This is a genomic window from Rhizobium sp. P28RR-XV, assembly GCF_012641385.1.
GTDB lineage: Bacteria > Pseudomonadota > Alphaproteobacteria > Rhizobiales > Rhizobiaceae > Rhizobium.
Genome location: NZ_JABAIG010000010.1, coordinates 111,578 through 166,539 on the forward strand (window position 1 = coordinate 111,578; position 54,962 = coordinate 166,539).

Sequence of the window (54,962 nt, forward strand, 5' to 3'; positions counted from 1 at the left end):
CGCCTATCTCAACGGTCACAATCATGCCGGCAATTTCGGCGTGTCGGACGGAACCTATTTCGTCAACTTCAAGGGCATGGTGGATACCGAAGACACGAGTGCCTATGCGATCGTCTCGGTTCACGCGGATCGGTTGGAAATTGCAGGATTCGGACGCGAGGAAAGCAGGGTGCTGGCGTTTTAGGTGCTAAATGAGATCCCCGGCATCTTTTGATGCCTGCAGGGAACGATCCAGATCCCTGTAAGTTTAGGGAACGGAGGCTGCCTGTGAGGCGGAGCTATGTTTCCGATATTGCAAATCCTGACAATCTTAGTTGTGGCAGTCGCTATGGCGCTGGCATTGGCGCATTTGCTGGAGCTGCCCGGCAAAATGCGGCTGTCGAAAGAGGACTATCTGACAGTTCAGGGGATTTACTATCCCGGGTTTACGATCGGTGGTGTCAGTGAGCCGCTCGGCGCTCTGCTGCTTCTGCTACTCCTGTTCCTGACACCGGCCAATACGCTAGCATTCTGGTTGTCGGCCGCTGCCTTTGCTGCCATGGTCGCCATGCACGCCGTCTTTTGGCTGCTGGTACAACCGGTAAACAATTTTTGGCTGAAAGACGCGGAGCTGAAAGGGATGGGCGCAGGTTTCTTTTCTCACGATCCATTCGGTGGTCATCGGATCGAGGTTGCCGTCAAGCCGGACTGGACCATGCTGCGCGATCGGTGGGAATGGTCGCATGCCGTGCGCGCCGCCTTGGGATTGCTGGCTTTCATTCTGTTGGTGACTGCCGTCGCTTTATAGCGGCGCGCAAAACTGATCCTCGACGGCTGTAGCACCTCAGACGGCCGCGGCTGGGGTGTTTACCTGCCAGCCATTCACCCAGATCTGCCGCAGGCCGTCGCCTTCGCTTTTGAACCAGAGCCCGGTCGGCTGGCAATCCTCGATCCGGTCGCTGCGGAAATTGCGGATCGCCTGGCGCAGTTCGCACCAGGCGACGATATTGGCCGTCTCAGCGTAATAGATCAGCGCGATCGGCCGAATGATGCGCTCGGTGGCGCGGCCGAGTTCGTCGCGATAGGCAAGGTCGAGCTTTTCCTCGTCGCGAATGGCGCGGCGCACCAGCGAAAGATCGATCGCGGAAGCCGAAGGTGCGGCGAAGCCCCAGGCATGCAGTGCATTGGCATCGAGGGTCTGGCGCAGCGGCGGCGGCACGGCGCCGGCAATTTTGGCGCTCACGCGCTTGGCCGCCTGCTTCAGTTCGGCGTCGCCGGTGCGCTCCAACAGCGCCAGCGACAGCACGATCGCTTCCATTTCCTCGATCGAGAACATCAGCGGCGGCAGGTCGAAGCCGGGCCGCAAGATATAGCCGATACCGCGTTCGCCCTCGATCGGCACCCGCATTGCCTGAAGCGCTGCGATGTCGCGATAGACGGAGCGCACCGTTACCTCCAGCCGGCCGGCAATATCGGCCCCGGTCACCGGCCGCTTGGCCAGCCGCAGGATCTGGATGATCTCGAATAGGCGCGATGCCTTGCGCATTTCTTGCCCCGCAGATGAAGGCTACTGACACTACCCCGTCAGTTGGTTCGATTTATAAGACTGCCTATTCGCTTGAAAATCAACAATTTCCTCTTCTGCTCTCAGGGAGAGGACGATAGGCAACTGACATGGGTTATGCAGAAAATCTCTGGCTCTTCTTCATTCTTCTCTTGGGCATCATCATCGTGCCGGGCATGGACATGCTGTTCGTGCTCGCCAATTCCCTGACAGGCGGCAGCAATCGCGGCCTCGCCGCGACCGGCGGCATCATGCTGGGCGGCATGGTGCATTCGCTGAACGGTGCTATCGGCATCGGCCTGCTGATGCATTTCGTGCCTATTCTCTTCAATCCGCTGCTGATTGCCGGTGGCGCCTATATGGCCTTCATCGGTTACACGCTGATGCGCAGTTCCATCACCGTTGGGGGCGGGGGGCCGGCCGGCAGCCGCTCCGCGTGGAAAGCCTTTCGTCAGGGAGCGGTGACTTGCCTCATCAACCCGAAGGCCTATCTCTTCATCTTCGCCGTATATCCCCAGTTCCTGAAGCCGGATTACGGCCCGATGTGGATACAGGCCGTCATTATGGGAGCCATGACCATCGCAACGCAATTTGCCGTCTATGGTGGGCTTGCCATCACTGCCGGGCGCAGCCGCGATCTGCTGGTTGCCAGTCCGCGTGCGACCGCTTTTGCGGGCCGTGCCGCCGGGCTGCTGCTCGTAACGATTTCGGTGTTCACGGTCTGGGAGGGCCTGAAAATGGCGTGAGACCTACGACGGCGAACGAGTGTGTCGATGGCATGACACTGATTTCACTCGGTTCTCACCACTTTGTGACTTCATTGCCGGAGGGGAAAGCGGCAAACATGTCGCCGTAATCATGCGCCGGCCGTGCCTGCGGCTCGATCATTAGCAAGAGGTAGGAGAACGAAATGAAGTGGAAAGCGATTGTTGCGGCGACGGCTCTGGCCGGCATCGCATTGGGCTCGGTCGTTGCGGCCGACGGCACGCATGACTCGCGCATCGGGTTGATGAAAAAGGTCGGTGGCGCCGCCGGTGCTCTGGGCGCGATTGCCAAGGGCGACAAGCCCTATGATGCTGATATCGTCAAGGCGTCGCTGACGACGATCGCCGAAACGGCCAAGGCCTTCCCGGATCAGTTCAATCCGCAGAGCGACAAGAATGATGCCGAGGTCAATCCGAAGATTTGGGACAATCTCGATGACTTCAAGGCGAAGGCCGCCAAGCTTTCCACTGATGCTGAGACAGCGCTTGCCCAGCTCCCTGCCGACAAGGACGGCGTCGGCGCGACGCTGAAGACCCTTGGCGGCAGCTGTGGCGCCTGTCATCAGGCCTACCGCATCAAGAAGGACTAAGCGGTAGGTCGGCCCTGTCCAAAGCAATTCCAGGAAAAGTGCGGAGCGGTTTTCCGTCCGGAATTGCGCGAAAGTAAGAGCCTTTTCGCGATTCAAAGAAAAGCGGCAAGGCCCTGAAAATCGGTTCTGGCATCCGCACTGGTTTTGCCTCCAGTGCGAAGTTTTATAGCTTTGGAACCAAGGCTAGGGGATAGTTGTGATGGCGCGGTTTGTCCGTTGGTTGCTTTGCCTTTTCGGAGTGATCATTCTTGGCTCTGGCGCATTCTATATCGTCACCGCCCCATCGCCGTTACCCGCGAGCCATTGGGCCAATCTCGGCGATCCCGACGTCAAGAATGGCGAGATGGTGTTCTGGGCCGGCGGCTGTACGAGCTGTCACGCGGCTCCCGGGGCGCAAGGTGATGCCAAGCTGGTGCTTTCGGGCGGCTTGGCGCTGACGAGCCCCTTCGGCACCTTCCACGTGCCGAATATCTCGCCGGACGAGAAGGCGGGGCTCGGCAGCTGGACACTTGCCGATTTCGGCAATGCCATGAAGCGCGGCGTCGGCAAAAACGGCGAGCATCTCTATCCGTCCTTTCCTTACGGCTCCTATGCTCGCATGAGCGACAAGGACATCAACGATCTCTGGGGCTTCCTGAAGACACTGCCGAAGAGCAGCAATGTCGCGCCTCCGCACGAATTGCCTTTTCCCTTCAATATCCGGCTGGCGCTTGGCGGCTGGAAGTTCCTCTATCTCAACGATCAGCCGCGCGTCGTCCTTGCCAATGCCGACGAGAAGATCAAACGCGGGCAATATCTGGTGGAGGGGCCGGGACATTGCGGCGAATGCCATACACCGCGTGATAGCCTCGGCGGCTTCCTGAGCGGCCAGTGGCTGGCGGGTGCGCCCAATCCCGAAGGCAAGGGCCGTATCCCGGATATCAGGCCGGGGTCCAAGGCGATCGGCAGCTGGAGCGTCGGCGACATCGCCAATTATCTCGAAACCGGCTTCACGCCGAACTATGATTCCGCCGGCGGCTCGATGGCCGAGGTCCAGCAGAACATCGCCCACTTGCCGGCGACCGATCGCGAGGCGATCGCGGCTTATCTGAAGGCGCTGCCGGCGAAATAGGCCTAGGTTGTTCAGACCACAGCCGAACGCTTGGCAAGATAGAGATGCGTTTCGTAGTGCAGCTCGAATTCGCCGCCTTGGGTAGCGATTGTGTCCGCGAGTCCGGAAAGCAATGCTTCCCTCCGATCTTCAGACAGGAGCCTGTAGCTTGAGAGCGTGCGCAGCAGATCGGTATAGCTTTGCGCCCTGTGCAATCGGCTCCAGTGATAGCAATGCTGTGTCGGCGCTTCGAAATGGTCGGACTGCCGCAGCTGTTCGGCGAAGGGACCGTCGGGCAGATACCAGGCTTCCGCAGGCGGTCCGGCGAGCTGCGGCGCATGGCGGGAGTAAATCTCGGCGAATTTTGCGGCAAGCGGTGGCGCGAGCGGCATCGGCACATTGCCGAAGACGGCGAGGGTTCCTTCTGGCGCGAGGAGAGCGGCCGTCTTGGCGAAGCGCAATTCCGGCGAAACCCAATGGAAGGATTGCGCTGCCGCTATGAGCTTGAAGCTCTGTCGGTCGTTCGGCCATGCCTCGAAAGTGGTTTGATGGAATTGCACCTGCGGAAATCCCGCTAATCTTTCCCGCGCCAACTCAATCAGTTCCGCGCCGGGATCAAGTGCGAAAACGGAAAGTCCCTGGCGGGCGAAGTTCTCCGTCGCCTGTCCTGTGCCGCAGCCGATTTCGAGAACCTGATCCTTGGGCTCCAGCCCGGCGAAGGCGGTGACATCGGCAAAAAGCGCATGGGGATAGAGAGGGCGAGAGGTATTATAGAGGCTGGCGACGCCATCGAATGTGAACCGCTGTTCCAAGGCGCACCTCCCTCCAGTTGCAGATCGAAGCCGGCAGCCATTTTTCTAGCGCATTTCCAATCAAGCTTACAGCGGTAACGGCGCGGGATTCGGCAACGGGAGAGGATGGTCGTGGACGCAAGGGTGACGCAGAAGATTCCTTATTTCAGCCAGTGGGAAACGCCTGACATGACGCTGGCTGTCGTGGCCGAGGGCGCGCAGATTGCCTTGCTGAGGGATCCGCTCTGGGCGTCGTCCGGCGCGCGCAGCGTCGAGGACTATGCCCGCTGGGCCGGCAATCTCTGCGGCATGGCCTGCCTGAAGATGGTGCTCGCCGCCCGCACCGGCAAAATAATCCCGATCATGGATCTGGCCATGGGATGCAGGGAGTATGGCGGCTATGTCGAGGAGGCGGATGGCCGGATCAAAGGGCTGATCTATGCGCCGTTCGTTCCCTTCGTTAAGGCTCGCTTCGATCTGAATGCCCGGGTCGTCACCGGCATTTCTGTCGCCGGCGTCGCCGATATCCTCGCGCAGTCGGAGTTCTTCATCGCGTCGGTGCACCATTCCATCCGCTGGCCAGAGACCGAGCCGCCGGCCAAAGGCGGCCATCTCGTGCTGGTGACATCAATCGATGGAGACACGATCCGCTTCCACAATCCCTCCGGTCATATCGGTGCGACGCGCGAGAATGTGGAGATGTCGCTGGAGGTATTCGAGAGGTTCTTTGCAGGCCGCGGGATCGCCATCGATCACTGAAGCATTTCCAGGGAAAGTGCGCAGCGGTTTTCCGTCCGGAATGCGCAAAACCAGAAACGCTCTACAGATCAGTCTTCGATGGTGATCCTGTTAAAGGCCGGCATCAGGCCAGCGCCTGCAAATAGCGCATGCCGGTGATCGGACGCGGCTTGAAATCCATGTTTTCGTAAAAGCGATGGGCCTGGAAATTGCCCGTCGCCGCGCCGACCGAGAGGTAGCTGCAGCCGGCCTTGCGGGCGATATCGCGGGCGCGGTCGACGAGATGCTGTCCGACGCCGTGGCCGCGGTGGCCGTCACGCACGAAGAGGTGATGCAGATCCATACCGCGCTGCCCTTCCTGCGCCTTGTAGAGCGGTACGAGGATGGCGTAGCCGATCAGCCCTTGTTCTCCTTCGGCGACAAGCGCCGTGATCCAGGGTGCCGTGCCGAAGAGATCGCGCTCGAGCTGCTCGGGCGTCGTGCCGGACGGGTCGCCGTGATGGGCGGCGAGCAGCCGGATCATGTCGTTCAGCTCCGGCAGGTCGCGCGGCTGTGCACTGCGGATGGTGAGGACCGGGGGGCGGAGAAGTGAGATGTCGCTATCGTCTAGCATGGCATTTTGCGTCCTTGTTTTTCAATGAGCCGTCAGGACGCTGCCGATACAACAAAGCCGCCTGACGGCGGCTTGTTGACAATATGATCTGTCTTGGCCGCCTGTTACAGGTACAGCCAAAAATACGAGCAATTATGGAGCGCGTGCGTGATCATGGGCGCATCAATGATCCGGTTTCCCGCATTTGTCAATGGGGCGCCTCAATGCTCCCCTTCGCATAGTCCGTGGTCGGAAAGCGCGCGGATCACATAGCAATCTTCGATGCTGTGGCCGTCGCAGTGGGAAACGATGCGCTCCAGCTCATGCTCCAGCTTTCTCAGCCGGGCGATCTTGGTGCGCACGTCATCCAGATGCTCCTTGGCGATGCGGTCGGCGCCCACGCAAGGGCGGTCGGGGTGCTGGCTGAGCGAGATCAGCTCCTTGATGGCATCGATCGTCAGGCCGAGGTCGCGGCCATGGCGGATGAAGGCAAGACGCTCAAGATCGGTTTTGGAATAGCGCCGCTGGTTGCCTTCGCTGCGGTCGGGCTCTGAAATCAGCCCCATCTGCTCGTAATAACGGATCGTCGGCACTTTCACGCCGGTACGCTTGGACAGATCACCGATCGACAGCATTGCATATCCTCCAATACCTCTAGTCTCTATAGGGATAGATATGCGATTGGCGGTGGAATTTTCAAGGCCAGGTGGTGTCGAAGGCCAGCTCGGATGTATTTTCGCGGCTGCCTAATCCGGCCGTAGCCTCTTCAAGAGATGGCTTCCAATCGGCCGTTATAAATAGTATACCCCCCTATATTATAAATCGAGGCGGCAATGTCCCACACCATTCGTCAGCAAGCCAAGCTCCTGTCCCGTATCCGCCGTCTCAAAGGGCAGATGGAGGCGGTGGAGCGCGCGCTCGAGGCCGAACGGCCGTGCGGGGAGGTGCTGCAGCTTCTTGCCTCCATTCGCGGCGCCCTGATGGGCCTGACTGGAGAGGTCCTGGAAGATCATCTGCATGAACATGTGCTTCATGCCGAAACTGAAGAGGCCCGGCGTCAGGCGGTCGACGAGATAGCCGATGTGCTGAAGACCTATCTGCGGTGAGCAGGCCGTGCCGCGCAAATGCGTGCGGCGGTCTTGCGATACCGGCATTTGAAAAATCGAAGGCCTGAAACACAAGGGGCGCATCCAGAAGATCGCGACGCCTTTCAGCGCTTCAGACGTTCAACAGGAGACTGATGTTCATGAGTATTTCCTCCGATATGAGCCATAGCCACGTCTTTCTCGGCTCCGATCACCAGCGCAACGAACGCCGCATCTGGTTCGTCATCGCGCTGACCGCCGTGATGATGGTGATAGAGATCGCTGCCGGCACGGTCTATGGCTCGATGGCGCTGGTTGCCGATGGCTGGCACATGTCGACCCATGCCAGCGCCATGCTGATTTCGGCTCTCGCCTATCTCTATGCCCGCCGGCATGCGCACAATGCGCGCTTCACCTTCGGCACCGGCAAGCTTGGCGATCTCGCGGGCTTCGCCAGCGCCATTGTGCTGGCATTGATCGCGCTGATCATGGGCTGGGAGAGCATGCTGAGGCTTCTGGATCCGGTGGCGATCAATTTCCGCGAGGCCATCGCCATCGCGGTGGTCGGTCTTATCGTCAATCTCGCGAGCGCATGGCTCCTGCGCGACGATCACAGCCATCACCATCACGGCCACTCCGGCCATGGGCACAGCCACGGTCACGCACATGATCATGATCATCATCACGACCATGACGATCACCATCACGACCATGGCCATGGCGGCGGCAGGGACAACAATCTCCGTTCCGCCTATGTCCACGTCATCGCCGATGCGATGACCTCTGTTCTCGCCATCGTTGCCCTGCTGCTCGGCAGCCGTTTCGGCTGGACCTTCCTCGATCCTGTCATGGGCATCGTCGGTGGTCTGGTGATCCTGCAATGGGCATGGGGTCTGCTGCGCATTTCCGGCGCGGTTCTGCTCGACTTCATTCCGCCGGGTGAAGATCTGCCAGATGAGATCCGCGAGGCGATCGAGACGGACGAAGACCGCATTACCGACCTCCACGTCTGGCAGGTCGGTCCCGGGCATCATGCCGCGATCGTCGCGGTTGCGACGCCCGTCTCGCGCGACCCGTCTTTCTACAAAGCCCGACTTGTCGATATTCATCAATTGTCGCACGTCACCGTTGAAGTCACGGTCGACAAGGCGGCATAAAATCCGCTAGCAATCGGGGAGGTCAGAGGCTTGCCATATTCCTCGCATAGCCCAAATCTGCCCGATTCTGCTGGAGGCTTTTCGCATGCCCACATTGCTCACCCGACGCCGCCTGATGGCGGGCACGGCGCTGCTTCTTCCCGCCCTGACGCTCGGTCCCGATGCGCTCTTCGCCCAGGACAGCAGCGCAACACCATCAACGCCCGCTGCAACGGATAATTCGGCAACGCCCGACGCCAGCGGCCAGGGAATGCAGGGAACGGAAGGCGACGGCGGGTCGCAGGATAATTCGCAGCTGTCCGACGATGTCGACAAGCAGCTTGCCGATCTGGAAAAGAAGACCGGCGGCCGCCTCGGCGTTTCCGTGCTCGACACTGAAACCAACATTTCGCTAGGTCATCGCGAGGAGGAGCGGTTCCCCCTGTGCAGCACCTACAAGGCGCTCGCTGTCGGTTTCGTGCTGGCGCGCGTCGATCAGGGTACAGAAAAGCTCGACCGTCGCGTTGCCTATGGCAAGGATAAGGTGGTCACCTATTCGCCTGAGACGGAAAAGCATGCCGGCGCCGACGGCATGACCGTGGCCGAACTTTGCGGCGCGGCGATCACGCTGAGCGACAATACGGCCGGCAACCTGCTGCTTGAAAGCTTCGGCGGTCCTGCTGCCTTGACCTCCTGGCTGCGCACCACCGGCGACACCGAAACCCGCCTCGACCGCAACGAGCCCGATGTCAACCAGGCGGTCAAGGATGACCCGCGCGATACGACGACGCCGGATGCGATGCTTGACAGTATCGGCCTCCTGACGCTCGGCAACACGCTGTCGGAAACCTCCAGGGATCAGTTGGTCAACTGGCTGGTCGCCAACACCACGGGCAATAATCGTCTGCGCGCCGGCCTGCCGAAGGAGTGGAAGGTCGGCGACAAGACGGGCACCGGCAATAACGGCTCCTATGCCGATGTCGCCGTGATCTGGCCGCCGGAACGCGGGCCAATTCTGGTCACGACTTTCGTTGCGGAGGCGACCGCGCCGGCAAAAGACGTAGAGGCTGTCTTTGCCGAAGTTAGCAGGATCGTTACCGGAATGGTTGGGCAATAACGAAATAAAATACATGAAAACAAGATGATACGATCGTGAAGTGAATCAGGATCGTATCGTCTTCATGCAATCTGGTAATTTCTTCAGGCGATGGACAATGCCGAGGCGGCGCTGTCCGTTTCCTTGTCGTTATCGCCATTGCTGTCACCGTTGCCGGCGCCGAGCTTCTGCTTGATCTCGTTGGCGATCTGGTCGTTGATCGCCTTCTGCTCGTCGCCAGACAGGGCTTTGAAGGAATCTTCCGTCAGGCCGTGCGCTTCGAGATACTGTGCGCGGATCTTCTGTGCCGGCGTCATATTCGCCCATTTGGCAAATTCGTCCAGAATGTCCTGATCAGATTGCTTGCTCGACGAGGCCGAGCTGCTGGCGGAAGCGCTGGCACTCGGCTGGCCGTCGGTGGAGTCCGATGTGGAGGACGATCCCTGGCTGAGCTGGTTGATCCAGAAGCCGGAGGAAATGGAGGGGGGGACGCCGCTGGACGAGATAGAGGGTCGCTGCGAATCCCCCTGCTGACCGCCACCATCGCCTAGTAGCGAGAAGGTCGAGCTGTCGTCGCTGTCGCTGTTCTGCTGGCTGCGGATCGGCGTGCTGAAATAGTTCTGCGTGCTGTGATGCACTTTCATCGTCGTGTCTCTCCATGGGTTGAGGAGACGATGACTCTGCAAGCATGCCCGGGGCTTATGCCTTCGGCCTTCTCAAGTGCCGCAGAAGGTCTGCAGCACGCGCTCGCTCGGCAGCGGAGGTTCGGCATAGGGCGCGAAGGCAGGCTGGTCTTCATAGGGTGTCGCGAGCACCTTCAGCAATGCTTCGAACAAGGAAAAATCATCGTCTTCAATCGCGGCCTCGATCGCTTGCTCGATCCGGTGATTGCGGGGGATGAAGGCCGGATTGACCCTGCGCATCGCCGCAGCGCGCGCTGCCGGCGTCTGAGGATCGCGGCTGAGACGCTCGCGCCAGCGTTCAAGCCACAGCGTTGCGGATTGCGGGTCCTGAAAGGTGGCGCCAAAATCGCTGTCGTCCTTACCCGAGGCAATGGCGGCCAGCCGGCGGAAGGTGAGCGTAAAATCCGCACCCTGCTGCTGCATCGTTGCCAAGAGGGACTGGATCAGCTCCAGATCGCCGTCTTCCTCGCTCGCAAGCCCGATCTTGGCGCGCATGCCGGCAAGCCAATGAGCCTGGAAGCGCTCGCCATAGGCCTTGATGATGGTGTTCGCCAGCTCGATGGCGGTATCGACGGAGGGGTCGATCAGCGGGATGAGCGTCTCGCCGAGGCGCGCGAGGTTCCACTGGCCGATGGCCGGCTGGTTGGCATAGGCATAGCGGCCGTTGCGGTCGATGGATGAGAAGACGGTCGCCGGATCATAGGCATCCATGAAGGCGCAGGGACCGAAATCGATCGTCTCACCCGATATGGTCATATTGTCGGTGTTCATCACGCCGTGGATGAAGCCGACATGCAGCCACCGCGCGATCAGCGACGCTTGCCGTTCAGCAACGGCTTCCAGCAGCGCGAGATAGGGGTTGGCGCGGTCTCTGATCTCTGGATAGTGCCTGCTGATGACATGATCCGCCAGCGTCCTGACGCTCTCCGTATCGCCGCGCGCGGCAAAGAATTGGAACGTGCCGACGCGGATATGGCTCGCCGCCACGCGGGTAAAGACCGCGCCGGGCAGCACTTCCTCGCGATAGACAGGCTCACCTGTCGTCACCGCCGCCAGCGCTCGCGTCGTCGGGATGCCGAGAGCGTGCATGGCTTCGCTGACGATATATTCGCGCAGAACCGGGCCGAGTGCCGCGCGCCCATCGCCACGGCGGGAAAACGGCGTTGGTCCCGAACCCTTGAGCTGGATGTCGCGGCGCCTGCCGTTGCGGTCCTTGACCTCGCCGAGAAGGATCGCGCGGCCATCGCCGAGCTGCGGCACGAAATTGCCGAACTGATGCCCGGCATAGGCCATGGCGATCGGCTGCGATCCCGGCGGCGGCTCGTTGCCGGAAAAGATCGCCGCAGCACTCTCTCTCAAAGCATCCACGTCGAGCCCGAGTTCCTGCGCCAGCGCTTCGTTGAACTTGATCAGCCTCGGCGCGACGACAGGTGTCGGCGCTTGGTCCGCGAAAAACTGCGGAGGCAGGCGTGCATAGCTGTTGTCGAAAGCGACCGGCGGCGCCCGAAGCGCGGTGTCATCGTGAAGAGGTGAGCTCATGGCTTTAAGGTAGGGTTGCCAAGAGGGAGGCGCAAGACACATATCATAATCGGCTTTGCTGTCGCCGATCTCAATTTTCGCTCTCCTCCAGCTCGCGTGCCATCTCCGCAAGCTTGCGCACCGTATTGAGATTTCTCGCCGTTCCCGCCTTCAGCGCCGGCAGCTTCAGTTTCGAGCGTCCCGAGCCATCGGGATAGTGCACGTAGACTTCCCTGCCGGCGACATGCACCTCCTCGCCACCGGGTGCGACGAGCTTGGTGAGTGCATCCTCAGGTGCCGCATCCCGCAGGAAGTTCACCAGCAGGTAGTTCGGCTTGGCGTGCGGGAAGGGCGAGTTTTCCGCCACCCTTTCCAGAGCCTCGCGGCTGCGCAGGATGACGCCGGGCGACTTGCCCATCTTGTTTGCCAGCGCGCCTTCCAGAAGAGTCTGAGCCGTCGCCTCACCCTCTTCGGTGCGGAAGACCACATTGCCGCTCTGGATATAAGTCTTCACATCCTTGAAGCCGATCTCCTCGCAGAGCGCCTTGAGATCGGCCATGGAGAGCATGCCGGTGCCGCCGACATTGACGGCACGCAGCAGGGCGACGAAGACGGTCATGGCTTTCTCCTGCCGTTCTGCTTACATTTTCTCGGCGACCTTGACGGCGAAGGCATATTCGAACGCCACCTCCTCCAGACGCTGGAAGCGGCCGGAAGCGCCACCATGGCCGGCGTCCATGTTGGTCTTCAGGAGGATGGGCGCATTGCTCGTCGTCTTCTCGCGTAGCTTGGCAACCCACTTGGCCGGCTCCCAATAGGTGACACGCGGGTCGGTGAGCCCGCCGAGCGCAAGGATCGGCGGATAGGGCTTTTCGCCGACATTGTCATAGGGGCTGTAGGCGGCGATCTGCTCGTATTCTTGCTTGCTTTCGATCGGATTGCCCCATTCCGGCCATTCCGGCGGCGTCAGCGGCAGGGTGTCGTCCAGCATGGTGTTGAGCACGTCGACGAAGGGCACGGCGGCGATGATGCCGGCGAATTTCTCCGGCGCCATGTTGGCAACGGCGCCCATCAGCATGCCGCCGGCCGATCCGCCCTCGGCGATGATCTTCGCGTAAGAGGTGAACTTCTCCTGATTCAAATAGTCTGCTGCGGCGATGAAGTCCCTGAAGGTATTGGTCTTCTTCTCCATCTTGCCGTCTTCGTACCAGGCAAAGCCCTTGTCCTTGCCGCCGCGGATATGGGCGACGGCATAAACGAAGCCGCGATCGGCGAGTGACAGGCAATTGGTATTGAAGCCGGCCGGAATGGTGACGCCGTAGGCGCCGTAGCCATAGAGAAGGCAAGGCGCGGAGCCGTCGAGCGGCGTGTCCTTGCGATAGAGCAGCGTCACCGGCACCCGCTCGCCGTCCCAGGCCGGCGCGAAGACGCGGCGCGTCACGTAGTCATCGGGATTGTGACCGGAAGGCACTTCCTGAGTCTTCAAGAGGGTGCGCTCGCGCGTCACCATGTTGTAGTCGTAAAGTTGGCTCGGCGTCGTCATCGACGAATAAGAGAAGCGGATGACATCCGTGTCGTATTCGGCGGCACCCTGCAGGCCGAGCGCATAGGCCTCCTCTTCAAAGGCAATGGCATGTTCCTCGCCGCTGCGGCGATCACGGATGATGATGCGCGGCAGGCCGTCCTTGCGTTCCAGCCAGATGAGGTGGCGGGCATAGGCGAGATGGCTGAGGATCAGCGTACCCGGCTTGTGAGCAACGATCTCTCGCCAGTTTTCCTTGCCCGGCTTCTCCGCCGGCGTCTCCATGATCTTGAAATCCTTGGCGTCGCCGTCATTGGTGAGAATGTAGAAGACGTCGCCGCCCTCGGTGATCTCATATTCGATCTCGGTTTCGCGCTCGGCCACGATCTTGGGTTCGGCGGTCAGGTCGGAGGTCGGGATGATGCGGTATTCGCTGGTTTCGTGATCGTGGATATCGATGAAGATATAGTCGTCGAGCAGCGAGCCGCCGACGCCCATGAAGAAGCCCGGATCTTCCTCTTCATAGACGAGCCGGTCGTCTGCTTGCGGCGTGCCGATGATATGATGGAAGATCTTCGAAGGGCGATGGTTCTCGTCCTGCAGCGTGTAGAAGAAGCTCTTGCCGTCGGGCGCCCAGACGGCATCGCCGCCGGTATTTTCGATCACATCGGCCAGATCTTCGCCGGTCTCGAAATTGCGGATCTTCAGTGTGAAATATTCCGAGCCCTTGTCGTCATAGCCCCAGATGCCATGGCTGTGGTCGGAGGAATGGTCGAGGCCGGAAAGACGGAAATAGGATTTTCCTTCATTCTCCCTGTCGCCGTTCAACAGCAGCTTGCGCTCGCCGCCGTTGCGCGGCTCACGGAAAAAATGGGGCTGCTCGCCGCCGGTGACGAAGAGCGTGCCGTAGGCATAAGGGCCGTCCTTCATCGGGATCGAGCTGTCATCCTCCTTGATGCGTCCCTTCATCTCGCCGAAAAGAACCTTCTGCAGCTCCTTGGTGTCCGCCATCGCGGCATTCATGTAGGCGTTCTCAGCCTCCAGATGTGCCCGGATTTCCGGTGCCAGGATCGACGGATCCTTGAACATCGCCTGCCAGTTATCAGCGCGCAGCCAGGCATAATCGTCGGTGCGGGCAATGCCGTGACGCGTATCCGTGAGCGGCTTTTTCGGGGCGACGGGCGGGGTGGGAAGATTCTTGAAAACTGGCACGGGAGTACTTTCTCTGGTGTGAAAGTCGGATGTGAAGAGAAGAGAGAAATAGAGGGCGCCGACCTTAGGTTCAAGCGGCAAGTCCGCTGCTCAAGTTTCATGCAAGCCGTCAATATTAATCTCGATCGAACAGGCGGCTCCCGGGATGCGCGAATGCGCGCTGCCTTGATGAGACCACATTCTTTACCGAAGTCGGCATACAGTGCGTCGACATGAAGGCGGTCAAGGCCTTTCCTGATGGAACCGACGCACTCAAAATCCAAAACAATGCAAGGGACCGGTCTTCATGCTGAAACTCTTCGCCATCCTTATTCCATTGGTTTCCGTCGCTACCTCCGCCTTCGCCGTCGATCAGGGCATCAAGAAGCAATTGGAGAAACTCGATCCATCGGAGCGGATGGAGCAAGCATGCGATGCCGAAGCCATGAAGCGGATTGGTACGGACAAGACGGGTTTCAAGCCGGACAAGGTGATCGCATATACTTTCGGCGATCCCGATATGAAACCGGACGCCATGGATGCCCCCGGCGCGGTTTTCCGCAGCAAGGGTGACTGGTATCACCTCTCGTACACATGCGTGACCGGCCCGCAGCATATCAATGTTCGGGATCTGAGCTACCAGATCGGCGACAAGGTGCCGCGCGATGCCTGGCAGCAACATTATCTCTACGACTGAGCGCTTCCGACACCCTGCCGGCTGACGACCACAATCCGGCTTGATGTCGCCAAAGCCCGATGTGATCGAACCCTACCGCCGTCTCTGGGACTCTACGCGCGTTAGCTCTGTCAAGATATGCTCCTGCACATCGATCGGCTGACGGCAGACAGCGTCCGTCAGGTCACGCAGCGTCGCCCTCAGGCTATGAAGCTGATCCACCAGATCCATGACGACATCGACGCCGGGTTCGTTGAGGCCCATTGCTCTGTCGAGATCGAGGATCAGTTGGCCGCGCGCAATATCGGCTTCGCGAAAATTCCGGCCCTGATCCGTCTCTTCCGGCACCAGCCAGCCCTGTGAGATCCAGATTTCCAGCACCGTGGTCTCGATCTGGAGGTGCAGTCGAAACTCGCGCTCGTTCATCGCTTATCCTCCCATGGTCTTTCTGGGATCTTGCGTCTTGCCTGCCTCCCATTCGGAAACGAAGCGCGTCAGCTCGGGATCCGCCGTATCCGGCAGGACGATCTTCAGGGAGACATAGGCATCGCCGTTTTCCTTGCCGCGCACGGGCGCTCCCTTGCCCTTCAGGCGCAGCACCTTGCCCGTATTGGAGTTCGGCGCGAGGGTAACGGTCACCGCGCCGGAAGGCGTCGGAACCCGGATCTTGCCGCCGAGCACTGCTTCCGACAGCGAGATCGGCAGTTCCATCCGAATGTCGTCGCCATCGCGGGTATAGAAGCGATGCGGGCGGACGTGCACCGCAATCAGCGCATCGCCGGGCGCACCGCCGCCGAAGCCCGGATCTCCTTTGCCCTTCAGGCGGAGCGTCTGAGCGTCACGCGTGCCGGGCGGGATCTGGACGTCAAGCGCCGGTCCGTCGGGCAAGCTGATCTGCTTCTTCACGCCGTTGATGGCGTCAAGAAAGTCGACCTCCATCGTATAGTGACGGTCTTGACCCTGCATCTGGGATTGGCCTCGGCTGCGCCGTGAAAAGAAGCTGGAAAATACGTCGTCGGCATCGCCGAAATCGGCAAAGCCGCCGGCGTTCTGATAGCGACCGCGCTGGCCTTCATTCGCCGCATAGTCACGGTAATAGTTGCGCGGCGCCTGCTCGGCACCGCTGCTGTCGATCTCGCCGCGGTCGAACCGCGCGCGCTTGTCCTCATCGCCGAGAATGCCGTAAGCTGCCGAGGCTTCCTTGAACTTTTCCTCGGCCTGCTTGTCACCGGGGTTGAGATCCGGGTGCAGCTTCTTGGCAAGCTTGCGATAGGCGCTTTGAATATCCTTTTGCGGAGCGTCCCGCTTTACGCCCAGAACTTCATAGGGATCGCGACTCATGCATGTCTCTCTTTGGAGCACGGAAAAATACGCAGATAGTGCTACGGCAACCTCATATCAATCGTAGCATAGACGCCGCCTGGTTGAAGCCCGGACTTCGCGGCTTTGATATCCGGCGCACTTGTAATGTGAAATGAGCGTGAACCCTGCCGGTCTGCCATATTTCCGGCGTGTTGACGGATAATGGCGGGCACTGCGGCTGAAATGATCATCATTCGGCCGCCCGATTTCGTTTGCTTGATCAACCCGGTGGCCTCCTTGATGAAACGCCTGTTGCCGACATTAGTGGTTCTGCTTGCCGCGCAAGCTGTCCTTGCCGCGCAGCCGGAGCAGCCGCCCGCCGGTTGGCCGCAACTGCCGCCGAAGGCGCCGGCCTCGAACGTCAAACTTGTCGAGCCGCATCTGCACGTCAATCGGGCGGGCAAGGGCGCACCCCGTGTTGCGCTCACTTTCGATGCCTGCATGGGCAAGACCGATCCGCGCATTCTGAGCACGCTTGTCGATCAGCGCATCCCGGCGACGATCTTCGTCACCGCGCGCTGGCTGCGCACCAATCCCGATGCGCTCGCCATCTTCCTGGCCAATCCAGATCTCTTCGAACTGGAAAATCACGGGCAGAACCATATTCCGGCCGTCGACATTCCGACCAGGGTCTACGGCATCCCGGCCGCCGGCTCGCCGCAGGCTGTCGCGCAGGAAGTCAAGGGCGGTGCCGATGCTATGATCGCCGCCGGGATTCCACAGCCGCGCTGGTTTCGCGGCGCGACCGCGAAATACAGCCTTTCCGCCATCGCGCAGATCCGTGGCATGGGCTATCGGATTGCCGGCTATTCGGTGAATGGCGACAGCGGTTCGCTGCTGCCGGCCAAGATGGTGGAGAAGCAATATGCCTCCGCCAGGGACGGCGACGTCATCATCTCCCATATCAACCAGCCGACACATGCGGCGGGCGAGGGGGTTGCGGCCAGCATCCTCGCGCTGAAGGCGAAGGGCGTGGAGTTCGTTCGCCTGCAGGATATCCCCGAAAAGGGCGACGACGGCACGACGAATTGAGTGTTTAAGGGGTTAACCCGGCAATTGCGGCTGGGCCTTTTCCTCGATGAACAGCTCGTCGATCACGGTCATCATGATTAGCGACAGCGGCAGGGCCAGCATGGCGCCGACGGCACCCCACATCCATGTCCAGAAGAGAATGGCAAGAAAGACGACGAAGGGATTGATTTCCCATTGGCGGCCCATGATCGCGGGGAAGACGAGATTTTCAACAGCCAGATGCACGGCAAAAAACGCGACGGCGGGCGCGAGGCCGAAGATGATGTCGGAATGCGTGACGATACCGGCGATCGCCAGGGCAATCGTCATCGTCGTGATTCCAAGGAATGGAATGAAACTCGAAACGAAAGCGAAGACGCCCCATAATACCGGCACGCTCATCCCGCCAACATAGGCGATAACAGTCATCGCAACGCCAATTCCGGCATAGATCAGCGCGGCTGTTGCAAAATAGAAGCCGAGCACCTGTTCCACCGCATTGATGATCCGGATCGCGGTCAGCCGTGACGCGCGGGTGGAAAAGGCCATGATGATTGTCCTGCGCAGGCTCATCCTGCCGGCAAGAAACAGCAGCAATGCCGCGAAGAAAATCAGGATTTGCACGATGGCCGGCGTCAGGTTGGCGGACACGACATGCAGGACATTGCCGCTGTTTTCGAGCAGCGTGCTGATCGACATCGGGCCACCCTGCAAGCTTTCGGATGAAATATGCAGCCATTTGAACCGGTCGAGATAGGGCATCAGCCGGTCTGAGGTGCGCTGAAAGAAGTCCGGTGCTTCCTGGGCGAGCTTGGCAACCGGTCCGGCAAGCGCATTGATGACGAGGAAGATGACCAGCGCTACGGCCGAAGACAGGAGAATAGCGTTCAGGACGCGGGGCACGCCGAGTTTGCTGAGCTTCTCCGCCGCCAGCCCGAGGATCATGCCGACGACGACCGCGAGCGTCACTGGAATGAGAATCAGTGACATCATGTAGACACCGGCCAAGGCCAGGATGAGGAAGATGCCTATGGTTGCCCAGGATGCGGCGACATCGAGCCTGCCGCGCATCGATCCGTGGGATATATCGAAAATACTGTCTTCGTCGCGCTCATCTTGAGATGTGTTGCGTTCCGCGTCGGTCCTGCCTTCGCGTGTAACCGTTGTTTCCGACCGCGTGGTGACGATTTTGTCGACTTCCATGCCTTGCAGATTCCGGAAGGCACAAGCGCCTCTCTACTCAAACGCGAAAAGCCCGTTCCGGTTCCGCAACGGGCTTAGGGCGAGAGCGATTCAGGCGAATCAAGCGATCAGGTTCAGTCCGATACCCCAGGGGTCGCGTAGCGAAACGCCGCCGTCGCGTTTCTCGGTCTTGATCTCATGCTGCTCCAGGGCAGCGACGGCCGTGTCGAGCGCAGCCTTGTCGTTGAAGCGCAGCGTATAGTCGGAAAGGCCGGTCATATGTTCGGAGCGCATACCGGCGCCGCGGCTGTTCCAGGTATTGGCGCCGAGGTGATGGTGATAGCCGCCGGTCGCAAGGAAGGTTGCGCCGGGATAGCGCGCGGCCATGACCTTCATGCCGAGAACATCGCGATAGAAGGCATTGGCTTCGGCAACGTCGCCGACCTGCAGATGGATATGGCCGATCGCAGATCCCTCGGCCATACCTTCCCAGCGATCCTCGGAGGCGCTCTCATAAAGCTTCTGCAGATCGAGCCGGAGCGTGGCCATTTCGACCGTGCCGTCGTCGTGGAAAGTCCATTCCCCGTGCGGCCGATCGGCATAGATCTCGATGCCGTTGCCTTCCGGGTCGGAGAGATAGATGGCTTCGCTGACGATGTGGTCCGATGCGCCTTCCAGCACGACATTGTTTTGGGCAGCATGGCGAAGCCAGCGCGCCAGCTCGACGCGGCTCGGCATCAGGAAGGCGGTATGGAAGAGGCCCGCCGCCGTCTTTGGCGCACGCGTCGCAGCCCGATCCGTCGTCAGCGTCAGCAGGGGATGGCCGGCAACGCCCAGCACTTCGCCGCTCGCCGTTTTCTCGATCGCCTTCAGGCCGAGCATGTCCTGGTAGAAGCGCGACACCAGCGGCAGGTCGCTGACGACAAGGTGCGACTGACCGACATAGGCGGGACGGGTCAGCGCGTAGGAAGGGGCGGTTTCGGTCATGGGGTCAGTTCCAACCTCGATATTCCTAAAAAGCAACCGGCGTCGGCGGCAATGGACCGCCAGCGGCGGGCGGGAGGGTTTCGCCGGTTGATCCTCTGGCCCGCTGTACTTGCACTCTGATATGGCGAATTTTGATTGTTCACAGAAGACTATAAATTGCGGATTGAGCGTTCGCTTTTCATTGACGCATGGAGTGGATACGCATGTTTACGAAGATTGATCGATGCGCTCGTTTGGCGCAGTTGCGTCCTCATCGTCCCGGTGCAAAGATCGTTTTCGGACGGAAACGGAACCGAATGAAATGACCGAGTACAGAGGCATCCGTTGGGCCTATGATCGCTATGAGATTATCGCCGACAGCATCGTCAACGGTGTCGGCGTCGTCTTTGCATTGATCGGCGCGACCGTATTGATCTTCTATGCGACGGTCTGGAGCTCCCACGGAGGGATTGCGGCCGCCTGGATCTACGGTGTTGGTCTTGTGCTGACGCTCGGAATGTCCTTCACCTACAATCTCTGGCCGGTGTCCAAGACGAAATGGTTTCTCCGGCGTTTCGACCATTCTTTCATCTATGTCCTGATCGCCGCCACCTATACGCCCTTTCTCGAGCGCGGAGCCGAGGACCCGCTGCTGCTCGGCGTACTAGTCGCCGTCTGGATCTTTGCTGCCTTCGGCATCGTCCTGAAGTGTCTGTTTCCGGGGCGCTACGACCGATTGGCGATCCTGCTCTATCTGGCCATGGGGTGGAGCGGCATCCTTGTCGCCAAGCCGGTTTCCATGCATATCCCATTCGCTTCGATGCTGCTCATCGTCATCGGCGGCGTGATCTATTCGCTTGGCGTGATCTTTCACGTATGGGAAAAGCTGCGTTTCCAGAATGCCATCTGGCATGGCTTTGTCGTCGCCGCGGCCGCCGTGCATTATTCGGCGGTACTGACCTGCTTCAGCCTGTCGCCGGAAAGCTTTTGACGATCTCAGCCGTCGGCGTGCACTTCCTGGTCGAGCGCAGGCTGCGCACCAGGCGCATGACGATGGCGTCGTAGCGCTGCATATCCGTTTTTGAATAATCCATCTGGAAGAAGGCCGCCGCCCCGTTGCAGAGCGCGACGCCGCGCACATAGACGATGCGTCCCTGCTTGGTGCCCGAAAAGCTGATGCCGCGCGAGTTCGATTTGGAATAGGAAATCTTCCAGCCGTCATCCCTGGCGAGCGCCACGCGCCCGTTCGCTTCCGACGCAAAGTCGCCATGGGCGATCATCGTGCCGAAAACCTGCAGCGTCGCCGAGCGGTCGGCCGGCGACAGCGAGAGCCGATCGGTATCGCCGGAAGGAGCCGCAGGATGGAATTCCGGCGGCAACTCAATCGCATAGCCGAGACCTGCATCGTCATAGGATCGCCAATCCGCGGCAAAGGCCGAGACGGGAGAAAGAAGCAGGAGAGCGATCAGGCGGGCGAGCATTGCGGTTCCTGGGAGGCTGGATCTGCAAACCGAACAAGATTAGCGCATTTTTCGGCGAAAATTCCAGAGCGATTCAAGACGTGAGCGTAAATTAGCGCCAATTCGTTACAGCTTCATTGCGAGCTATGCGTAATTGGCGGTTTGTCCCGTTCATCTCAAGCAGTTCGCGAAGCTGCCGTGGCTTCAGAATTTGCAACTTCTAGAGGTTGCCGTTTTAAAACCGATTTCGGTGGTTTACGGCCGGTTTTCCTTTGCCAGGGCTTGAGGCAGTGTGCCCTTTCGCCTATCCCTTCAAGTCAGCGCCGGTATTGACGGATTCGATGATCATTCAGCAAAGGGGGGAACATGGCCGCCGCCACCGCGGGCCTGACATTCCTGGCACTGAGCCTGCCCTTTCTCGGTGCATTGATCGCGCCAATCGCTGTTCGGCGGCTGGGTCATAATGCGGCTTGGCCCTTGGCGTTGTTCCCAGCGCTCGCCTTCCTTCATTTTGTGGGTTTCCTTCCGGCCATCGCAGCCGGGCAGGTTGAATCGGGCGGCTTCGACTGGGTGCCAAGCCTCAATCTGCGGTTTTCCTGGCTGATCGACGGCCTGTCGCTGACTTTCGCCTTGCTCATCACCGGCATCGGCACGCTGATCGTCCTCTACACCGGCGGCTATCTGAAGGGGCATGCGGATCTCGGACGCTTCTTCTCCTTCATCTTCCTCTTCATGGGCTCGATGCTTGGCCTTGTCGTCTCGGATAGCTTCCTGACGCTGTTCGTCTTCTGGGAACTGACTTCGATCACGTCCTTCCTCCTGATCGGTTTTGACCATCAGCGCGAGGCATCGCGCCGGGCGGCGCTGCAGGCGCTTGTCGTGACCGGCGGCGGCGGTCTGCTGCTGCTGGCCGGCCTGCTATTGCTCTGGCAGATAACCGGCATCGCCGCGATGTCCGACCTCTTGAAGGCCGGGGATATCGTCCGTGCAAGCCCGCTCTATCTTGCGGCTCTGATCCTGGTGCTTGGCGGCGCCTTCACCAAATCGGCACAGTTTCCGTTTCATTTCTGGCTGCCGAATGCCATGGAGGCGCCGACCCCGGTGTCGGCCTATCTCCACTCAGCAACCATGGTGAAGGCGGGCGTCTATCTTGTGATGCGGCTCAATCCGGTCCTCGGCGGTACGCCGGCCTGGCAGATCATTCTTCCGCTTTTTGGTGCCGCCACGCTGCTCGTCGGAACCCTGCTTGCGATCCGCCAGACCGATCTGAAACTGAAGCTCGCCTATACGACGGTTTCCTCGCTCGGCCTGCTGGTGATGCTCACCGGCTTCGGCACGGATTATGCCGTCGAAGCCGCCATCCTCTATCTGGTGGCGCATTCGCTGTTCAAGGGTGCCCTGTTCATGATCGCCGGCATCGTCGACCATGAGACCGGAACGCGCGACATCACCCGGCTGGGGGGGCTGCGCTCGGCCATGCCGCTGACCTTTGCCGCCGCTTTGGTTGCGGCGGTATCGATGGGCGGTCTGCCGCCGGCTTTCGGCTTCCTCGCCAAGGAAGAGATCTATGCCGCGCTGGCCCAGACATCGCCGGCTGCGATCATCCTGACGGTCATCACTGTTGCCGGCAATGCGCTGATGTTCGCCATCGCCTTCGCCGTGGCGCTGAAGCCTTTCCTGGGGGCGCAGACGGAGACGCCGCGCCATCCGCATGAAGCGCCGCCATTGCTCTGGCTCGGGCCGGTGGTGCTTGCCTTGCTCGGCATCGCTTCGGCCTTGTTCGCAGCTCCCTGGCACGCCTATATCTCCTCACCGACGGCGAGCGCCGTCAGCGGCAAAGATGTGCAGATCGCGGTTTCGCTGGCCCCGCATATCGGCGTGCCTTTGGCGCTATCGGTCGCGACCGTGCTGATCGGCATCCTTGTCTATTGGCAGCTCGACAAGGCCCGTTTTCTCATGTCCGTTGTCCTGCGGATGCTCGGACCGGGACCGGACCGCGGTTTCGACGGCTTTATCTCCGGCCTGGTGCGGCTTTCGCACGGCGTCTCGCGTTTCCTGCAGCCCGGACGGCTGGAAACCTATGTCACCGTCACCTTCCTCTGCCTGGCGGCGATGCTGCTGATCCCTCTCGTGATCCATGGCGAATTGCCTACCATGCCCGCCTGGCCGAACCTGCAATGGCACGAGGCGACGATTTTCCTGATCGCCATCATCGGCGTTGCAGCGGTCGTGTTCGCGCGGGACCGGCTGACGGCCATCGTTTCTCTCGGTATTCAGGGTTTTGCCGTTGCCGTCATCTTCCTCTTGTTCGGGGCACCGGATCTGTCCTTCACGCAGTTCATGGTCGAGACCCTTTCGGTCGTGATCCTGGCCCTGGTGATGACGCGCCTGCGCCTCTCGCCTTCGGATCACCGGCCGCCGCTTGCCAGGATTGCTCATGCCGTGCTGGCGATTGCCTGCGGCATCGGCTTTGCTCTCTTGCTGCTGAAAGCAACCCAAGCACCGTTCGATCTGACGCTGACGGCCTTCTTCAATCAATATTCGAAGCTGATCGCGCATGGCGATAATGTGGTGAATGTCATCATCGTCGATTTCCGCGGCACGGACACGCTCGGCGAGATTGCCGTCGTCGCCATGACCGGCCTCGCGATCCTGGCGCTGATCCGCATCCGTGCCGGCGGCGAGCGCAAGCTTGCGGCCAACGATCCCGATCTTGAGGAGAAGGCCGGTCTCGGCGAAGGGATGGAGGCCGAGAGCTTATGAATACGCTGATCTTCCGCACCGCCGCGCCATTTCTGACGGCCTTGATGCTGCTCTTTTCCGTTTTCGTGCTGCTGCGTGGCCACAACGAACCCGGCGGGGGCTTTATCGGCGGCTTGATCGCGACCTCGGCGCTGGCGATCTATGGCATTGCCTGCGGCGTTACGGCGGTCCGGCGCGCGATCGTCTTCCATCCGCTGGCGATTGCCGGCTTCGGCTTGGCTGCGGCGACCGTTGCCGGCTTCCTGTCCGTCTTTTCCGGCGTGCCGTTCATGACCGGTCTTTGGATCTATCCGCATATCTTCGGCGTCGAGGTGCCGCTCTCCACCGTCATGCTCTTCGATATCGGTGTCTATCTCGTGGTCGTCGGCGCCATCACCTCGATCGCGCTTGCGCTCGAAGAGCGGGAGGTGGATTGATGGAGGCTGTCTTTGCCGTCGTCGTCGGCCTCTTCTTCGCCGCCGCGATCTATCTGATGCTGTCGAAGTTCTCGATCCGCATCATGCTCGGCATCGCCATCCTCGGCAATGCCGTCAATCTTCTGCTTTTTACCGCCGGCCGGGTTACTCCCGAAGTGCCTCCCATCATCCAGAAAGGGGCGAGCACGCTTGATAATGCAGCCGCCAATCCGCTGCCGCAGGCATTGATCCTGACAGCGATCGTCATCTCCTTTTCGTTCCTCGCCTTTCTGCTTGTCCTGACCTACCGCGCTTATCAGGACCTGAAGACCGACAACACCGGCGAAATGCTGGTGGCCGAGCCGGACGAGCGGCCGCTGCCGCCCTTGGGATACTGACGCGATGGCCGGACCGACGGATACTGCAGTCGACCTCTCCCGCGCGTTGGTTGCCGCGCCGATACCGGTGGGGCATTGGCTGGTCATCCTGCCGGTCGCCTTGTGCATCGGGCTCGGTGCTATTCTCCTGATGTTGCGCAACCGCGCCGAATGGCATGCCGCGATCGCTATTCCCGGCCTGGTATTGCTGGTGCTCATCGACGCCGCCTTGCTCTACAAGGTCGTCAGCCAGGGCGCCGTGACGATGGTCATGGGACGATGGCTGCCGCCTTTCGGCATCGCCTTCAGCGTCGATATTTTCGGCGCGCTCATGGCCCTGACGGCGGCGGTCGTTGCCCTGTTTGCGAGCGTCTACTCGCTCGGCGAAATTACCGCGAGCGGCCGGCGATACGGCTTCTTCCCTTTCCTGATGCTGTTGCTGGCCGGCGTCAGCGGCGCCTTCCTGACGGGCGACGTCTTCAATCTCTATGTCTGGTTCGAGGTGCTGCTGATCTCGTCCTTCGGTCTGCTGATCCTTGGCTCGGAGCCGGAGCAGATCGACGGCGCGCTGAAATATGCCGTCCTTAATCTCATCGCCACCACGCTGTTTCTCGTCTCGGTCGGCTATCTCTATGCCGTCTTCGGCACGCTCAACATGGCCGATATCGCCATGAAGGCGAGGGCCGGTGACGACAATGCGCCGCTAACGACATTGGCGGGCTTGTTCCTGTTGGCCTTCGGCATGAAGGCGGCGGCCTTCCCGGTCAATTTCTGGCTCCCGGCTTCCTATCACACGCCCCGCATCACCGTTTCGGCCCTATTCGCCGGCCTGCTGACCAAGGTCGGCATCTATGCGCTCATCCGGGTTTTGGTCATGTTGCTGCCCGTTGAGCGGGCAGGCCTAGGCCCGCTGGTCACGGTCATCGCCATCACGACCATGCTTGTCGGCGTCGTGGGTGCGCTCGGGGCAAACGATATCCGCCGCATGTTGGGCTATATCGTCATATCGGGCATCGGCACGATTCTGGCAGGCGTTGCCCTCGGCAATGCCGACGGCCTGAGCGGAGCGATCTTCTATGCGCTGCATTCGATGGTATTGATGACCGCGCTTTATCTGCTTGCGGGGCAGGCGGCACGGCTCGGCGGCAGCTTTTCACTTGCGGCTCTCGGCGGGCTCTATCGGCGGAGCGGCTGGTTTGCCGGCCTCTCGCTGGTGCTCTTCTTCGCCATCAGCGGCCTGCCGCCCTTTTCGGGCTTTTGGCCCAAGGTCGTGCTGGTGAAGGCGGCGCTTGCAGCGGGCGTCTGGTGGCTGGCTGCAACGATCCTGCTGGCCGGTTTCCTGACCACGATCGTTTTTGCGCGGGTGTTCCTGCTCGCCTATTGGCGTCCCGCGCCGGGCGGCGGCGTAGCGGCGGAGCCGATCAGGTGGCAGGCTGCTTTGCCGCTTCTTGCTCTTTCGCTGCTGGTTATCGGCTTCGGCCTGTTTCCGGAATGGCTCCTGCAGCTGACGCAGGCTGCCGCTGCCGGCCTCGAGCAGCCATCGGCCTACCTGCACTCCGTCTTCCCCACGGCAGGAGGCGCCCAATGATCCTCTTCATCTTCAATCTGCTGCTTGCCATCGTCTGGGTCGCCGTAACCGGCAGCACTTCCTTCATCAATCTGGTCTTCGGCTTCGTCCTTGCGGCGATTGCGCTCGCGATCGTTCGGTCGTCTTACGGAGGTGTGCTCTATCTCGGCCGTGCCCGGCGTATCCTTGCACTCCTGGTGCTGTTCGTATGCGAACTCGCCAAGTCGGTCTGGGCGGTCGCCGTGGCCGTCATGAGCCCCAGAATGGATGTGAAGCCCGGGATTTTCGCCTTTCCCCTGACGGTCGACCGCGATTTCGAAATCACGCTGCTTGCCAATCTCATCACGTTGACGCCAGGCACGCTCTCCGTCGACGTTTCCGATGACCGCAAGATACTCTATGTCCACGCGCTCGATTGCTCCGATCCGGAAACCATCAGGCGCGGCATTGCCGACGGCTTCGAGCGCCGCATCATGGAGGCTTTCCGATGATGGCCGCATCCGTCGTTTCGGCCGCAGCGATGGTGGCGCTCGGCATTTTGAGCGTCGCCTTCCTGTTGACCGTCTATCGCGTGGTTGCCGGCCCGACTTTGCCGGACCGGGTTCTGGCGCTCGATATGCTGGTGGCTATCGCCATCGGCTTCATTGCCGTCATCGCCATCAAGACCGGCTTCACGCTCTACATCGATATTGCCATTTCGCTGGGCCTCGTTGGTTTTCTTGCCACCGTCGCCTTCGCCCGGTTCATCCTGACGCAGGCGCAATCCGATATTTCGAAACCACGTGCCGCGCGCCCGGAAACTATTGGCGCTTCCGAAAGCAAGAAGATGCGCAAGCGGAACAAGCCGAAAAAAGGAGGGCGCTGATGGATTTGCTTTGGGCTGTCCTAGTCGCGGTGCTTCTATTGGTTGGCGCATTGTTCTCGCTCATTGCCGCCATCGGCATTGTTCGCCTTCCCGATCTCTACAGCCGCATGCATGCGGCATCGAAGGCAGGCACGGTGGGCTCCGGCCTATTGCTACTTGCGGTCGGTATTCATTCGCAGGACCTGTCGATATTGGCGCGGGCGCTGGCCGGATTTGTCTTTTTCGTATTGACCGCACCGATTTCGGCACATCTTCTTGCACGGGCAGCGCATAAGGCGGGTCATCGCTTAACCGCGCCTTCAGTGCGGGATGAATTGTTGCTGCACGGGCAGCTCGCGAAACGCGGGAATGAAAAAAAGGGCTAACAAACGCAAAAATTGTTAATGAAGGAATATCTGTTCGCGTTATTAGTTACCCAGTTTTTAGTAGATGAATTTTTTGCGAAGAAATGTTGGGATTAAAAACTGGACATTTGGGTAAAGAGTGCTAATTCAGATTCAAGTAGAGTTCTGATGTTAAGTTAGTCTCGACCGGGTTTAAGCTCTCAATGCTTTTATCTTTCTTTGATACAAAGCTGAGCAAAACTTTGTTCCGATAAGCGATTAGAGATCGCTGTCGTGGTCGCTAATTCTGATATCAGGCGGCAAGAGGCGGTTTTCCCTCGCGTGAAGTCTAGGGGTGGATTTCATGCGATAAGAAATGTGGCGTTATGCACCGTTTTCTTGCTGATGGCTGCTACGAATACGAGCAATACGTTTGCGCGAATTGCTCGGCGCTGGGAAACTTCGGAATCAGCAGATTTTCGAAGTCAGGCGCAGATTATACAGCAACGCTGTGTCCTGCGCTCTCTTTTTGGAGGCGCGGCGCGGCAAGCAAGCCGATGAACAGGAGAACACAATGACAGATGCGGCCCTTGGCAACGGGCAGGAGTTACTGGTTGAACTGACTGCCGACATCGTTGCGGCCTATGTCAGCAACCATGTCGTACCGGTCAGCGACCTTCCGAACTTGATTTCCGACGTACATTCCGCCTTGAGCAACACCTCGGCTCCGGCTCCTGCCGTAACCGTGGTCGAAAAGCAGAAGCCGGCCGTATCCGTTCGCAAATCCGTGCAGGATGATCAGATCACCTGCCTGGAATGTGGCGGCAGCTTCAAGTCGCTGAAGCGCCATCTTATGACCCATCATGGTCTTTCGCCGGAAGAATATCGCGAGAAGTGGGATCTGGCCGCCGACTACCCGATGGTAGCACCGGCCTATGCGGAAGCCCGTTCGCGCCTTGCAAAGGAAATGGGCCTCGGCCAGCGCCGCAAGCGCGGCAGCCGTTGAGAGCTTCATTGCTGAACCAAAGAAAAACCCGGCTTTCGAGCCGGGTTTTTGTCTAAGGATGCCGTAAATCCGAGCCTATGCCGCGGCTCTGACGCGGGCTTCCTCCCGAATACGCTTGATCATCGACCGCAGCCCATTGGCGCGCTGCGACGAAAGATGCTCGACAAGACCGATCTTGCCGAAGACATCGAGTGCATCGAGCGCAGCGATTTCAGAGGCGGGCTTGCCCGAATAGGTGGCCATCGCGATCGCCACCAGGCCGCGCACGATATGGGCGTCGGAATCGCCTTCAAACGTAAGGATTGGGTTCTCGGGATCGCCGGACGCGTGTGTCACGAGCCAGACCTGGCTGGCGCAGCCCTGCACTTTGTTTTTCAGCGTCCGCTTGTCCTCCGGCAGATCGGGCAGTGCCTTGCCGAGTTCGATCACGTAGCGATAGCGATCCTCCCAGTCGTCCAGGAAGGAAAAGTCGTCGATGATCTTTTCAAGCGATGCCATTGCAATGATCCAGATTGTCCATATGCCTTGGATATAGGCGAAGTGACAGGCGATTTGAACCCGTGACAAAAAAAGAACGCCGGGACATGGACTGGTCACGGCGTTCAGGCAGGGGCCATTGGAGGAAGCGTCAGATGCGTGGGCGAGGCGTCGGCAGCGGAACGGAGGATGGCAGCCGGACCGTGCCGGTAACGGCCACGTCGGCCGTTTCGGCGCCGGTCACGTGCCTGGCCGGCATCGGCTGAGCCATGGCGGCGACCTGATCGGCACTTGCCTGAGCCGATGCGGCATCAGCGGATGCATTTGCTTGCTGATCCTTGAAGTGGCGGCCGAGCATGTCATAGGCGACGCGGGCGCCGTCGCCAACCTGATATCCGAGGGCGGTCAGCGTTTCGCCGCCCTTTACGCAGACATCCGGCTTCTCGGTGCACATGGCGCCGACATATTGAACGACGCCCGAGGCAGCCGAAATTGCGTCGGAAACCTGCATCGTCGGTTCGCCTGCCGGCCGCGGATCGCCCTGGGGCTTTGCGAAGATCGGCAGGAACATCAGAACCAGCGAAAACCAGAACCCTGCTCTAATCAGAAACCACATTGCCCTGCCCATCCTCTCTTGCGTTCGGCCCGGTCGCCGATTCGGACTGACCCGCCCGATGTGACTTGAACCCTATCCGGCAGAGGACAACATCGCTTTTCAAAACTCGGCTGCATTTTCCGCTAATTTGATTCAAATTTTAGCTTTCCAAATTCGAGCCGGATTTAGATCAAATTGTAGCGTTTGCTGTTAAGCATGTCTCGCCTGATCCTGTTGATATGCAGGGCTTTGCGCGCTTCCGCCTTGTCACAAAAGTTAACGCGTGGCGGAAATATGAATAAAATCCGTTGCTTACCCGCTGTTAACCACAAAAAACAAAGGTCCCGCATTCTGCGCCAAAACGGGATTTTGGAGCCTTTTGGAGCATCCGGCGCGTTCCTCCTTTATTCTTTCTTTAAGCCCGCGAGGCCTATTGTGCAGTCCAATAAGTGACCGTTTTGACGGGTTGTAGTGTGCGCGTATTGAGTGACATGTTGAGTGACATGGCTGTCGGGGCTGGAGCCTTCGTAGACCGGGTGGGCAGAAGCTGGCTCTCCCGGACGAGCGGGAATGGCGAAGTCCGTGGACAGGAACAGGCGATCCTTCGCCGGCTTGCGCTCGTCTCCTCCGTCGCCCTCTTTGCTGTTCCCGCAGGGCTCTCCTTCGTTACCAGCCCGGCCGTGGCTTTGCCCGTGGGTGTCGCCACGGTCTGCGCCGCTTTCCTGTTTTCAGCCGTCGGCAGCATAGCGCTGTCGCGTCAGCGACCGTCATCCGTTCCCGCGGAGGCAGTCGTCGTCGAGCACCGCGACCTGATGCTGGAAGCCGCCTTCGGCCTGGTATTGCTGCTTGATCCGCAAGGAAACGTGACGACCATCGGCGGTCGTGACCGTGTCGAATTCCTGAGCTGGATGCGTGATCCGACGGGCCGTGGCTTCGTCGAGCAGATCCACGTCTCGGATCGCATTGTCTTCCTGCAGGCGATCGATGTGCTTCGTCAGGGGAGGGATTCTTACGGCGTCGGTCTGCGCCTTGAACGCTCCGCGATTGCCGGCAGCGACGCACAGTTCGTCCATGTCCGCATGGAGCTCACGGCTCGTCGCGACGGCGAGGGTCGCCTGACGGCGATCGTCAGCCAGCTGCGCGACATCTCTCAGGATCAGCAGCTTCGTGAAGACGCAGCCCGCAAGACTGCGGAGGCGGAATCGGCCAACGACGCGAAATCGCGTTTCCTTGCCGCTGTCAGCCATGAACTGCGCACGCCGCTCAATGCGATCCTGGGCTTCTCCGACATCCTCAGCGGAGAATATTTCGGCAAGCTCGAAAACAACCGCCAGCGCGAATATGTCGGCCTGATCCGCCAGTCGGGAGCGCATCTGTTGTCGGTGGTCAACACCATGCTCGACATGAGCAAGATCGAGGCGGGCCGCTACGAATTGCTGCTCGAATCCTTCTCGATCGAGGAATCCATCGCGACATGCGAAGCGATGCTGGGCCTGCAGGCGAAAGAGAAGGGGCTGACCTTGACGAGCCGCGTCCAGCGCGGCCTCGGCGATATCGTTGCCGATCAGCGTGCCATCCAGCAGATCCTCATCAACCTCGTCGGCAATGCCATCAAGTTCACCGATGCGGGCGGCGCGATTACCATCGATGCGGCATTGACCGATGGCATGCTGAAGCTGTCGATCGGCGACACCGGGATTGGCATCGCAAGCGAGCGGCTGGCCTCCCTTGGTCAGCCTTTTGTGCAGATCCAGAACGACTATACGCGCCGATATGCTGGCACCGGTCTCGGCCTTTCGCTGGTCAAGGGCCTCGTCGGCCTGCATGGCGGAAACTTTTCCATTGCCAGCGCGCCGGGCGAGGGCACGGTGATCACCATCCTGATCCCGTTCGACGGCTCGGGGGTCGGGGCGATGCAACAGTCTGTGGATGTCAATCGCCCCGTCGATTTTCCGCCACGCCTGAAACATACAACGGAGACGAACGAAGGGCGAAACAAGGAAGGGATGAATGGCCCCGCAAAAGCGAAAATCGCCTAAGGGAAGAGCAAAGGGCAGGCCCAAGCAGCCTGGTCTTGCTTCTCGTGGAGCGGTTGCCCTGGGCAGCCTGAGCCTGCGCGGCAGTACTGCGCTGGGTGGCCTCGGCCTTCGCGGTGTGGGCGCACTTGCCGGTCTGATCGGCGGTGCGGTCGGTCGTCATCCCGTCATTGCCGGCGGTGTGGCACTTTTCTTCGGTGTTTTCGGCTTCGTAACCGCGAACGCACTTTGGTACCAGACGGGCGCGCACCCATCGCCCATGCTGCGCACCCGTGATCCCGGCTCGCCCTATCAGATTCCCGGCCGCAGATCGTTCCTGCATGCACAGCAGGCCGATGCTGGCAACGTCACGACGTTCCGGATAGAGCGGCAGGGTTCGGCTTCCGATCCAGCCATACCCGCGTCAGGCGGTCAGGTAGCGAGCCTGCCCTCGGCACAGCCATCCGCTGCTCCATCGAAGCTGGTTGCCGATGTGCAGGCGGAACTGATCCGTCGCGGGCTTTATGACGGTGTTGCCGACGGAAAGCCTGGATCGCGCACGACATCAGCCATTCTCTTCTTCCAGGAAGCCTCGGGTCTGGCACAGACCGGCGTGCCGACGCCAGAGCTACTGGCAGCTCTGAAGGCCGGCAATGCCGCCGACACGACGCCGGCAGGCGGCAGGGCAGGTGCTGCCGCCGTGCCTGCCGAGCGTCCCGTCAATGTCTCCGCCCGCGCGGATGCCGTCGATCCGGTCGCCGCCGCCATTCTGAATGCGGAGAAGAATTTGAAGACCGGCGCCGTCGCGGCAAAGGCTGCCCCGAGCGATGCGGTCAACAAGGTCAATCTGGTCATGCAGATCCAGAAAGGCCTGAGCAACATTGCCTACAGCAATGTCAGCATCGACGGCGTTGCCGGCGAGCAAACGAAGGCAGCCATCCGCCGCTTCCAGAAGCACTATAGTCTGCCGGAGACCGGCGAGCCGAACGTGGCGGTGCTGAAAAAACTGCAGGACATCGGCGCGCTCTGAAGCCTGCCGGGAACATATCTGCAAACTCTGCACATCAATGCGCGCCGAGCCAGCATGAATTGCCTTGGCCGCCTCTCGTCGCTATAGCTCGCCTATGAGATTGCGTAGCGACATCTTTGTTTCCGCTCTTGTCCGTCGCCTGTTCGCCCGCGGCGATTTTGCCGCCGTCGAACGAAAGGGCGAAGAGCATGCGGGCGCGATCTTCATTCGGCAGCGTTTCCGCGATGGAACGGAAACCCTTTATGCGCCTGCTCCGCAGAGCCTGTTCGATGGGGAGGAGAGCGGAACGCGGCTCTTCGAAATCCGCACCGAGCGAAAGGAGCCGCAGGATATCCGCGAGACCCTCGATCGCGAGCTGAAGTTCGATCCGGATTTGTGGATCGTCGAGCTGGAGACGGATGATATCGCCGATATCGTCCCTATGGCCGGTTTGCGCGCCAATCCGCTCGATTGAGCCGTCTCTACCGCCGGTTTGCGACCCGCAATTCGCGGATGGAGCCTGATTTCGCGCCAAATAATGGCGCTGCAGGCCGTTGTGCCGGCTTTTCCTGCGGCAGATAGGTGTAGCTGTCGGCGCGGCGCCACGCCTCGACGCGGGCCTGGCTTTCTTCCGCATCCATGTCGTCGAGCACCAGCCATGCCCGGCTGACGCTTCCGTGTCGTTCCGCCAGATGCGGATAGAAGCGCTCGAGCGAATAAACGGCATCCGCAATGCCCATGCCGAGGCTGACGAGCGTGACGGCGAGCTGCTGGCCCGACGTGTCGAGCAGGATGCGCTCCGCGAGCCAGTGGCTGGAGGAGAGCGCGTCGGCAAGCGTTGTTGCAAATTGCCGCGCATCGCGTTCGCGAGCGAAACGTACGAGGAGGGCTTCCTGCATTTCGCTGAGGCTGCGCAGGCCGAGACGATCCTTGTCGTCGCGTCCCATATGGCGGGCAGCCTGCTTGATCTGCTGACGCAATACTTCTTCGCGCGACAGCCGTTCGGTTTCCGTTATCTCTGCCTGCGTCGAAACAGCGTCCGTTTGCTGCTCCGGCACTGTCATGCCGCGCTCGGGCTCGGCCTGGTGCAGGCCGACGAGAGCGTCGATGACCTTGGGGGAGAGAGACGACCGGCGGACGATGGCGCGCGCGTGGGCGGCGCCCTGCGTGCGGGCGATGGTGATCAGCGTATCGTCGTCGATCGCCTGCGAGCTCGTGAGGAACGGGGCGGCGATGGAGATCGGCTGACAGCCGATGAACAGCGCAACCGCCTGGGGCACTGTCTGGCATTGGGAGAGGGCGGCGACCGCCTGTCGCTTTGCTTCCTCTGACGACGCCTGGAAGACGGGCGTGAAAAGCTCGGCGAATTGGCGGAGTTCCGATTTGGATGGATGCCCCATGCCTTCGAAGCTGGTGATCGTCGCCATCAGAACCACGTCCTTCTTGCGGACTGTCGCAGGCTCTTCAAGGTCTCGAAACCGGTCACGCACGCCAACACCCATACTGATACTCGGAACAAAAAAGCAGGGAGCCGGACGGTCGACCATGGATACCGCGACGCTTCCTTCCGATCGTGCCGGACGGTCCTTTCGATGAAGAAGGCGTCTTCGGCGGCGATTGTCGAAACGGGTATGGACACGGTCGTCCTTATCTGGCTTTCGCGAAAGACTAAGGCCGCCAAGGTTAATGGTTCGTGAAAACTTTATTAAAATCCGAATAAAAATTACGCGTTAAGCTTGCGTGGGGGCGACTGCCCGACATCGGCCGCATCCGCGGCGGCTTAACGGAAGAGCCCCTGTGGATAAGCTTGCGCAGAACGCGCGCCAGTATGAGTGTTCAACCTATGAGGGTTTTGGTTGAAAAGGTCGCGGGAGGCATGCTTCCATGCCCGCAAAACGCAGTCTGAGCTTCGGCCGGTGCCGCGATAAGAGTGAGGATAGTTCAGATGCCTTTATGCTCGCGCATGGCGGCGAGCAACTTTTCCGAGGTGTTGTAGCCCGATTGAAAAAGGCCAATCGCGGCGGTGGCCGCGAACTCGGCTTCGGCACTTTTTATATCGACCCGCTTTTCCAGGCACCACTCGTCAAGCGCGCCGCGCAGAACGGTGACATCCTCTGGAGAAAAGACGGAACTGCCCGCCATATTCATTGATCGCCCTCGAATTTCCACATTACAATACGTTAATTTTTTGTGAGCGCAAATAATATTTGCGTGACGTTTTTCTGCAACGGATCGGCTGAATTTCCATTTGCCGGCAACGCCACTATTTAACCTAATAATATGATATCACTTGATTTTTTAGCGAAATCGGTTCTGGCGATTTTTCACTGATCGATGAAACCAAAGTCGTTGTCGCAGCGTTATTAGGGCATGGCGACTCGTGCCAAGGGTGACGAGCGACTGTGATTAGCATTCTGTTAACTGCGATATGTCTGAATTCCGGCTGAAAGCAGCGATTGGCAGAATATGATTGTGTGTAAGGGAGCATGGAGGCCGCAAACGGCAGGCCATGCCACGGTGTAAGGGAAATGCCGTGAGAAGACGCGAATGCCTCTATTGCAGCCCAGCGAACAAGGCTGGAATGGAGGGAAGCGTTAGCCCGCTTCAGCGGCGGGCAGGGTGAAATCAAGTCGCAAGTTCATCCGTCTCGAGACGTAAATGGAGACGAGAATGGCAAAGATCATATCTCTTTTGGATTGGCGATTGCGCATGACGCCGCGCGCCCAGAAGGAGCCGGTGGAAGCAAAGATCCTTTTGTTTACCGGCGTGCGCTACGAACATCTGGATACGCCCACCCATCGACCGGGAGCCGGGCCGAAGCGTGCAAAAGGAAAGTGATGCCCGGGTGGCGCGCGTCCATGCGCGCATCTCCCGGTTGCTAATATAGATCAGCCGTCTCCCATCGCGGCGAGACGACGCGTATCGTCACGCAAATCCCCTGCCGCCCGAAGCCTAGTTATCTCGGCCCCAGTCAATCTCAGCCATTGTCGAATTCGTCGCAACCCGCTTCCGACAGGAATTCTCGGGCGGCGTTATCAAAGCTGCCTTGCGGCGCCATCGTATGCAGCACCGCATAGCCTTGGGAGCGCGGCACTTCCACCAGGATCGATTGGGCGAGAGCTGGCGGCAATGCCTTGCGTATGCCCGTAAGCTGGACGGGAGATGCGAGCAGCAAATCGAGCGCACCGCCGACGGACGTGCGGTCGCTCATGCTGAACACTTCATTCGATGCGGCATCATAGACGGCGAGCGACCAGAACGGCACTTTGCCTTTCGCGGTGAGATGAACAGGGATGTCCTCGATATCGAATGCGCAGACGGCGGTACGGATAAAGGGATCGGTGTTGGAAAGCCCCGCCTCGTCATCCTTGTCGTCGAGCATGTAGAAATGGTTCTCGTCGCCCTCGTCCGATACGCGGGTATAGGCATCGCGGTCGGAGAAATGCGGCAAGGAGAGGATGATGACAATGTGCAGCAGCGCCGCGCCGAAGAGACCGGTCAGGATCGCGAAAACGAATCTAAACATTGCCGCACCCGATTTTTTCGAGTTTCGGCATACCGAGATCGATCAGACCGGAATTGCCGGCGGCCGGCGAATCCAGCAGCGTCCACACGAGGCGGAAATTGCCGGCAGGGGGCGGGGCAAGCCAGTTGCCCGCCTGCGCATTCGATGAAACCGTAATGCTGAAGCTTGAATCCGCATTGCGCAGGACGATCCAGGAATTGATGGTGGAAGGACGTCCGGTGGCGCCTTCGATCGGTCGGCCGTCATTGCCCGCGATAAACAGCGTCCAAAGCCTCGCCGGTGGTGTCTGGCCGCTGATGCGATAGCGACAAGATGCCGTCAGCCGCGCGCCGGCATCGTCATCGGAGGCGGTAAACACGAGCCCTTCCGCGGTCCCGTAGAGCAAGCGCCCGGCGCGAGCCCTGTGGGATTTCGCATAAGGGTCCGCATCGGCCGTCTGCATTTCCGGAAAGGCCTGCCAGGCACCGAGCTTGATCGCGCCGAAACCGGAGGTCGCATCCAGCGCCAGGAGCGTGAACACGATCCCGCCACCAAAGGCGATGACAAGCGAAAGCGCAACAAGAAGGGGAACTCGGAACACCCTAGGATCGTCCTCGTGACAAATCAGTATCGATTTATTCCTGATTCTGTCGGTAGGGGGAAGGGCGAGCCGCTTTCAGGCTGCAGTCATACAGGATGCTCTCGATGAGCTAACACGGCAGCTTGCGGCCGAAACACCAGCAGCTGTCGGGCCATTCGCCCGTCGGCCGGCCTTGTTGCGACCGCGGCATGCTCCTTCATATTTTCGTTGGAAAACCCGCCCGGGGTGCTGATGCGGCCTCCGTCTTCATCTCTGCTTGGATGATCTTTATTCCGACGTCGCCACCTTCTGCACGCCGAGCCGGCTCGCGGCCTTCAGCCTTTCGCCGATATTGCGCAGGATATTCGTGGAATCCACCGAAAGCGAGCGCGGCCGTATGAGGGGAGGCAGGCTGGGAGTGGAGGCATCGGCTGGCTTCTTGGCTGCGACGGTTTGCGGCTTCTGCGCCGGGAACGGGTTGCTGATGCCGGGTATGGGTTTCAGCACGATGCCCTGATGCGCATAATCCATGATCTTCTTGAAGGTCATGGCCGGCAGCGTGCCGCCCGTCATGTTGTTCGTGGAGGTATAGTCGTCGTTGCCGAACCAGACGGCGCAGGTGTAGTTGCCGGTAAAGCCGATGAACCAGGCATCGCGATAGGCCTGCGTGGTGCCGGTCTTGCCGCCGACCACGATGCCGTTGTCGAGTGCTGCCCTGCGGCCGGTGCCGATGACCGGAACCTGCGTCAGCATCTGGTTCATGTAGGACGTGGCCTTTTCGCTGAGGACGCGCTTGGCCGACTGCTCGTCGTGACTGAAGTCGTAGAGCACCTTGCCGTCATACCCGGTGATCTGGTCGATGCCATGGCGCCGCGACTGCATGCCGTTGGCCGGGAAGACGGCATAGGCCGTCGCCTGGTCGAGAACGGTCACCTCGGAGGTACCGATCGGAATGGTCTTGTCGTTGCGGATCGGCGTTTCCACGCCCATGGCCTTGGCCATGTTGCGAATGGGCTGGATGCCGAACTTCTCCTTCGCCAGCCGCACCGGAATGGTATTGATCGACTGGGTGATCGCCTGCGTCAGCGTCACCTTGCCTTCATAGCGGTTTTCGTAATTGTGCGGGCTCCAGTTACCCCAGCTGATGGGCGCGTCGACGATGGTGGATGTCGGCGTCATGCCGTTCTCCATCGCGACGGAGTAAGTATAGATCTTGAAGGAGGAACCCGGCTGGCGCAGCGCCTTGGTGGCGCGATTGAACTGGCTTTCGCCATAGTCGCTGCCGCCGACCATGGCGCGAACGGCGCCACCGTTTTCGATCATGACGCTGGCGCCCTGCTTGGCATGGTAACGTTCGCCGAACTCCATCAGGCTGGATTGGACGGAATCTTCCGCCGCCTTCTGCAGCCCCATGTCGATGGTGGTGCGAACGATCAGCGAGCGCTCGGGAAACCGTGTTGCGAGCCGCTGCACTTCGTCGAAGGCCCAGTCGAGGAAATAGTCCGGGGATTCGATCTGGGCGCGGTCGACGACGGAGGCCGGATTGCGGCGTGCGGCGATCACCTGCCCCTCGGTCATCAGCCCGCTCTGAACGAGGTTGGAAAGCACGTCGTTGGCGCGGGCGCGGGCGGCCGGCAGATTGACATGCGGCGCATATTTCGCCGGCGCCTTGAAAAGGCCCGCAAGCATTGCAGCCTCTGCCAGATTGACGTCGGTTATGCTCTTGCCAAAATAGAATTGCGCCGCCGCCGCCGCGCCGAAGGTGCCGCCGCCCATGTAGGTGCGATCGAGATAGAGGCTCAGAATCTCCTTCTTGGAGAGATTGGCCTCGAGCCAGATCGCCAGAAAGGCTTCCTTGATTTTGCGGTCGATGGAGCGCTCGTTGCTGAGAAAGATGTTCTTGGCAAGCTGCTGCGTCAGCGTCGAGCCGCCCTGGACGACGCCGCCGGCTTGCGCATTGACGGTCACCGCGCGGAACAGGCCGATCACGTCGATACCGAAATGGTCGAAGAAGCGCCGGTCCTCGGTTGCGAGTACCGCCTTGACGAAATAGTCCGGCAGCTGGTCGACCGGCACGGAATTCTCATGAATGATGCCGCGGTGGCCGATAACGTTGCCGTAACGGTCGAGGAAGGTGACGGCGAAATTGCCGCGGTTGCGCCAGTCGCCCTGCGTCGACTCGAAGGCGGGCATCGCGAGCATCAGCATCACTACCGAGCCGGCCGCGCCCAGCGTCAGACCTTCGCCGAGCAGCTCGAAAACGATGCGTTTCCAGCCGCGCACGCGGAAACGGCGGAAGAAGATCGTGATCTCCTCCCATGCCTCGGCGAGACCGAAGCCTGCGTTCCACAAAGTGGAGTCGATCCATGAATCAAGGCGCAGGAAGAAATAGCGCTTGCGACGCCGCGGCTTTTCGGCCCCGTTATCCTTTGGCGTCTCAGGCTCCGCCTTCGGCCGGTTTTCTGGATTGGATGGGTCTTCCACGCTCTACTTCCCGACCACAATATTGCTGCGTGCTTCTTGTGGCACACACAAAGCTCATTATCTCATAGAACGGCTATTTGAATAATTGGTTGATTTAGAGAAAAGAACAAGAGACATGCATGCCGCAGCCCGAATTCCCTTTGTCGGGTGGCGAGGACGACGATGATGACAGACGAGTTACCCTTCTGGAAAAGCAAGACCCTGGCGGAAATGAGCTCGCCGGAATGGGAAAGCCTGTGCGACGGCTGTGGCCTCTGTTGTCTCAACAAGCTGGAGGACTGGGATAGCGGCGATGTCTATTTCACCTCCGTCCGCTGCAAGCTCATGGATGGTGAGAGCTGTCGTTGCACGAGTTATCTGAACCGCTGGGATTTCGTGCCGGACTGCGTGCAGTTGACGCCGGAGAAGGTGCCGGATTTGGCATGGCTGCCGCCGACCTGCGCCTATCGTCTCGTCGAGGAAGGTCGTGATCTCTACTGGTGGCACCCGCTGATCTCGGGCGATCCGGAAACCGTGCACATCGCCGGCGTTTCCGCCCGAGGACGTACCATCAGCGAGAATGATGTCGAGCTCGACGATTTCGAGGATTATGTGGTCGATTGGCCGCTGACCGTCGAAGACGACATGGAGCCGAGCCCTCCGGCAAAGCCATAGATTTCGGTGCCACGTTTCGCCATGCGCGCTGCACCAGTGACCTGATCGTCTCATGATCGGCATCATGATGAAACAGCCGCGCAAAGCCCTTCAGGCCCCAGCCGCCAGGCACGGCCATGATGTCGCCCGGCATGGTTGCCAATGCCATTTGCTGCTGGTCGGGTGTCAGCTTGACGACGCAGAAGTCCGGGCCTGGAAGGGTCATGAAAATCTTGCCCCGAACACGAAAATCGCGCGTTCCGAAGTGTGAATTCTCCGCCGCTTCCGGCAGGCAGAGGGCAAGGGATATAAGATCTTCGTCGGTCATGGCCGTGATGGTAACACGTCCCACCGATATACGATAAATGGCCGCCTGCAACGCCCGCGACGAAACGGTCCCGGAAGCGAGGCGGCCAATTTATTGAATTGCGCCTATCCGCATGGTATCGCGCCATGCCCTCGCATATGGACAAGGAGCCGCCGCGTGATCCGTCATATCGTCTTCTTCACCGTTCCTGATCGCGCCAATCTCGAGGAGGTTCGCTCCGGCCTCTCGATCCTGACAGCCATTCCACATGCACGGCTCCTGGAAATCGGCACGAATATGAAGACCGACCAGCTCGGAACCGAAGTCGATCTCGTCGTCTACGGCGAATTCGATGACGAAGTGGCGCTTGCCGCCTACAAGGCGCATCCAAACTATCAGCGCTCCATCGAGCGTGTTCGTCCGCTGCGCGAGATGCGGATCGCCGCCGATTACGAGACCGCGACGGCCGCCCGCGAACCATTCTGAACGGGCGCGCCGGGCCGGTTCCTGCCAGCCATTTCAATGGATTGAGCATTCGAGCGGAATCGGATTGTCGGTAACCGGATTCTTTTCGCGAGGCTCTTGAATCAATCTTTGAAGTTGTGGACTCGATTTGTGAAGGAATCGTCTCAAGTGATTCAAAGGACTCAAGGAAATACCAACGCCTTACCTCGGTAGAGCGCTTGAGGGCCGGTTTGCATTGGCCCATTGCGGTGTGCCTGCCCATGTCGCACCCACGGGCAGATGATAAGCAAGAATGATTAAAAATGGCTGAGCCTGGAGCTCGAAGAAGGGCGCTTCGAAGCTAAATATGCGTCGTCGCGGACATATCGCCGATAGATTGTATCAATGCAGGGCGATAAAGCGCCGCTCGGTTGCCGTCGTGGCGAGCTTGCCACTTTGCATTCAATTATTTCAAATGGTTAAGACAGAGATTGCGTGCCTTGCTTGCCCGATGGGCTGAAAATTACAGCCCATTCATTTGCCATTCAGACGTGTTTGGGTAAATAATCACCAAGTTAATATCCCTGTGGGAAGTCCGAAGCATGGCCACATTTTCAAGCATAGCAGCGGCGGCCCTCGTCTTGGCCGGCTCGGCTGTTCTGCCAGCGCCGACGTCGACCCTGGTGGCTCGTGCCAACAGCGACTGCAGCGAGGCCGCGGCCGAGGTCGTAGAGAAGACCGGAGGACAGCTCCTATCCGCACAACCCTCCGGCGACAGCTGCATTGTCACTGTTCTCGTGCAGGGCAATGGGCAGCGCCCGCGCAAGGTGACGATGAAAGTGCCGATGTGAGGGTGGGCACGTGAAGCGCCGGCGTGCAATGGACATTCTAAGGCCTTGAATCCCACACAAAATCTTATTGTTTCCGTGATTCCACTGCAGCACGATTTACAGTACTGTTTCTCGAACCGGGGAAATTGGATCCAGACATGCGCATTCTCATAGTCGAAGACGATATCAACTTGAATCGACAGCTTGCCGAAGCCTTGAAGGAGGCGGGTTACGTCGTCGATACGGCCTTTGATGGTGAGGAAGGCCATTTCCTCGGCGATACCGAACCCTACGACGCGATCATTCTGGATATTGGCCTGCCTGAAATGGATGGCATCACCGTGCTGGAGAAATGGCGCGGCACCGGGCGCACGGTGCCGGTGCTGCTTCTGACCGCCCGCGACCGGTGGAGCGACAAGGTGGCGGGCATCGATGCCGGCGCGGACGACTATGTTGCCAAGCCCTTCCATGTCGAGGAAGTGCTGGCGCGCATCCGCGCGCTCATCCGCCGCGCGGCCGGCCATGCCTCCTCGGAAATCGTCTGCGGCCCGGTGCGGCTCGATACCAAGAGCTCGAAGGCGACCGTCGACGGCAAGCCGCTGAAGCTCACCTCCCATGAATATCGCCTGCTCGCCTATCTCATGCACCACAAGGGCGAGGTCGTCTCGCGCACCGAACTGGTCGAACATATGTACGACCAGGATTTCGACAGGGATTCCAATACGATCGAGGTTTTCGTCGGTCGCCTGCGCAAGAAGATGGGTGTCGATCTAATCGAAACGGTCCGCGGCCTTGGTTACCGAATCCAAGCTCCGACCAATGCGAATTAAGTCGCTCACCGCTCGCGTCCTGCTGTTGACCACATTGTGGTCGGCGGTGGCGCTGGTGGTGATCGGCCTCGTCATCTCGAATATCTATCGCAAGAGCGCCGAGCGCGGCTTTCAAGATTTGCTGCGCGCGCAGCTTTATAACGTCATCAACTCGGTAACGATCGGCGATCAGGGCGCTCTGTCGGGCAGCCCGCAGCTCGGCGACCTTCGTTTCGCACAGCCGAAGACCGGTTGGTACTGGATGGTTGAGCCGCTCGGCACCTATACCGCGACACCGCTGGTTTCGCCCTCGCTCGGCGCGTCGAGCCTGCCCGTTCTTTCCGTGCTGGAAGCGCCTTTCGACAAGAACTACGAGCGCTACTACATCGTTACCGACGCCTTTGGAAACCGCGTACAAGTGGCCGAAACTGAGGTTGTGCTCGACACGGACGGCCGCGCTGCGCGCTTCCGCGTCACCGGCAATATCGCCGTCGTCGAGGACGATGTCCGCAATTTTTCCCATAGCCTTTATTTCGCGCTGGTCGGCTTCGGTGTCGGCAGTCTCATTGTCAATGCGCTCGCCATTCTTTACGGCCTGAAACCGCTCGATAAGGCCCGCGCCGCATTGGAGCGTATCCGTGCCGGCGAAAGCGAGCGTCTGCAGGGCGATTTCCCGCGCGAAATCCTGCCGCTTGCCAACGAGGTCAATGCGCTGATCGAAAGCAACCGGCGCATCGTCGAGCGTGCTCGCATGCAGGTCGGCAATCTCGCGCACTCGCTGAAAACGCCGATCGCGGTGCTGCTCAACGAATCCCGCGTGCTCGAGCGCTCGCATGGCGATCTTGTGAAGAACCAGGCGGAAGCCATGCAGGGGCAGGTGCAATCCTATCTCAATCGCGCCCGCATCGCCGCGCAACGTGAATCCGTGCTGGCCCGCACCGAGGCGGAGCCGGCGCTGGAGCGGCTCGTCCGTGTCATGCGGCGGCTGAACGCCGACAAGGAATTCGAGCTCACCGTCTCGCCCAATCTGGCGCTCGCCATGGAGCAGCAGGATCTGGAGGAGACCGTCGGCAATCTCTTGGAAAATGCCGCCCGCTTCGCCGAACATAAGGTGCGCCTTTCGGCGAGCGAAGCGCCGCCGGAGATCAAGGGCATTGATCCCGTGCGCCGTCATTGGGTGGAACTGGTGGTTGAAGACGATGGGCCAGGGCTTGAGCCGGATCAGATTCGCGAGGCGATGAAACGCGGACGCAGGCTCGATGAAAGCAAGCCTGGCACCGGTCTTGGCCTGTCGATTGTCAGCGAGATTACCAACGAATATCAAGGCCGGCTCGAACTGTCCCGGGGCACCTGGGGCGGGCTTCGCGCCAGCCTAATTTTGCCGGGCCTGACGAAGGATGTTGCGTGAGGCACGGCATGATGCCAAAAGACGTTGTGGGTCATGACGATGCCGCAGCGCAGTACCTATGGTTTTGCTTTTTGATACTGGTTCGGTTGTATGAAGCTTCGTACCTTTTTTCTGGTCGCTCCCTCTCTTTTCGCCGCGATTGCGCTTTCCGGTTGCTCGACGACGAGCGGCTTAGGGAGCGGCAAGAGCCTATTTTCGTCTGCGAAGCCTCCAGCCTCCGCAACCTTCATCAATGCTCTTGATGGTGGCATCGTCGAGCGCACCGGCATCAAGCTCAGCGACAGCGATAAGCAGCGCGCGCTGGAGGCGGAATATCGGGCGCTTGAGACCTCGCCTCTCGGCCAGCCTGTGGCATGGAAGGGTAGGAATGCGAGCGGCGAGGTAGTCCCCGCCGCGCCTTATCAGGTCGGTTCGCAGAATTGCCGGCAATATACCCACACTGTCACCGTCGACGACAAACCGACGATGGCAAGGGGCGCGGCCTGCCGCAATGACGACGGCACCTGGACACCGCTCGAATAGGGTTTCACGCCGAAAAGCGCGGCCAAACGCCTCAAATCTTCGTCAGAAGGCCTTTCTCGGTTGGAATGGGCGCCCTGTTAAAGTATTGGGCGTGTATGCTGTTCTGGATTCTCGTGGCCGTTCTTACGGCGGTTGTCGGCGCTGTGCTGCTCTATCCCCTTCTGCGTGGTGCAAAGGAGGCGGATGACTGTCGTTCCGGAGAGGCCGAGGTCTATCGCGATCAGCTCCGCGAACTGGATCGGGACCTCGCTGGCGGCCTGATTTCCGCCGAGGAGGCCGGTTATGCCCGTGCCGAGGTCGGCCGGCGCCTCATCGCAATTGCCAAAGATGACAAGGCGGCAACGAAATTGCCCGCGCGCGGCAATTATCGCCTTGCCCAAGCCTTTATCATCGTCATTCTTCCGGCCGTCGGACTCTGTCTTTATCTTGCGAACGGCAAGCCGGGATTGCCGGCCCAGCCGCTGGAAGCACGTCTTGAGATGCCGGGAAACGATCTCGCCATCTCGATCGTCAAGATCGAGCAGCATCTGGCCAAGAACCCGGATGACGCAAAGGGCTGGGAAGTCCTGGCGCCGATCTATTTCAAAACCAACCGCATCGGCGATGCTGAGCTTGCCTATCGCAACCTCATTCGCCTGGAAGGGCCGAGTGCCGCTCACCTCGGCGATCTCGGCGAAGTTCTCGTGGTGAAGGCCAATGGCATCGTGACGGCGGAGGCGCGTGGCGTGCTGCAGCAATCGCAAGCGCTCGATGCCGCCAATCCGCGCACGCTTTTCTATCTGGCGCTGGCGCTGGAGCAGGAAGGCAAGGCAGCCGAAGCGAAGACCGCCTTTGAGGCCCTGGCGAAACAATCGCCGCCGGACGCGCCCTGGCTCGCGGCCGTCGGCGAGCACATCATCAAGAATGGCGGCCGACCTGAGATATCCGCCAACGGTAATGCACCCGGCAATCCGACCGCCGAGGACGTCGCTGCGGCGAACGCGCTCAGCAGCGGCGATCGCCAGCAGATGATCCGCGGCATGGTCGATAGTCTCGATACCAAGCTCAAAGAGGATCCGAAGAATTTCGAAGGCTGGATGCGGCTCATCCGCTCCTATGCCGTGTTGAACGACCGGGATCGTGCCGTCGATGCGCTGAAGCGCGGCCTCGCGGCGTTTCCGGCCGATGGAGGGCAGGGCCAGCAGCTTCTGGCGCTGGCGAAGGAATTGGGACTGCCGACGGAGGTGACGCAGCAATGACCCGCAAGCAGAAACGTCTGGCAGTCATCGCCGGCGGCATGGGTTTCATCGCCGTCGCCGTGCTGCTGGTCCTCTTCGCCTTCAGCCAGTCGGTCGCCTATTTCTACATGCCGGCGGACCTAGCGAAGACGCCGGTCAATGCCGGGACGCTGATCCGCCTTGGCGGCCTCGTCGGCGAAGGCTCGATCGTGCGCGGCCAGGGTACGCAGGTGCAGTTTTCCGTTACCGACGGCACCGATACGATCAAGGTCAAATATGATGGCATCCTGCCGGATCTCTTCCGCGAAGGGCAGGGTGTGGTGACCGAAGGCAAGTTCGAGCCGGGCAGCGACGTTTTCGTTGCTGACAGCGTGCTCGCCAAGCATGATGAGCGCTACATGCCGAAGCAGGTCGCCGACAAGCTGAAGGCCGACGGCGTCTGGAAGGGCGAGGAGGCGACGCAATGATCATCGAACTCGGACATTATGCCCTGGTGCTGGCGCTCGCCACCGCGCTGATCGTCTCAATTCTGCCTGTGGTCGGTGCCCGGCGCGGTGACGTGTCGATGATGGATATCGCACCGATCGGCTCGATCGTCGTGTTCTTGCTGGTCGCCTTCTCTTTCAGCGTGCTGACCTACGCCTATGTCGCCTCCGATTTCTCCGTCCTCAACGTCTGGGCCAATTCCCATTCGCTGATGCCGCTGATCTTCAAGATCTCCGGCGTCTGGGGCAATCACGAGGGATCGATGATGCTGTGGCTGCTGATCCTGGCGCTGTTCAGCGCGCTGGTTGCGCTGTTCGGGCGCAATCTGCCCGATGTGCTGCGCGCCAATGTGCTGGCCGTGCAATCGTGGATATCTTCGGCCTTTCTGGTCTTCATCCTGCTGACCTCCAATCCGTTCATCCGCCTCAATCCGGCGCCGGCGGAAGGCAAGGATCTCAATCCAGTGCTGCAGGATATCGGCCTCGCGATCCATCCGCCCTTGCTCTATCTCGGCTATGTCGGCTTCTCAGTCTGTTTTTCCTTTGCCGTCGCGGCGCTTCTGGAAGGCCGCATCGATGCCGCCTGGGCGCGCTGGGTCCGTCCGTGGACGCTGGCAGCCTGGAGCTTCCTGACGCTCGGCATCGCCATGGGCTCCTATTGGGCCTATTACGAGCTCGGCTGGGGCGGCTGGTGGTTCTGGGATCCGGTGGAAAATGCCTCCTTCATGCCCTGGCTTGCCGGCACGGCGCTGCTGCATTCGGCGCTGGTCATGGAAAAGCGCGACGCCTTGAAGATCTGGACCGTGCTGCTGGCGATCCTCACTTTTTCCCTGTCGCTCCTCGGCACCTTCCTCGTCCGCTCCGGTGTGCTGACCTCGGTCCATTCCTTCGCCAGCGATCCGACGCGCGGCATCTTCATTCTCTGCATTCTTCTGATCTTCATCGGCGGGGCGCTGTCGCTCTTCGCCTTCCGCGCGCCGAAGCTTGCCGCCGGCGGATTGTTCGCGCCGATCTCGCGCGAGGGAGCACTGGTGCTGAACAACCTGATCCTGACGGTTGCCTGCGGCACGGTGCTGACCGGCACGCTCTATCCACTGGCGCTCGAAACGCTGACGGGTGACAAGATTTCCGTCGGTCCGCCCTTCTTCAACATGACATTCGGATTGCTGATGGCGCCGATCCTCATTGCCGTGCCGTTCGGCCCGCTGCTCGCCTGGAAGCGCGGCGACCTGCTCGGCGCATTGCAGCGGCTCTATGTCGTCGCAGGCTTGGCCTTCATCGCTGGATTGGTTCTGTTTTACATCCGGTATGGCGGCCCGGTACTTGCCGTTCTCGGTCTTGCAGCCGGCTTCTTCCTGATCTTCGGCGCCTTGGCCGATCTCTGGTATCGCGCCGGTGTCGGCAAGGGGGCTGCGAATGTTGCCTGGCGGCGCCTCAGCGGGCTGCCGCGGTCCGCTTTCGGCACGGCGCTGGCGCATGCCGGCCTCGGCATTACTGTCCTTGGTATCATCGCGGTGACGACCTTCGAGGGCGAGAACATCACCAGTATGAAACCTGGCGAGACCGCTGAACTCGGCGGCTACAGCCTGCGCTTCGAGGGCATGCAGCCGGGCGTCGGTCCCAATTTTACCGAGGATCGTGCCCGCTTCACGGTCAGCCGCGGCGGGGTCGCCTTTGCGGAAATGTCCTCCGCCAAACGCGTCTTCACCGCGAGCCGTACGGCCACCACCGAATCCGGCATTCTCACGCTTGGACTTAGCCAGCTTTATGTGTCGGTCGGCGATGCCAGCAAGGATGGCGGCACGGTCGTGCGCATCTGGTGGAAACCCTTCATCCTCTGCATCTGGATGGGCGCGCTGGTCATGGCGATCGGCGGCTTCGTGTCGCTCAGCGATCGCCGCCTGCGCGTCGGCGCTCCCAGCCGCAAGGCGAAGCCGGCTCGCCCGGCGATGGAGCCGGCAGAATGAGCAGCTGTCGGCCGACAACCCGCTTTACCTGTATCTGCGGTCTCGGCGGCGTCATGCGACTGTTTCTTTGCCTTATCCCGCTACTGGCGCCGCTGCCCGCCTTTGCCGTCAATCCCGACGAGGTTCTGTCCGATCCGGCCCTGGAAGCGCGGGCGCGCACGATTTCGGCCGAACTGCGCTGCATGGTTTGCCAGAATCAATCCATCGATGATTCCAACGCGGATCTTGCCCGCGACCTGCGCCTGCTCGTGCGCAAGCGACTTGCCAACGGCGATACGGATCGGCAGGTGCTCGACTATATCGTTTCCCGCTATGGCGAGTTCGTGCTGCTCAAGCCGCGCTTGAGCGAAAAGACCTACATACTCTGGGGGGCGCCGATCGCGCTCTTCGTTGTGAGCGGATTGGCCTTGGTCGTCTACGCCCGCCGCCGCGCCGGCAAGCCCACCGGCAAGCCTCTGAGCGACGAGGAAGAGGCGCAATTGAACGAGATCCTGGGAAAGTGACGCTGCCGTCATTTCCTTCACCTCATTACCACCACTTCCTTACATTACGAATTTTTCATGGGGCGGACAGTTCGCTGTAAGGTGTCGCGCCCTATATATTTATCACCACGAACCAAAACCGGTTTGCCGGCGCAAATCCGGCAAGAAAAGAAAAGGTAACTTGCATATGTTCAGGAATATCAAGGACAGCCTGTCCCGCAGCACCGCTATGAAGGCCTCGGTCGTCGCCGGCCTCGCTGTCGCTGCTCTGGCCACGGGTGTTCCGGCCGAAGTCAGCCGTTCCTATGCCGATGCGGTCAATGTTCAGGCGCCGCAGGTTCCAAGCTTTGCCAACGTGGTCGATGCCGTGTCGCCGGCCGTCGTCTCGGTTCGCGTCGAATCCCGTGTCAATGCGGCTGCGGATGAAGACGACTCCTTTGGTCTCGGCCGTGGCTTCGATGATCTTCCGGATGACCACCCGCTGAAGAAGTTCTTCCGCCAGTTCCAGCAGCAGCAGGGCCGAGGCCAGCAGCATGGCCAGAACCAGCAGAAGAATCCCGACGACAAGGGCCATCTGCGCCCAGTCGCTCAAGGGTCGGGCTTCTTCGTTTCGGAAGATGGCTATATCGTCACCAACAACCACGTCGTTTCCGACGGCGCGGCCTTTGTCGTCGTTCTCAACGACGGTACCGAGCTTGACGCCAAGCTCGTCGGTAAGGATTCCCGCACCGATCTCGCGGTGCTGAAGGTCGATCCCAAGGGCAAGAAGTTCACCTATGTCGGCTGGGCCGATGACGCGAAGGTTCGCGTCGGCGATTGGGTCGTTGCCGTCGGCAATCCGTTCGGCCTCGGCGGCACCGTCACCGCGGGTATCGTATCGGCTCGCGGCCGCGACATTCATTCCGGTCCCTATGACGATTACATCCAGATCGACGCACCGGTGAACAAGGGCAACTCCGGCGGCCCGACCTTCAATCTCAACGGCCAGGTGGTCGGCATCAACACCGCGATCTTCTCGCAATCGGGCGGCAGCGTCGGCATCGCCTTTGCAATTCCGGCGACGACCGCCAAGGATGTCGTAGCCGACCTGATCAAGTCCGGCACCGTCTCGCGCGGCTGGCTCGGTGTGCAGATCCAGCCGGTCACCAAGGATATCGCCGAATCCCTCGGCCTTTCCGAGGCAAGCGGCGCACTCGTCGTTTCCCCGCAGGACGGCTCGCCCGGCCAGAAGGCCGGCATCAAGAACGGCGACGTCGTGACGGCGGTCAATGGCGACCCGGTCAAGGATCCGCGCGATCTCGCTCGCCGCATCGGCGCGATGCAGCCGGGCTCCAAGGTTGAGGTTTCGATCTGGCGCGCTGGCAAGTCGCAGTCTGTCACAGTCGAGCTCGGCACGCTTCCGGCCGATCAGAGCCAAGCCTCCAACGATGACACGCAGCCGAGCCAGCCGCAGCAGCCGTCCTCAGAAAAGGCGCTCGCGGACCTCGGCCTCACTGTCGGCCCGTCCGATGACGGCAAGGGTGTTGCGATCACTGGAGTCGATCCCGATTCCGATGCCGCCGATAAGGGCGTGAAGGAAGGCGAGAAGATCACCTCGGTCAATAACCAGCAGGTCTCCAGCGCCGGCGACATCGCCAAGGTCATCGAGCAGGCGAAAAAGGATGGCCGCACGCGTGCGCTGTTCCAGATCCAGTCGGGTGACGGCAGCCGCTTCGTTGCTCTGCCGATCAACGCCGGCTGATCGCTCCAGTGTGTGAAATGCATTCAAGAGGCCGCGCAGGCCACAGCTTGCGCGGCCTCTTTTTAGAGCAATCCCAGAAAAGTGCTGCGCGGTTTTGCGTCCGGAATTGCGAGACAACAAAGCGATAGAGCGGTTCGGAGACCCGTGAAAAACTGAACCGCTCTAAGACGTTCAATAAGGCTGGCTCCAAGGCAGGTGAAAGATGACAACCACTGGCCAACATGCCGTGAATTCTTCCGATTCCCGTTGTGCCGAGACACCCTCGGCGGGTAATGTCGCCCACATGAAGATTCTGATCATCGAAGACGATCTCGAGGCGGCAGCTTATCTCACCAAGGCGTTTCGCGAGGCCGGCATCGTTGCCGATCACGCCAGCGATGGTGAGAGCGGTCTCTTCATGGCCACCGAGAACACGTACGATGTCGCCATCATAGACCGCATGCTGCCACGCCGCGACGGATTGTCTGTTATCAGCGAGCTGCGCCGCAAGGGCGTGCATACGCCGGTTCTGATCCTTTCCGCGCTAGGCCAGGTGGACGATCGCGTTACGGGCCTGCGCGCCGGCGGTGACGACTACCTGCCGAAGCCCTATGCCTTCAGCGAACTTCTGGCGCGCGTCGAGGTGCTCGGCCGCCGCAAGGGCACGCCGGAGCAGGATGTCCTTTATCGCGTCGGCGATCTGGAGCTGGATCGGCTCTCGCATGAGGTGCGGCGCGGCGGCAAGGAAATCCCGCTGCAGCCGCGCGAATTCCGCCTGCTGGAATATCTGATGAAGAATGCCGGCCAGGTCGTGACCCGCACCATGCTGCTGGAGAATGTCTGGGACTATCATTTCGATCCGCAGACAAATGTCATCGACGTCCATGTTTCGCGCCTGCGCTCCAAGATCGAAAAGGATTTCAGCCAGCCGCTGCTGAAGACGATTCGCGGTGCCGGATACATGATCAAGGACGAGGGATGAGTCGCTTTCGCGTCCTCTTCAAGTCCACCGCCGTCCGCCTTTCCGCCCTTTACATTCTTCTCTTTGCGCTTTGCGCCGCGACGCTGGTCTTCTACGTCACGGCCATGTCCGAACGGTTGCTGACGGGGCAGATCCGCGACGCCGTCCAGCAGGAAGTCAATCAGGTCAAGCGCGCCTATGACATCGGCGGGCTGAACCTGCTTCTGCGCACGATGGAGCGCCGCGCCCGTCAGCCTGGCGCCAACCTCTATGTCATTGCCGGTCCTTCCGGCGATATTCTGGCCGGTAACGTCGCCTCCGTGCAGCCCGGCGTTCTCGGCCAGTCCGGCTGGACGGAGCTGCCCTTCGTCTACGAGCGCTACACGGACGCTTCCAACGATCCGGAACGGCGCCATCTGGCGATCGCCAATATCTTCATCCTCGACAACGGCCTGCGCATCCTGATCGGCCGCGATCTCGGCGAGCCGGAGCGCTTCCGCGTGCTGGTGCGCCAGGCGCTGATGCTGGCGCTGGCGATCATGGGCCTCGGCGCGCTGGTCATCTGGTTCGGTATCGGCCGCAACGCGCTGAAGCGCATCGACCGGATGACGGACGCCAGCCGCAAGATCATGGCCGGCGACCTTTCCCAGCGTCTGCCGGTCGGCGGCTCCGGCGACGAGTTCGACCGCATGTCCGCATCGCTGAATGCGATGCTCGAGCGCATCGAGAAACTGAACGAGGGCTTGCGGCAGGTCTCCGACAATATCGCGCATGACCTCAAGACACCGCTCACACGCCTGCGCAACAAAGCGGCCGATGCGCTCGACAATGCCGACAGCGAAGGGCGTCGCGTCGCCCTGGAGGGCATCATCGGCGAGTCCGATCAGCTGATCCGCACCTTCAACGCGCTCTTGATGATTTCCCGTGTCGAGGCCGGATCGGTGGCTGCCGAAATGACCGATGTCGATCTTTCCTCCATCGTCGCCGATACCGCCGAACTCTATGAGCCGGTTGCCGAAGAGGCAGGCCTGGCGCTGACGGCGGATATCGAGCCCGATGTCGAGGTGCAGGGCAATCGCGAACTGATCGGCCAGGCGCTTTTCAACCTCATCGACAATGCCCTCAAATATGCCTCGGGCTGCAACGGCAAGCAGGCGATAACCTTCAGGCTGGTGCGCACGCACGATGCGGTCACGCTCGCCGTTGCCGATCACGGACCAGGCATCCCCGCTCATCAGCGCGGCGATGTGGTCAAGCGCTTCTTCCGCCTGGACGAAAGCCGTTCCAAGCCTGGAACCGGCCTTGGCCTCGCTCTTGTCGAGGCGGTCATGGAGCTGCATGGCGGCCTGCTGGAGCTTTCCGATACTGATCCCGACAGTGCCGATGCCAAGGGATTAACGGTCACCATGATCTTCCCCATGCAGAAACAATAGGTTAATCCTGCAGTATCCGCTTGCTGTTGGGGAGAACTGCATGACGACGACGCAAAGCGATTTGCTGCGGGATGTTCCGTCTGGGCGGTTGCGGCCTTTGAACCAGACCGAGACGAAGGCAGCACTTGCCGATCTCAAGCAGATCGGCGGGGCAGAGCCTGCCGTCGCTGCCTTGCTCGCCGAGGAGAGCGCATCGCGGGATTTCATCGTCGCTGCGCTCACTCTGTCTCCTCATCTGCGCGAGATCGCCAATCTCGAACCGTCGCTCCTCGTTGCCGCCATCGAGAGGCCATTGTCGCCTCAGCTCGAAACGCTGATCGAAGAGGCCCGCCGCGCCTGGCTGCCGGCCGAGGAGGCAAGCTCTTCGCCTTCAGAATCCGAGGTGATGAGCCGCCTGCGCATCGCCAAGCGCCGTGCCGCCTTTCTGATCGCGCTCGCCGATCTCGCCGGCATTTATAATGGCAAGGCGACGACCCTTTGGCTGAGCAGGCTTGCCGAAGCTTCCATCTCGGCGGCGATCGACCATCTGCTGCTGTCGTCGCACGAAGCCGGCAAGATTTCGCTGCCCGATCCCGCATCCCCGAGCCAGAAGTCAGGGCTGATCGTGCTCGGCATGGGCAAGCTCGGCGCCGAGGAATTGAACTATTCGTCCGACATCGATCTCGTCGTCTTCTTCGATGAGACGGCAGGCATCGTGCCCGATCCGGATGACGCCATCGATATCTTCCCGCGGCTGATGCGGCGGCTGGTGCGCATCCTGCAGGAGCGCACGGCGGATGGTTATGTCTTCCGCACCGATCTTCGCCTGCGTCCCGATCCCGGCGCGACGCCGCTGGCAATCCCCGTTGATGCGGCGTTGATCTATTACGAGGGCAGGGGGCAGAACTGGGAGCGCGCGGCCTTCATCAAGGCGCGCCCCGTTGCCGGCGATATCGCCGCCGGCCAGGCGTTCATCCGCGATCTCGTGCCCTTCGTCTTCCGCAAATATCTGGACTATGCCGCGATATCAGACATTCATTCGATCAAGCGGCAGATCCATGTGCACAAGGGCCACGGAGCGATCGCCGTCAAGGGCCACAACGTCAAGCTTGGCCGAGGCGGCATTCGCGAGATCGAGTTCTTCGTGCAAACGCAGCAGCTCATTGCCGGCGGCCGCATGCCGGCATTGCGTTGCCGGTCGACCGAGCAAACGCTCGCCGAGCTGACCGAAGCGAAGTGGATCGGCGCGGAAACCCGCGATGAGCTGACATCAGCCTACTGGTTCCTGCGCAATGTCGAGCATCGCATCCAGATGGTGCGCGACGAGCAGACGCATTTGCTGCCGGAAACCGATGCCGAGCTCCGGCGTATCGCCTTCATGATGGGCTTTGCCGACGTGACAGCCTTCTCCGAGGCTCTGGTGACGATGCTGAAAACGGTCGAGCGGCGTTATGCGCGCCTGTTCGAGCAGGAAATGAAATTATCGTCCGAAACCGGCAATCTGGTTTTTACCGGCCAGGGCGACGATCCCGACACGCTGGAGACGCTGCGCCGTCTCGGCTTCGAAAGGCCATCCGACATCGCCAATGTGATCCGTACCTGGCACTACGGCCGATATCGCGCCACCCAATCGGTGGAAGCGCGCGAGCGGCTGACGGAACTGACGCCCGAACTGCTGCGTGTCTTCGGCGAAAGCAAGCGTGCCGACGAGGCGCTGCTGCGCTTCGACAGCTTCATCTCCGGCCTGCCGGCGGGCATTCAGCTCTTCTCGCTGCTCGGTACCAATCCGGCGCTACTTTCCCTCATCGTCAACATCATGTCCTCGGCGCCGCGTCTTGCCGAGATCATCGCGGCCAAGCCGCACGTCTTCGACGGCATGCTGGATCCGGGCCTCATGGCCGAATTGCCGACGCGCGATTATCTCGCCGAGCGCATCAGGAGTTTCCTGTCGCCTGCAAGACACTATGAAGAGGTGCTGGACCGCCTGCGCATCTTCGCGTCCGAACAACGCTTCCTGATCGGCATCCGTCTGTTGACGGGCGCGATCGGCGGGCAGATGGCGGCTCGAGCCTTCACCTACCTCGCCGATCTGATCGTCGAGGCGGCGCTGGATGCGGTTATGAAGGAAATCCGCGTGGCGCACGGCGAATATCCCGGCGGTCGCATCGCTGTCGTCGGCATGGGCAAGCTCGGCAGTTTCGAGCTGACGGCGGGGTCCGACATAGACATCATCCTGCTCTATGACTACGACGACACGGCCGGTGAATCTTCCGGCACGAAGCCGCTCGACGCCACCCGCTATTTCACGCGCATCACCCAGCGCCTGATTGCGGCGCTCTCGGCACCGACGGCCGAAGGCATCCTCTACGAGGTGGATATGCGCCTGCGTCCTTCAGGCAACAAGGGACCTGTCGCCACACGCATCAACTCCTTCGAGAAGTATCAGCGCACGGAGGCCTGGACCTGGGAGCATATGGCGCTTTCGCGGGCACGCTTGATCGGCGGCGACGAGGCGTTGGTGAACGACGCCGAGCGCATCATCGGCGAAGTTCTCTCGGCAAAGAGGGACACCGCCAAGGTCGCAAGGGATGTTCGCGAGATGCGCGGCCTAATCGAGCAGGAAAAGCCGCCCGAAAACATCTGGGACCTGAAGCTGATCCCCGGCGGCCTGATCGATATCGAATTCATCGCGCAATATTTGCGGCTGATCGCGCCCGAGCGTGGCGTCGGCATCGACGCGAACGGGCTCAGCACGGCGGAAGCGTTGAAATTGCTGGGCGCCAGCCTGATGAATCGCAATGACCTCGA

The 54,962-nt window shown here is 60.5% G+C and carries 58 protein-coding genes and 1 pseudogene (2 of these 59 running past the window's edge); 38 read left to right on the plus strand and 21 right to left on the minus strand.

Features of this window, described 5'->3' with window-relative positions:
* Together HGP12_RS21675 and HGP12_RS21680 are read left to right on the plus strand one after the other, a co-directional pair.
* A protein-coding gene (locus HGP12_RS21675) for a metallophosphoesterase (RefSeq protein WP_168842630.1) crosses the window boundary here: on the plus strand, positions 1-184 show its end. The gene continues 656 nt to the left of window position 1, outside the view; 184 of the gene's 840 nt are visible here — the last part of the coding sequence; the start codon falls outside the window, past its left edge; it ends in the stop codon at positions 182-184.
* Positions 185-328: 144 nt separating this feature from the next.
* Positions 329-787, plus strand: coding sequence for an anthrone oxygenase family protein (locus tag HGP12_RS21680; protein ID WP_246703503.1), 459 nt, complete (start codon positions 329-331; stop codon positions 785-787).
* Positions 788-823: 36 nt separating this feature from the next.
* Here the strand turns inward: HGP12_RS21680 and HGP12_RS21685 are convergent, their stop codons facing one another.
* Positions 824-1,525 (minus strand): helix-turn-helix transcriptional regulator, encoded by a 702-nt coding sequence (locus HGP12_RS21685; protein WP_168842632.1) that lies wholly within the window; start codon positions 1,523-1,525, stop codon positions 824-826.
* A gap of 128 nt (positions 1,526-1,653) precedes the next feature.
* Here HGP12_RS21685 and HGP12_RS21690 point away from each other — a divergent pair, with 128 nt between their 5' ends.
* The 3 genes from HGP12_RS21690 (at position 1,654) to HGP12_RS21700 (ending at position 4,008) form a co-directional block, all read left to right on the plus strand.
* A complete protein-coding gene (locus HGP12_RS21690) occupies positions 1,654-2,289 on the plus strand; it encodes a LysE family translocator (RefSeq protein ID WP_168842633.1) in 636 nt (211 codons plus the stop codon).
* A gap of 164 nt (positions 2,290-2,453) precedes the next feature.
* Positions 2,454-2,897, plus strand: a complete 444-nt coding sequence (locus tag HGP12_RS21695; protein WP_168842634.1) for a cytochrome c — start codon at positions 2,454-2,456, stop codon at positions 2,895-2,897.
* Between the two features lie 196 nt (positions 2,898-3,093).
* Positions 3,094-4,008: a cytochrome c gene (locus HGP12_RS21700; protein WP_168842635.1), complete on the plus strand. Its 915-nt coding sequence runs from the start codon at positions 3,094-3,096 to the stop codon at positions 4,006-4,008.
* A gap of 11 nt (positions 4,009-4,019) precedes the next feature.
* Here the strand turns inward: HGP12_RS21700 and HGP12_RS21705 are convergent, their stop codons facing one another.
* Positions 4,020-4,799, minus strand: a complete 780-nt coding sequence (locus HGP12_RS21705; protein WP_168842636.1) for a class I SAM-dependent methyltransferase — start codon at positions 4,797-4,799, stop codon at positions 4,020-4,022.
* Between the two features lie 105 nt (positions 4,800-4,904).
* On the opposite strand from HGP12_RS21705, the gene HGP12_RS21710 reads away from it, so the two are divergent.
* On the plus strand, positions 4,905-5,537 hold the full coding sequence (locus HGP12_RS21710) for a C39 family peptidase (RefSeq protein WP_205926581.1): 633 nt from the start codon (positions 4,905-4,907) through the stop codon (positions 5,535-5,537).
* Positions 5,538-5,640: 103 nt separating this feature from the next.
* Here HGP12_RS21710 and HGP12_RS21715 read toward each other — a convergent pair whose 3' ends face one another.
* Both HGP12_RS21715 and HGP12_RS21720 read right to left on the minus strand, forming a co-directional pair.
* A complete protein-coding gene (locus HGP12_RS21715) occupies positions 5,641-6,129 on the minus strand; it encodes a GNAT family N-acetyltransferase (protein ID WP_168842637.1) in 489 nt (162 codons plus the stop codon).
* A 200-nt stretch (positions 6,130-6,329) separates the two neighbouring features.
* Entirely contained in the window at positions 6,330-6,743 is a 414-nt protein-coding gene (locus HGP12_RS21720; protein WP_168842638.1) for a helix-turn-helix domain-containing protein, read from the minus strand.
* A gap of 198 nt (positions 6,744-6,941) precedes the next feature.
* On the opposite strand from HGP12_RS21720, the gene dmeR reads away from it, so the two are divergent.
* From dmeR to bla, 3 genes are all read left to right on the plus strand, one after another.
* The gene (dmeR, locus tag HGP12_RS21725; RefSeq protein WP_168842639.1) at positions 6,942-7,214 is read left to right on the plus strand and encodes a Ni(II)/Co(II)-sensing transcriptional repressor DmeR; all 273 of its coding nucleotides are present in this window, start codon (positions 6,942-6,944) and stop codon (positions 7,212-7,214) included.
* Positions 7,215-7,354: 140 nt separating this feature from the next.
* Positions 7,355-8,350: a CDF family Co(II)/Ni(II) efflux transporter DmeF gene (gene dmeF, locus HGP12_RS21730; RefSeq protein ID WP_168842640.1), complete on the plus strand. Its 996-nt coding sequence runs from the start codon at positions 7,355-7,357 to the stop codon at positions 8,348-8,350.
* Positions 8,351-8,435: 85 nt separating this feature from the next.
* Positions 8,436-9,446 carry a class A beta-lactamase gene (gene bla / locus HGP12_RS21735; protein ID WP_168842641.1) on the plus strand — a complete coding sequence of 337 codons (1,011 nt, stop codon included), beginning with the start codon at positions 8,436-8,438 and terminating at the stop codon, positions 9,444-9,446.
* Between the two features lie 83 nt (positions 9,447-9,529).
* Here the strand turns inward: bla and HGP12_RS21740 are convergent, their stop codons facing one another.
* The 4 genes from HGP12_RS21740 to HGP12_RS21755 all read right to left on the minus strand — a co-directional run bounded on the left by HGP12_RS21740 (position 9,530) and on the right by HGP12_RS21755 (position 14,360).
* Positions 9,530-10,069: a hypothetical protein gene (locus HGP12_RS21740; RefSeq protein WP_168842642.1), complete on the minus strand. Its 540-nt coding sequence runs from the start codon at positions 10,067-10,069 to the stop codon at positions 9,530-9,532.
* Positions 10,070-10,141: 72 nt separating this feature from the next.
* Positions 10,142-11,647 (minus strand): protein adenylyltransferase SelO, encoded by a 1,506-nt coding sequence (locus HGP12_RS21745; RefSeq protein WP_168842643.1) that lies wholly within the window; start codon positions 11,645-11,647, stop codon positions 10,142-10,144.
* Positions 11,648-11,717: 70 nt separating this feature from the next.
* Positions 11,718-12,245 (minus strand): DUF1697 domain-containing protein, encoded by a 528-nt coding sequence (locus HGP12_RS21750; RefSeq protein ID WP_168842644.1) that lies wholly within the window; start codon positions 12,243-12,245, stop codon positions 11,718-11,720.
* A 21-nt stretch (positions 12,246-12,266) separates the two neighbouring features.
* Positions 12,267-14,360, minus strand: coding sequence for a S9 family peptidase (locus HGP12_RS21755; protein WP_168842645.1), 2,094 nt, complete (start codon positions 14,358-14,360; stop codon positions 12,267-12,269).
* Between the two features lie 286 nt (positions 14,361-14,646).
* Here HGP12_RS21755 and HGP12_RS21760 point away from each other — a divergent pair, with 286 nt between their 5' ends.
* Positions 14,647-15,036, plus strand: coding sequence for a DUF930 domain-containing protein (locus HGP12_RS21760; RefSeq protein WP_168842646.1), 390 nt, complete (start codon positions 14,647-14,649; stop codon positions 15,034-15,036).
* Positions 15,037-15,108: 72 nt separating this feature from the next.
* Here HGP12_RS21760 and HGP12_RS21765 read toward each other — a convergent pair whose 3' ends face one another.
* Together HGP12_RS21765 and HGP12_RS21770 are read right to left on the minus strand one after the other, a co-directional pair.
* Positions 15,109-15,441 (minus strand): chaperone modulator CbpM, encoded by a 333-nt coding sequence (locus HGP12_RS21765; protein ID WP_168842647.1) that lies wholly within the window; start codon positions 15,439-15,441, stop codon positions 15,109-15,111.
* A 3-nt stretch (positions 15,442-15,444) separates the two neighbouring features.
* Positions 15,445-16,356 (minus strand): DnaJ C-terminal domain-containing protein, encoded by a 912-nt coding sequence (locus HGP12_RS21770; RefSeq protein ID WP_168842648.1) that lies wholly within the window; start codon positions 16,354-16,356, stop codon positions 15,445-15,447.
* Positions 16,357-16,617: 261 nt separating this feature from the next.
* Here HGP12_RS21770 and HGP12_RS21775 point away from each other — a divergent pair, with 261 nt between their 5' ends.
* On the plus strand, positions 16,618-17,409 hold the full coding sequence (locus HGP12_RS21775; protein WP_168842649.1) for a polysaccharide deacetylase family protein: 792 nt from the start codon (positions 16,618-16,620) through the stop codon (positions 17,407-17,409).
* 12 nt (positions 17,410-17,421) lie between these two features.
* Here the strand turns inward: HGP12_RS21775 and HGP12_RS21780 are convergent, their stop codons facing one another.
* Together HGP12_RS21780 and HGP12_RS21785 are read right to left on the minus strand one after the other, a co-directional pair.
* Entirely contained in the window at positions 17,422-18,591 is a 1,170-nt protein-coding gene (locus HGP12_RS21780; protein WP_168842650.1) for an AI-2E family transporter, read from the minus strand.
* A gap of 99 nt (positions 18,592-18,690) precedes the next feature.
* Positions 18,691-19,557 carry a VOC family protein gene (locus HGP12_RS21785; protein ID WP_168842651.1) on the minus strand — a complete coding sequence of 289 codons (867 nt, stop codon included), beginning with the start codon at positions 19,555-19,557 and terminating at the stop codon, positions 18,691-18,693.
* Between the two features lie 301 nt (positions 19,558-19,858).
* Here HGP12_RS21785 and trhA point away from each other — a divergent pair, with 301 nt between their 5' ends.
* Positions 19,859-20,527, plus strand: a complete 669-nt coding sequence (gene trhA, locus HGP12_RS21790) for a PAQR family membrane homeostasis protein TrhA (protein WP_168842652.1) — start codon at positions 19,859-19,861, stop codon at positions 20,525-20,527.
* Here trhA and HGP12_RS21795 read toward each other — a convergent pair.
* Positions 20,502-21,017 carry a hypothetical protein gene (locus tag HGP12_RS21795; RefSeq protein ID WP_168842653.1) on the minus strand — a complete coding sequence of 172 codons (516 nt, stop codon included), beginning with the start codon at positions 21,015-21,017 and terminating at the stop codon, positions 20,502-20,504. The two genes, trhA and HGP12_RS21795, sit on opposite strands and share 26 nt — an antisense overlap.
* A 345-nt stretch (positions 21,018-21,362) precedes the next feature.
* On the opposite strand from HGP12_RS21795, the gene HGP12_RS21800 reads away from it, so the two are divergent.
* The 8 genes from HGP12_RS21800 (at position 21,363) to HGP12_RS21835 (ending at position 28,292) form a co-directional block, all read left to right on the plus strand.
* A complete protein-coding gene (locus HGP12_RS21800; protein ID WP_168842654.1) occupies positions 21,363-23,759 on the plus strand; it encodes a putative monovalent cation/H+ antiporter subunit A in 2,397 nt (798 codons plus the stop codon).
* The gene (locus HGP12_RS21805) at positions 23,756-24,175 is read left to right on the plus strand and encodes a Na+/H+ antiporter subunit B (protein ID WP_168842655.1); all 420 of its coding nucleotides are present in this window, start codon (positions 23,756-23,758) and stop codon (positions 24,173-24,175) included. Before HGP12_RS21800 ends, HGP12_RS21805 begins: the two co-directional genes overlap by 4 nt.
* A complete protein-coding gene (locus tag HGP12_RS21810) occupies positions 24,175-24,552 on the plus strand; it encodes a Na+/H+ antiporter subunit C (protein WP_168842656.1) in 378 nt (125 codons plus the stop codon). The genes HGP12_RS21805 and HGP12_RS21810 overlap by 1 nt, the downstream gene beginning before the upstream one ends.
* Positions 24,553-24,556: 4 nt before the next feature.
* Positions 24,557-26,119: a Na+/H+ antiporter subunit D gene (locus HGP12_RS21815; RefSeq protein WP_168842657.1), complete on the plus strand. Its 1,563-nt coding sequence runs from the start codon at positions 24,557-24,559 to the stop codon at positions 26,117-26,119.
* Complete coding sequence (locus tag HGP12_RS21820) at positions 26,116-26,589, plus strand: Na+/H+ antiporter subunit E (protein ID WP_168842658.1); 474 nt, start codon at positions 26,116-26,118, stop codon at positions 26,587-26,589. Before HGP12_RS21815 ends, HGP12_RS21820 begins: the two co-directional genes overlap by 4 nt.
* A complete protein-coding gene (locus HGP12_RS21825) occupies positions 26,586-26,963 on the plus strand; it encodes a cation:proton antiporter (protein WP_168842659.1) in 378 nt (125 codons plus the stop codon). Before HGP12_RS21820 ends, HGP12_RS21825 begins: the two co-directional genes overlap by 4 nt.
* Entirely contained in the window at positions 26,963-27,328 is a 366-nt protein-coding gene (gene mnhG, locus HGP12_RS21830) for a monovalent cation/H(+) antiporter subunit G (protein ID WP_168842660.1), read from the plus strand. The genes HGP12_RS21825 and mnhG overlap by 1 nt, the downstream gene beginning before the upstream one ends.
* Before the next feature lie 532 nt (positions 27,329-27,860).
* Positions 27,861-28,292 (plus strand): MucR family transcriptional regulator, encoded by a 432-nt coding sequence (locus tag HGP12_RS21835; protein WP_047627360.1) that lies wholly within the window; start codon positions 27,861-27,863, stop codon positions 28,290-28,292.
* 75 nt (positions 28,293-28,367) lie between these two features.
* Here the strand turns inward: HGP12_RS21835 and HGP12_RS21840 are convergent, their stop codons facing one another.
* Both HGP12_RS21840 and HGP12_RS21845 read right to left on the minus strand, forming a co-directional pair.
* Positions 28,368-28,790 carry a SufE family protein gene (locus tag HGP12_RS21840; RefSeq protein WP_168842661.1) on the minus strand — a complete coding sequence of 141 codons (423 nt, stop codon included), beginning with the start codon at positions 28,788-28,790 and terminating at the stop codon, positions 28,368-28,370.
* A 130-nt stretch (positions 28,791-28,920) separates the two neighbouring features.
* On the minus strand, positions 28,921-29,385 hold the full coding sequence (locus HGP12_RS21845; RefSeq protein ID WP_168842662.1) for a DUF5330 domain-containing protein: 465 nt from the start codon (positions 29,383-29,385) through the stop codon (positions 28,921-28,923).
* Between the two features lie 470 nt (positions 29,386-29,855).
* Between HGP12_RS21845 and HGP12_RS21850 the strand changes: the two genes are divergently transcribed.
* From HGP12_RS21850 to HGP12_RS21860, 3 genes are all read left to right on the plus strand, one after another.
* Entirely contained in the window at positions 29,856-31,403 is a 1,548-nt protein-coding gene (locus HGP12_RS21850; RefSeq protein ID WP_168842684.1) for a sensor histidine kinase, read from the plus strand.
* Positions 31,375-32,409: a peptidoglycan-binding protein gene (locus tag HGP12_RS21855; protein ID WP_168842663.1), complete on the plus strand. Its 1,035-nt coding sequence runs from the start codon at positions 31,375-31,377 to the stop codon at positions 32,407-32,409. Before HGP12_RS21850 ends, HGP12_RS21855 begins: the two co-directional genes overlap by 29 nt.
* Positions 32,410-32,503: 94 nt before the next feature.
* Positions 32,504-32,863, plus strand: a complete 360-nt coding sequence (locus HGP12_RS21860; RefSeq protein WP_168842664.1) for a DUF1491 family protein — start codon at positions 32,504-32,506, stop codon at positions 32,861-32,863.
* A 7-nt stretch (positions 32,864-32,870) separates the two neighbouring features.
* Here the strand turns inward: HGP12_RS21860 and HGP12_RS21865 are convergent, their stop codons facing one another.
* Positions 32,871-33,878, minus strand: coding sequence for a DUF2336 domain-containing protein (locus HGP12_RS21865; protein ID WP_409526862.1), 1,008 nt, complete (start codon positions 33,876-33,878; stop codon positions 32,871-32,873).
* Positions 33,879-34,329: 451 nt separating this feature from the next.
* Complete coding sequence (locus tag HGP12_RS21870) at positions 34,330-34,536, minus strand: hypothetical protein (RefSeq protein ID WP_168842666.1); 207 nt, start codon at positions 34,534-34,536, stop codon at positions 34,330-34,332.
* A gap of 522 nt (positions 34,537-35,058) precedes the next feature.
* Here HGP12_RS21870 and HGP12_RS21875 point away from each other — a divergent pair.
* Positions 35,059-35,226 carry a hypothetical protein gene (locus HGP12_RS21875; RefSeq protein WP_168842667.1) on the plus strand — a complete coding sequence of 56 codons (168 nt, stop codon included), beginning with the start codon at positions 35,059-35,061 and terminating at the stop codon, positions 35,224-35,226.
* A 139-nt stretch (positions 35,227-35,365) separates the two neighbouring features.
* Here HGP12_RS21875 and HGP12_RS21880 read toward each other — a convergent pair whose 3' ends face one another.
* From HGP12_RS21880 to HGP12_RS21890, 3 genes are all read right to left on the minus strand, one after another.
* On the minus strand, positions 35,366-35,914 hold the full coding sequence (locus HGP12_RS21880; RefSeq protein ID WP_168842668.1) for a DUF1254 domain-containing protein: 549 nt from the start codon (positions 35,912-35,914) through the stop codon (positions 35,366-35,368).
* Positions 35,907-36,494, minus strand: a complete 588-nt coding sequence (locus HGP12_RS21885; protein ID WP_168842669.1) for a DUF1214 domain-containing protein — start codon at positions 36,492-36,494, stop codon at positions 35,907-35,909. Before HGP12_RS21885 ends, HGP12_RS21880 begins: the two co-directional genes overlap by 8 nt.
* A gap of 267 nt (positions 36,495-36,761) precedes the next feature.
* Complete coding sequence (locus tag HGP12_RS21890) at positions 36,762-38,957, minus strand: transglycosylase domain-containing protein (protein WP_168842670.1); 2,196 nt, start codon at positions 38,955-38,957, stop codon at positions 36,762-36,764.
* A 165-nt stretch (positions 38,958-39,122) separates the two neighbouring features.
* On the opposite strand from HGP12_RS21890, the gene HGP12_RS21895 reads away from it, so the two are divergent.
* Complete coding sequence (locus HGP12_RS21895; protein WP_168842685.1) at positions 39,123-39,611, plus strand: YcgN family cysteine cluster protein; 489 nt, start codon at positions 39,123-39,125, stop codon at positions 39,609-39,611.
* Here HGP12_RS21895 and HGP12_RS21900 read toward each other — a convergent pair.
* Positions 39,592-39,918: pseudogene (locus HGP12_RS21900) on the minus strand (MmcQ/YjbR family DNA-binding protein); the annotation flags it as partial. The gene HGP12_RS21895 and the pseudogene HGP12_RS21900 sit on opposite strands and share 20 nt — an antisense overlap.
* Positions 39,919-40,074: 156 nt before the next feature.
* Here HGP12_RS21900 and HGP12_RS21905 point away from each other — a divergent pair.
* From HGP12_RS21905 to HGP12_RS21965, 13 genes are all read left to right on the plus strand, one after another.
* A complete protein-coding gene (locus HGP12_RS21905; RefSeq protein WP_168842672.1) occupies positions 40,075-40,383 on the plus strand; it encodes a Dabb family protein in 309 nt (102 codons plus the stop codon).
* A gap of 560 nt (positions 40,384-40,943) precedes the next feature.
* Positions 40,944-41,192, plus strand: coding sequence for a hypothetical protein (locus HGP12_RS21910; protein ID WP_168842673.1), 249 nt, complete (start codon positions 40,944-40,946; stop codon positions 41,190-41,192).
* Between the two features lie 137 nt (positions 41,193-41,329).
* A complete protein-coding gene (locus HGP12_RS21915) occupies positions 41,330-42,001 on the plus strand; it encodes a response regulator transcription factor (RefSeq protein ID WP_168842674.1) in 672 nt (223 codons plus the stop codon).
* A complete protein-coding gene (locus HGP12_RS21920) occupies positions 41,991-43,388 on the plus strand; it encodes a sensor histidine kinase (protein ID WP_168842675.1) in 1,398 nt (465 codons plus the stop codon). Before HGP12_RS21915 ends, HGP12_RS21920 begins: the two co-directional genes overlap by 11 nt.
* A 90-nt stretch (positions 43,389-43,478) precedes the next feature.
* Positions 43,479-43,910, plus strand: coding sequence for a hypothetical protein (locus HGP12_RS21925; protein ID WP_168842676.1), 432 nt, complete (start codon positions 43,479-43,481; stop codon positions 43,908-43,910).
* Positions 43,911-44,005: 95 nt separating this feature from the next.
* Positions 44,006-45,148 (plus strand): c-type cytochrome biogenesis protein CcmI, encoded by a 1,143-nt coding sequence (gene ccmI, locus HGP12_RS21930; protein ID WP_168842677.1) that lies wholly within the window; start codon positions 44,006-44,008, stop codon positions 45,146-45,148.
* On the plus strand, positions 45,145-45,594 hold the full coding sequence (gene ccmE / locus HGP12_RS21935; protein ID WP_168842678.1) for a cytochrome c maturation protein CcmE: 450 nt from the start codon (positions 45,145-45,147) through the stop codon (positions 45,592-45,594). The genes ccmI and ccmE overlap by 4 nt, the downstream gene beginning before the upstream one ends.
* Positions 45,591-47,579, plus strand: coding sequence for a heme lyase CcmF/NrfE family subunit (locus HGP12_RS21940; RefSeq protein ID WP_168879626.1), 1,989 nt, complete (start codon positions 45,591-45,593; stop codon positions 47,577-47,579). Before ccmE ends, HGP12_RS21940 begins: the two co-directional genes overlap by 4 nt.
* Complete coding sequence (locus HGP12_RS21945) at positions 47,576-48,082, plus strand: cytochrome c-type biogenesis protein (protein WP_205926582.1); 507 nt, start codon at positions 47,576-47,578, stop codon at positions 48,080-48,082. Before HGP12_RS21940 ends, HGP12_RS21945 begins: the two co-directional genes overlap by 4 nt.
* Before the next feature lie 166 nt (positions 48,083-48,248).
* Positions 48,249-49,802 carry a Do family serine endopeptidase gene (locus HGP12_RS21950; RefSeq protein ID WP_168842029.1) on the plus strand — a complete coding sequence of 518 codons (1,554 nt, stop codon included), beginning with the start codon at positions 48,249-48,251 and terminating at the stop codon, positions 49,800-49,802.
* Between the two features lie 202 nt (positions 49,803-50,004).
* Entirely contained in the window at positions 50,005-50,763 is a 759-nt protein-coding gene (locus HGP12_RS21955) for a response regulator transcription factor (RefSeq protein ID WP_168842030.1), read from the plus strand.
* A complete protein-coding gene (locus tag HGP12_RS21960; RefSeq protein ID WP_168842031.1) occupies positions 50,760-52,175 on the plus strand; it encodes a HAMP domain-containing sensor histidine kinase in 1,416 nt (471 codons plus the stop codon). The genes HGP12_RS21955 and HGP12_RS21960 overlap by 4 nt, the downstream gene beginning before the upstream one ends.
* A 40-nt stretch (positions 52,176-52,215) precedes the next feature.
* Positions 52,216-54,962, plus strand: the 5' portion of a protein-coding gene (locus HGP12_RS21965; RefSeq protein WP_168842032.1) for a bifunctional [glutamine synthetase] adenylyltransferase/[glutamine synthetase]-adenylyl-L-tyrosine phosphorylase. It continues 214 nt past the right edge of the window; 2,747 of the gene's 2,961 nt are visible here — the first part of the coding sequence; its start codon is at positions 52,216-52,218; the stop codon falls past the right edge of the window.

Bases quoted from the DNA above. Each gene is read 5' to 3' on its own strand.
- HGP12_RS21680 (WP_246703503.1), top strand. From the start codon at position 329: ATGGCGCTGGCATTGGCGCATTTGCTGGAGCTGCCCGGCAAAATGCGG.
- HGP12_RS21685 (WP_168842632.1), bottom strand. From the start codon at position 1,525: ATGCGCAAGGCATCGCGCCTATTCGAGATCATCCAGATCCTGCGGCTG.
- HGP12_RS21690 (WP_168842633.1), top strand. From the start codon at position 1,654: ATGGGTTATGCAGAAAATCTCTGGCTCTTCTTCATTCTTCTCTTGGGC.
- HGP12_RS21695 (WP_168842634.1), top strand. From the start codon at position 2,454: ATGAAGTGGAAAGCGATTGTTGCGGCGACGGCTCTGGCCGGCATCGCA.
- HGP12_RS21710 (WP_205926581.1), top strand. From the start codon at position 4,905: ATGGTCGTGGACGCAAGGGTGACGCAGAAGATTCCTTATTTCAGCCAG.
- HGP12_RS21715 (WP_168842637.1), bottom strand. From the start codon at position 6,129: ATGCTAGACGATAGCGACATCTCACTTCTCCGCCCCCCGGTCCTCACC.
- HGP12_RS21720 (WP_168842638.1), bottom strand. From the start codon at position 6,743: ATGCTGTCGATCGGTGATCTGTCCAAGCGTACCGGCGTGAAAGTGCCG.
- dmeR (WP_168842639.1), top strand. From the start codon at position 6,942: ATGTCCCACACCATTCGTCAGCAAGCCAAGCTCCTGTCCCGTATCCGC.
- dmeF (WP_168842640.1), top strand. From the start codon at position 7,355: ATGAGTATTTCCTCCGATATGAGCCATAGCCACGTCTTTCTCGGCTCC.
- bla (WP_168842641.1), top strand. From the start codon at position 8,436: ATGCCCACATTGCTCACCCGACGCCGCCTGATGGCGGGCACGGCGCTG.
- HGP12_RS21740 (WP_168842642.1), bottom strand. From the start codon at position 10,069: ATGAAAGTGCATCACAGCACGCAGAACTATTTCAGCACGCCGATCCGC.
- HGP12_RS21745 (WP_168842643.1), bottom strand. From the start codon at position 11,647: ATGAGCTCACCTCTTCACGATGACACCGCGCTTCGGGCGCCGCCGGTC.
- HGP12_RS21750 (WP_168842644.1), bottom strand. From the start codon at position 12,245: ATGACCGTCTTCGTCGCCCTGCTGCGTGCCGTCAATGTCGGCGGCACC.
- HGP12_RS21760 (WP_168842646.1), top strand. From the start codon at position 14,647: ATGCTGAAACTCTTCGCCATCCTTATTCCATTGGTTTCCGTCGCTACC.
- HGP12_RS21765 (WP_168842647.1), bottom strand. From the start codon at position 15,441: ATGAACGAGCGCGAGTTTCGACTGCACCTCCAGATCGAGACCACGGTG.
- HGP12_RS21770 (WP_168842648.1), bottom strand. From the start codon at position 16,356: ATGAGTCGCGATCCCTATGAAGTTCTGGGCGTAAAGCGGGACGCTCCG.
- HGP12_RS21775 (WP_168842649.1), top strand. From the start codon at position 16,618: ATGAAACGCCTGTTGCCGACATTAGTGGTTCTGCTTGCCGCGCAAGCT.
- HGP12_RS21780 (WP_168842650.1), bottom strand. From the start codon at position 18,591: ATGGAAGTCGACAAAATCGTCACCACGCGGTCGGAAACAACGGTTACA.
- HGP12_RS21785 (WP_168842651.1), bottom strand. From the start codon at position 19,557: ATGACCGAAACCGCCCCTTCCTACGCGCTGACCCGTCCCGCCTATGTC.
- trhA (WP_168842652.1), top strand. From the start codon at position 19,859: ATGACCGAGTACAGAGGCATCCGTTGGGCCTATGATCGCTATGAGATT.
- HGP12_RS21795 (WP_168842653.1), bottom strand. From the start codon at position 21,017: ATGCTCGCCCGCCTGATCGCTCTCCTGCTTCTTTCTCCCGTCTCGGCC.
- HGP12_RS21800 (WP_168842654.1), top strand. From the start codon at position 21,363: ATGGCCGCCGCCACCGCGGGCCTGACATTCCTGGCACTGAGCCTGCCC.
- HGP12_RS21805 (WP_168842655.1), top strand. From the start codon at position 23,756: ATGAATACGCTGATCTTCCGCACCGCCGCGCCATTTCTGACGGCCTTG.
- HGP12_RS21810 (WP_168842656.1), top strand. From the start codon at position 24,175: ATGGAGGCTGTCTTTGCCGTCGTCGTCGGCCTCTTCTTCGCCGCCGCG.
- HGP12_RS21815 (WP_168842657.1), top strand. From the start codon at position 24,557: ATGGCCGGACCGACGGATACTGCAGTCGACCTCTCCCGCGCGTTGGTT.
- HGP12_RS21820 (WP_168842658.1), top strand. From the start codon at position 26,116: ATGATCCTCTTCATCTTCAATCTGCTGCTTGCCATCGTCTGGGTCGCC.
- HGP12_RS21825 (WP_168842659.1), top strand. From the start codon at position 26,586: ATGATGGCCGCATCCGTCGTTTCGGCCGCAGCGATGGTGGCGCTCGGC.
- mnhG (WP_168842660.1), top strand. From the start codon at position 26,963: ATGGATTTGCTTTGGGCTGTCCTAGTCGCGGTGCTTCTATTGGTTGGC.
- HGP12_RS21835 (WP_047627360.1), top strand. From the start codon at position 27,861: ATGACAGATGCGGCCCTTGGCAACGGGCAGGAGTTACTGGTTGAACTG.
- HGP12_RS21840 (WP_168842661.1), bottom strand. From the start codon at position 28,790: ATGGCATCGCTTGAAAAGATCATCGACGACTTTTCCTTCCTGGACGAC.
- HGP12_RS21845 (WP_168842662.1), bottom strand. From the start codon at position 29,385: ATGTGGTTTCTGATTAGAGCAGGGTTCTGGTTTTCGCTGGTTCTGATG.
- HGP12_RS21850 (WP_168842684.1), top strand. From the start codon at position 29,856: ATGTTGAGTGACATGGCTGTCGGGGCTGGAGCCTTCGTAGACCGGGTG.
- HGP12_RS21855 (WP_168842663.1), top strand. From the start codon at position 31,375: ATGGCCCCGCAAAAGCGAAAATCGCCTAAGGGAAGAGCAAAGGGCAGG.
- HGP12_RS21860 (WP_168842664.1), top strand. From the start codon at position 32,504: ATGAGATTGCGTAGCGACATCTTTGTTTCCGCTCTTGTCCGTCGCCTG.
- HGP12_RS21870 (WP_168842666.1), bottom strand. From the start codon at position 34,536: ATGAATATGGCGGGCAGTTCCGTCTTTTCTCCAGAGGATGTCACCGTT.
- HGP12_RS21875 (WP_168842667.1), top strand. From the start codon at position 35,059: ATGGCAAAGATCATATCTCTTTTGGATTGGCGATTGCGCATGACGCCG.
- HGP12_RS21880 (WP_168842668.1), bottom strand. From the start codon at position 35,914: ATGTTTAGATTCGTTTTCGCGATCCTGACCGGTCTCTTCGGCGCGGCG.
- HGP12_RS21895 (WP_168842685.1), top strand. From the start codon at position 39,123: ATGACAGACGAGTTACCCTTCTGGAAAAGCAAGACCCTGGCGGAAATG.
- HGP12_RS21910 (WP_168842673.1), top strand. From the start codon at position 40,944: ATGGCCACATTTTCAAGCATAGCAGCGGCGGCCCTCGTCTTGGCCGGC.
- HGP12_RS21915 (WP_168842674.1), top strand. From the start codon at position 41,330: ATGCGCATTCTCATAGTCGAAGACGATATCAACTTGAATCGACAGCTT.
- HGP12_RS21920 (WP_168842675.1), top strand. From the start codon at position 41,991: ATGCGAATTAAGTCGCTCACCGCTCGCGTCCTGCTGTTGACCACATTG.
- HGP12_RS21925 (WP_168842676.1), top strand. From the start codon at position 43,479: ATGAAGCTTCGTACCTTTTTTCTGGTCGCTCCCTCTCTTTTCGCCGCG.
- ccmI (WP_168842677.1), top strand. From the start codon at position 44,006: ATGCTGTTCTGGATTCTCGTGGCCGTTCTTACGGCGGTTGTCGGCGCT.
- ccmE (WP_168842678.1), top strand. From the start codon at position 45,145: ATGACCCGCAAGCAGAAACGTCTGGCAGTCATCGCCGGCGGCATGGGT.
- HGP12_RS21940 (WP_168879626.1), top strand. From the start codon at position 45,591: ATGATCATCGAACTCGGACATTATGCCCTGGTGCTGGCGCTCGCCACC.
- HGP12_RS21945 (WP_205926582.1), top strand. From the start codon at position 47,576: ATGAGCAGCTGTCGGCCGACAACCCGCTTTACCTGTATCTGCGGTCTC.
- HGP12_RS21950 (WP_168842029.1), top strand. From the start codon at position 48,249: ATGTTCAGGAATATCAAGGACAGCCTGTCCCGCAGCACCGCTATGAAG.
- HGP12_RS21955 (WP_168842030.1), top strand. From the start codon at position 50,005: ATGACAACCACTGGCCAACATGCCGTGAATTCTTCCGATTCCCGTTGT.
- HGP12_RS21960 (WP_168842031.1), top strand. From the start codon at position 50,760: ATGAGTCGCTTTCGCGTCCTCTTCAAGTCCACCGCCGTCCGCCTTTCC.